This is a genomic window from Bordetella genomosp. 7 (genome assembly GCF_002261415.1).
In the GTDB taxonomy this organism is placed as follows: domain Bacteria; phylum Pseudomonadota; class Gammaproteobacteria; order Burkholderiales; family Burkholderiaceae_B; genus Bordetella_A.
Map to the genome: position 1 here is coordinate 167,098 of NZ_NEVI01000014.1, position 57,671 is coordinate 224,768.

Genomic DNA, 57,671 nt, shown 5'->3' on the forward strand with positions numbered 1-57,671 from the left:
GGTGAAAGGCGCCTCGACGCGCACCAGCGCGGTTCGCGCGGTGTCATCGATCTGGCCGTGCACGGTGTACGCCCCGGTGCCCTGCAGGCAGCGCCGGGCCTGCGCCGTCGCGGCCTGGTACGCATCGCGATAACTGGATTGCACGGAAAGGCTGTCATGCAGCCCGCCGCCGCTGGAAAGACCGGTGGAGCAGCCCGCCAGCCCCAGCGCGGCCACGGCCGCCGCCATTGCAACTCTGATCATGTCGACTCCCTGAAGTGGCTGCGATTATCCCGCAATCCGCGCGCCGCCGGCCAGCGGGCCGCCCGCGGCGGGTTCGACCACGCCGCGGCGCCTGTGGCATGATCGACAGATCGCGCCGGCCATCCGGCCCAGGAGACCGCCTTGCCCCATGCCTTGCCCCCGGCTGCCCAGCCGCCCCGCCAGTACCCCCTGAAAGACTTCTTTCGCAACCCGGACCGCGGCTACTTCCGCCTGGCCGACGACGGCCGGATGCTGGGGTTCATGCAACCCGTCGCGGTGGACGGGCACCCTGCCCGCATGAACATCTTCGTCCAGCCGCTGCAGGACGGCCGCCCCACCGGCGAGCCGCGTCGCCTGACTGGCGAAACGGCGCGCGACGTCAGCGACTTCTTCTGGAAGGGCAACGACACGGTGCTGTACCAGAAAGATTTCGGCGGCGACGAGAACTTCCACGTGCTGGCCGTCGATGCGCAAACCGGCTCGGTACGCGACCTGACGCCGTATGAGGGCGTGCGGGCGGGCATCGAAGACGACCTGCCCGACGACCCTCGCCACGTGCTCATCAGTCACAACCAGCGCGATCCGCAGGTGTTTGACGTCTACCGGGTCGACGTGCAGACGGGGGCTGCGGTGCTGGTGGCGCAGAACCCGGGCAACGTGGTGGGCTGGCAAACCGACCACGCCGGCAGGGTGCGCGCCGCGCTTGCCAGCGATGGCCTGGACACGACGCTACTGTATCGCGACGATGAAGCCGAGCCGCTGCGCCCGCTGATCACGACCGATTACCGCACCAGCGTCACGCCGCTGTTTTTCACCTTCGACGACCGGGGCTTTTATGCCTTGAGCAACCGCGGGCGGGACAAGCTTGCCCTGGTCATCATCGACCCTGCGCGTCCCGACCACGAAGAGCTGGTATACGCCACGGACGAAGTCGACCTGGACGCGGCCATGTACTCGCGCAAGCGCCGCGTGCTGACCCTGGCCGCCTACCAGACCGACAAACCGCGCCGCCACTACTTCGACGACCAGACCCAGTCGCTGTACCGACAGCTCGAAAGCCTGCTGCCCGGCTACGACGTCGCCCTGCAAGGCTGGAACCGCGACGAAGACACCTATATCGTCGCGGCCTATAACGACCGCACACCGGGTTCACGCTACCTGTTCCGCGCAGGCACGGGCGCGCTGCACAGGCTCGCCGAGATCAACCCCGCCATACCCGAGGCCGACATGTCGCCGGTGCGGCCCGTGCGTTACACCAGCCGCGACGGCCTGGAAATACACGGCTACCTGACCCTGCCCGCGGGCCGCCCGGCGCGCGGCCTGCCCTGCATTGTCAACCCGCACGGCGGCCCCTGGGCGCGCGACGGATGGGGCTACAACCCCGAAGTACAATTCCTTGCCAATCGCGGCTTCTGCGTGCTGCAGATCAACTTCCGCGGCTCTACCGGCTATGGCCGCCGCTTCTGGGAAGCCGGCTTCGGGCAATGGGGCCTGGCCATGCAGGACGACATCACCGACGGCGTACACTGGCTCATCGGGCAAGGCATTGCCGATCCGGCGCGCATCGGCATCTATGGCGGCAGCTACGGCGGGTATGCGGCGCTGGCCGGCGTGGCGTTCACGCCAGAGCTGTACGCCGCGGCGGTCGACTATGTCGGCGTGTCCAATCTGTTCACCTTCATGAACACCATTCCGCCGTACTGGAAACCGTTGCTGGCCAAGATGTACGACATGGTGGGCCATCCCGAGCGCGATCGCGAACGCCTGGCGGCCACGTCTCCCGCGTTGCACGTCGACCGCATCCGCGCGCCGCTGCTGATCGCCCAGGGGGCCCAGGACCCGCGCGTCAACAAGGCCGAAAGCGACCAGGTGGTCCAGGCATTGCGGTCGCGCGGCGTCGAGGTCCAGTATCTGGTCAAAGACAACGAAGGGCACGGATTTCACAATGACGAAAACAAGTTCGAGTTCTACGCCGCCATGGAGGCGTTTTTTGTAGAACACCTGCAACCATAATGCACAGCCTGGGCGGCGCGGCCGGCATGGCCACGCCGCTCTGCCATCTTTAGTTACGAAACCTAATGGGCCCTTGATGGGTCTATCCGGTTCTGGCCTAGAATCGGCAGCAATGAATACCCCTGAAAATCGTCCTTCCTCCCCCCGCCGGGGCTTGAAAAAGTTCACGCATCGACGCTTCCTGGCCAAGGCCGCCGTGGCTGTCGCCGGGCTGGGGCTATGCGGCGCGCTGCTGCTGGGCCTGGCTATCGGGCTTACCTGGCCCAACCTGCCCGCGCTGCATGCCATGACCGACTACCGGCCCAGCGTGCCGCTGCGCATCTACACGGCCGACGGCGTGCTCATCGGCGAATTCGGCGAAGAACACCGCAACGTGGTGCGCTTCGAAGAAATCCCGCTCGTCATGAAGCAGGCCATCCTGGCCGCCGAAGACGACGACTTCTACGAGCACCGCGGCATCGACTGGATGGGCATGCTGCGCGCGGGCCTGGCCAACGTGGTCAGCATGTCCAAGTCGCAGGGCGCCAGCACCATCACCATGCAGGTGGCGCGCAACTTCTACCTGTCGTCCGAAAAAACCTACCTGCGCAAGTTCTACGAACTGCTGCTGACCTTCAAGATCGAATCCGAGCTCACCAAGGACCAGATCCTTGAGCTCTATATGAACCAGATCTACCTGGGCCACCGGGCGTATGGGTTTGCCGCGGCCTCGCGCACCTATTTCGGCAAGCCGCTGTCCGAGGTCACCGCCGCCGAGGCCGCGCTGCTGGCGGGCGTACCCAAGGCGCCGTCGCGCTCGAACCCCATCACCAACCTCGAACGCGCCAAGATCCGCCAGCACTACGTGCTGGGCCGCATGCAGGCGCTGGGATACCTGACGCCCGAACAGACGCAGGCCGCGCTTGCGCAACCGCTGCTGATACGCGGCAGCGAGGGCGCGCAGGCCAACGGCTTCACGGTGCATGGCGAGTACCCGGCCGAACTGGTGCGCCAGATCATGTATGGCATGTTCCAGGATGAAACCTACACGCTGGGCCTGGATGTCTACACCACCATCGACTCGAAAGCCCAGCAGGCTGCCTACGAAGCGGTGCGTGCCGGCGTGCTGGACTACACCCGGCGCGCGCCCTACCCGGGCCCCGAAGACCAGATCGACCTGCCCGATGGCATCGAACAAGACCGCCAGGCATTCGAAGAAATCCTCGACAGCGTACAGGAAGACACCCCCGACAGCGGCGACCTGCTGGCCGGCGTGGTGCTGTCGGCCAGCCCCACTGAAGTCACCGTCGCGCGCAGCGCCACCGAGATCGTCACGATTTCCGACAAGAAAGCCCTGGCGGTCGTTGCCCGGGCGCTCAACCCCAAGGCCGACGCCGACCGGCAGATCCGCCGCGGCTCCGTCGTCTATGTCCGCCGTCAGGGCGACACTTGGGAAATCATCAACATGCCGGCCCTGCAGGCCGCGCTGGTGTCGATGTCGCCGCAAGACGGCGCCATACGCGCCATGGTCGGCGGCTTCGACTTCTACCGCGGCTCGTTCAACCGCGCCACCCAGGCGTTCCGGCAGCCCGGCTCCACCATCAAGCCCTTTGTCTACGCGGCGGCGCTCGAGCGCGGCATGACCCCGGCCACCCAGGTATCCGACATGCCATTCGAGCTCACTGTCGAACAGACCGGCTCGCGGCCCTGGACGCCCAAGAACGACGGCAACCGCTACGAACCCATGCAGACCCTGCGCGAAGGGCTGTACCGGTCGAAGAACATGGTGTCGATACGCATTCTGCAGGCCATCACGCCGGAATACGCGCAGGACTACCTGACCCGCTTCGGCTTCCAGAAAGAGCGCTGGCCGGCCGTGCTGCCGCTGGCCCTGGGCGCCGGCGGCGCCACGCCACTGCAGATGGCAAGCGCCTACAGCATATTCGCCAACGGCGGATACCGCGTGCCCCCCTACCTGATCGACCGCGTCACCGACCGAGCCGGCAAGGTGCTGATGCAGGCGCAGCCGGTGGCCGCCGGCGACGAGGCAGCCCGGGCCATCGATCCCCGCACCGCATGGATCATGGACGACATGCTGCGCGATGTCGCATCCATCGGCACGGGCGCCCGGGCCAAGCGCACGCTCAAGCGTTCCGACCTGGGCGGCAAGACCGGCACCACCAATGACGCGGTGGACGTCTGGTTCAGCGGCTATACGCCCACGCTCAGCACCACCGTGTGGATGGGTTTCGACCAGCCGCGGTCGCTGGGCAGCAACGCATTCGGCAGCGGCCTGGCCCTGTCCACCTGGCTCGACTACACGAAACCGGTACTGCAAGATGTGCCCGAGCAGCCGCAGCGCCCCCTGCCGGGCGGCCTTATCGTGCACAACGGCGAATACTACTTTTCCGAGTTCCCGCCCGGGCAGGCAGTGGCGGCGCTGGACCTGTCCACGGGCGATGAGCTCACGGATTTCCTGAACAACATGCGCCCGGCCGACAACGCGCCCACACAGGTGCGGCCACTCAACCCGGCGCCGCCCGCCGGCCCGTCGCCTGGTCCGGCTTCCATTCCGGTGCCGGCGCCGCCGCCCGCCTACACCCCCCAGGTGGGCCAGGCGGACGCTCCGGCCATGCCCGCCGCGGCACCGCCGCGCAGCCGCCCCGCGCCCATCGTGACCATCCCCGTTCCTTCCGCCACGGGCCCGGCCAGCGCGCGGCCCATCCAGTCGCCAGGGTCGGTCGAATTGCGTCCGCTTTGAGTTCGGCGGCCGGGCGCCCGCGGCCCGGCCCAGCGCGGCCCGGCCTGACGCGGCCCGGCCCCGCGCCCTTGCCCGGCACGTGCACGCACGTGTCTTTTTTTGTCTGCAGCGGCGTTTTAATGACGCACTAATGATGAGAATAGATATTGTTCATGATATCGTTCAGGTTTCTTCACGCTCACGGACGCGCGCTCCATGACCACCGCGACCACCGTCAAGGCCTGGTACCTGATACACAAATGGACCAGCCTGGTCTGTACCCTATTTCTGCTGGTCATCTGCCTGACCGGCCTGCCGCTGATCTTCCACCACGAAATCGAGCACCTGTTCGATGAGGGCAAGCCGGTGGCCGAGCTGCCGGCAGACGCGCCACGCGCCAGCCTGGACCGCATCGTGGCGCAGGCCAGGGCGCTCTACCCGGACGAATACGTGGACTACGTCTATATCGACGACCACGAACCCCAGGCGTATGTGGGCATGGTGCCCGAACTGGGCAAGGCCGTCGAAAAAGGCCACGCCGTGCGCGTGGACCTGCGCACCACCGACGTGCTGCACGATGGCCCGCCTTACGCCGAAGACCGCTTTTCATTCATGGGCATCATGCTGGCGCTGCACGTCGACCTGTTCGCGGGGCTGGCCGGGGAACTGTTCCTGGGGTTCATGGGGTTGCTGTTCGTCGTGGCCATCGTATCGGGCGTGGTGCTGTATGGCCCGTTCATGAAAAAGCTGGAATTCGGCACCGTGCGCGCCGCACGTTCCACCCGCCTGAAATGGCTGGACCTGCATAACCTGCTGGGCATCGTCACCCTGGTCTGGGCATTCGTGGTCGGCCTCACTGGCGTCATCAACGAGCTTTCCACGCCGCTGTTCCGCCTGTGGCAATCCACCGAACTGCCCCGCATCCTGGCGCCGTACCAGGGCCGCCCCGTGCCCACGGCGCTGGCATCGGTGCAACAGGCCGCCGACACCGCCATGAAGGCCCTGCCCGACCGCGAAGTCTCGTTCATTGCGTATCCCGGCAACGCCTTCGGCAGCCCTCACCATTACATCGTCTGGCTGCGCGGCAATACGCCGCTGACTTCCAAGCTGAACAGTCCGGTGCTGGTTGACGGCGTCACCGGCGAACTCAGCGCGGTGGCCCGCATGCCCTGGTACCTGACTGCCCTGGAAATCTCGCGCCCGCTGCACTTCGGCGACTACGGCGGCATGCCCCTGAAGATTCTGTGGACGCTGCTCGACCTGGTCACCATCGTGGTGCTGGGCAGCGGCCTGTACCTGTGGGTTGCACGCCGCAGGGCCACCGACGCCCGCGTCGCCGAGCTCGTGCGGCGCCACCAGCAGGCGACGCCGCAACGGAGCCCCGCATGACCCCGCGCCGGCGTTTCTGGTTCATCTGGGGCGTGCCCATCGCATTGGGCGTGCTCAGCGTATTCGGCCTGCTGGCGGCGCTGCTGGGCACCGGCGCATGGCATTGGGCTTCTTGGGTGTCGCTGAGCATTCTGCTGCTCGTCATTGCCCGCTACTGGTGGTTTCCGTCGCCGCGCTGAGCTCAGCCCTTGAAGCGTTCGGGGTCTGGCCCCACCCGCGGCCCCTCGGGCAGGTTGTCGATGGCAGCCATGTCCTCGGCCGACAGCTCGAAATCGAAAACATCGATATTGGCGCGAATGCGCTCGGGCGTCACCGACTTGGGAATCGGCAGCAGGCCATTCTGCACATGCCATCGCAGCGTGACCTGCGCGGGCGACTTTCCATATTTCGCGGCCAGCGCCACGAGCGTGTCGTGGCGCATGACGGCGCCCTGCCCCAGGGGGCTCCAGCATTGCGTGGCGATACCCAGCTCGGCATGGAAAGCCCGCAATTCCTTCTGCGCAAATTCCGGGTGCAGTTCGATCTGGTTCACCGCCGGCACCACGCCGGTTTCGTCGACCAGCCGCTGCAACTGCGCCCGCGGAAAGTTCGATACGCCGATCGATCGCGCGCGTCCGTCTTCTTTCATGGCAACCAGCGCGCGCCAGGCATCCAGGTAGGCGTCGCTGCCCGCCACGGGCCAGTGGATCAGGTAAAGGTCTACGTAAGCCAGGCCCAGCTTGTTCAGGCTTTCGTCCATGGCTTTCTGGGCGTCGTCGTAGCTATGCCTGTCATTCCATAGTTTGGTAGTGATGAACAGGTCTTTGCGGGCCACGCCCGACGCGCGCAATCCTTCGCCCACCCCTGCCTCGTTGCCGTAGATGGCCGCCGTGTCGATCAGCCGGTAGCCGGCAGCCAGCGCCTCTTTGATGCACTGCGCCGCCTCGCCGTTGGGCACTTGCCAGACGCCCAGGCCAAGTTGCGGGATGGTGTTGCCGTCATTCAGTTTCAGTATGGGTGCCTGCACCATGGGACCTCCGAATGGCAGATGAAGTCATTAACCGGCAAGCTGCATGCCAGCCGGCTTGCCGGACCATGATAGCGCCCCTGCCGTGCCGCGCCTGAAACAAGGCATTGCGTGGCGCAGTCACGGCCTGGATTGCGATTGCCTCAGGATGAAGCTGCAGGCGGCGACCAGCAGTCGCGCGCATTCGGCCATTGTGCCTTCCATGCGGTGCTTCGGGCCGGCCACCGCCACCGCGAAGGTCTCTTTGTTGAGCACCAGCGATGACGCCACGGCCCACACGTCGTCCACGTTCTCGCCCAGCGTGCGGTAGTACCCGAGCTTGCGGCCCTGTTGCACATCCGCCAGCAGCGCTTCGGGATCGGTGAGCGTGGCGAGCGTGATTCCGGGCAGCGCATGGCCCTGCAGCCAGTCCTTCAGTTCGGCGTCTTTCACGCATCCGAGCATCGCCTTGCCTATCGAACTGGAATGCAGCGGCTTCAACTCCCCGGGCTTGGCCGAATAACGGATCGAATGGGTGCCTTCCACTACCTGCAGGTACACCACGGCGTCGCCCTGGCGCTTGCCCAGGATGACCGTCTCGCGCGAAGCGTCGCGCAGCCGTTCGAGCACGGGCGTCATGCGCTCGACGAACGGGTCTTTGGCGACGATGTCGCGCGCCACATCGAACATGCGCTTGGTGGGATACAGCGAGCGCGGGCGCGTCAGGGAATACAGATAACCCCGGGCCGTCAAGGTGCCCACGATGGCGTGACAGGTGCTCTTGGGCAGGCCCGCCACATCCGCCAGTTCGGTCAGGGACAGGGGACGCTGGCTGGCCTGGAAGGCTTCGAAGATGTCAAGCAGGCGATCGACGGCGGTGACATTGCTGGAGGACATGGCGGGGGCTCCGGATGCATGAGGGGCTCGCGCGAAATTCGGCGGGCTGAACAAAAAGCGGCGAATCGGGCCTGCGGCGGCCACACGGACGCTATTTGTTCAGAATACCGAACTTTTGTCCTTGATGCAGAAAAATTGCGCGCCTAGCATGCGAGTACGGTCTGCTCACGCATGACGCGGCCGACCTAAAAGACGGAGACACGACTTGCCAGGCACCGAAGACGTACTCATAGACCGCCAGCCATCCGGGGCATGCCGGATCACCATCAACCGCCCGGCCAAGCACAACGCGCTGGCGCGCCCCCTGCTCGACGCCGTGGGGCAGGCCGTGACGGACGCCGGCGCCCACCCCGATACCCGCCTTATCGTATTGAGCGGCGCGGGTGACCGTTATTTTGCCGCCGGCGGCGACCTGCGCGACCTGGCCACCGTGCGCGACGAAGCGGCCACGCTGGCCATGGCGGGCCAGGCCCGCGCGGCGCTGGACGCCGTGCGCGAGTGCCCCGTGCCGGTCGTGGCCTATCTGAACGGTGACGCCATCGGCGGCGGCGCCGAACTGGCCCTGGCCTGCGACCTGCGTCTGCAGGCCAGCCACGCGCGCATCGGCTTTGTGCAGGCGCGCCTGGCGATCACGTCGGCCTGGGGCGGCGGAACGGACTTGTGCCGGTTGGTCGGCGGAGCGCGCGCCATGCGCATGATGGCGCGCAGCGAGCTGGTGGATGCGCAGCAAGCCGTGGCCTGGGGGCTGGCCGATGCCGTCATCGCCGATGGGCCCGATGGCGCCGACATCCAGGCCTTTCTGCGCCCCATGCTTGCCTGCCCGCCGCAGGTGCTGCGCGGTATCAAGGCCCAGGTCCGGGCGTGGCGCCAGGGCGCCGCCTACGACGCCGCGCGCGCCACCGAGCAACAGCATTTGTTAAGCACCTGGCTGCATGGCGACCATTGGCGCGCCAGCGAGCAGATCCTATCGAAAGGAAAACAATGAGTAGCCACCCCCAGCCCGACCGGCCGCCACGCCTGCATTCGGTCAATCGAAGCGGCATCGAGATTCCCGTCAGCGTCGGCCCCGATTCGGTCGATCCGTCCCGCATCGGGATGCCCGGCCAGTACCCGTACACACGGGGCATATTTCCGGACGGCTACCAGGGCCGCCTGTGGACCTTCCGCCAGTATTCCGGCTTCGGCACCGCCGAAGAATCGAACGCGCGCTACAAGTTCCTGCTGGAACAGGGCCAGACGGGCCTTTCGGTGGCGCTGGACCTGCCCACTCAGTGCGGGCTCGATCCCAGCGACCCGATGGCGCGGCCCGAGATCGGCAAGGTCGGCGTTTCGCTGTCCAATCTCAGCGAGGCCGAAATCCTGTTCGACGGCCTGGACCTGTCGCGCATCTCGACCTCGTTCACCATCAACGGCACGGCGGCCATCATCTATGCGATGTACCTTGCGGTGGCCGACAAGCAGAACGTGCCGCGCAGCAAGCTCACGGGCACGATCCAGAACGACATCCTGAAGGAATACGTGGCGCGCGGTACCTGGATTTTTCCGGTGCGGCCATCCATGCGCCTGATCGCCGACACCATCCTGTATTCGAACGACGTATCGCCGCGCTTCAACCCCATCAGCATTGCGGGGGCGCACGTGCGCGACGCGGGCGCGACGGCCGCCGAGGAAATGGCCTATACCATCGCCAACGGGCTGGCCTATGTGGACGAACTGCGCGAACGCGGCGGCGATATCGAAAAGTTCGCCAAGCGCCTGTCGTTCTTCTTCTATGTCCATATGGACTTCTTTGAAGAGATCGCCAAGTTCCGCGCGGGACGCAGGCTGTGGGCGCGCCTGATGAAAGAACGCTATGGCGTGCAGGATCCCAAGGCCCAGCATTTCCGCTTCGGCGTGGTGTGCGGCGGCTCTTCGCTGGTGGCGCCGCAACCCTACAACAACGTGGTGCGCGTCACCGTGGAAACCATGGCGGCCGTGCTGGGCGGCGCGCAGTCGATCTTCACGTGCGCGCTGGACGAGGCCTACCAGATACCCACCGAGTTTTCAGCCGAGCTGGCGCTGCGCACCCAGCAGATCATTGCCTACGAAAGCGGCATCGCCAACTCCGTGGACCCGCTGGGTGGCAGCTACTTTCTTGAGCAGCACACCGAACGCATGGAAGAAAAGATCGAACAGGTGATGGCCGAGATCGACGAGTATGGCGGCGTCATCCGCGCCATCGAAGACGGCTGGATACAGCTGCGCCTGGCCGAGCGGGGGCTGGAACGCAAGCTGGCTATCGACGCCGGCGAGCAGGTCATCGTGGGGCAGAACCATTTCGCCAAGCCGGGCGACGAAACCAAGATCGGCGACGTGTTCACGCTGGACCCCACTGTGGCGCAGCGCGCGCTCGAGAAATTCCAGCGCGTGCTGGATACGCGCAGCCAGGCCGCGGTGGATGCGTCGCTGGCCAAGCTCGCCGGCGCCGCGGCCAAAGACCGCGAAAACCTGATGCCTTACCTGGTCGATTGCTGCCATGCCTACGCCACCGTCGGAGAGATGGTGGCATGCCTGAAAAAAGAATGGGGTGAATTCAAGGAGCCCGTCAATCTATGAACACGCCTACCCAAGACAAGCCCGCGCTGGCCGGCAAGCGCATCCTGGTCGGCAAGCCCGGGCTGGACGGCCACGACATCGGCGCCAAGATCGTCGCGCTCAGCCTGCGCAATGCGGGGGCCGAAGTCATCTACACCGGCCTGCGCCGCACGCCGCGGCAAATTGCCCAGGTGGCGGTCGATGAAGGCGTGGACGCAGTGGGCCTGAGCATTCTGTCGGGCAGTCACCATGAACTCACGCGCGAAGTCATCGCGCAATTGCGCGAGCTCGGCGCCACAGATGTCCGGGTCTTTCTGGGCGGAACGATTCCGGCCAGCGACCATCCCGCGCTGCTGGAACTGGGCGTGGCCGCCATCTTCACTGCCGACATGCCCCTGGAGCAGATGATCGGCATACTCGCGCAGCGCCTGCATGAGGCCGGCGCGGCAAGGAACCCCGCATGAACGCGCCGCTGGCGGGCATCCGCATCATTGAAGTCGGCCATATGCTGGCCGGCCCCTATTGCGGCCTGATGCTGGCCGACATGGGGGCGGAAGTCATCAAGATCGAGCCGCGCGAAGGCGATATCGGCCGCACCATCAGCCCGCACAGTATCGGCCCGCACAACGCATACTTCGCCAGCCTGAACCGCAACAAGAAAAGCATCGTGCTGGACCTGGCCAGCGCAGCAGGCCAGGCCGCGCTGGGCCGCATCGCCGCCCGTTCGCATGCGCTCGTCACCAATTTGCGGCCATCGGCGATACGCAAGCTGGGATTGACCTACGACGCGCTGCGGATCCACAACGACAAACTGGTGTGCGTGGCGCTCACCGGCTACGGACTCGAGGGCCCGTATTCCGAAAACCCTGCGTACGACTACGTGATCCAGGCGATGACGGGCGTCATGGCCATCACGGGCGAACCCGACGCGCCGCCGGCCAAGGCCGGCTATTCGGCGGTGGACAACTCGGCGGGGCTGGTGGCCGCGCTGGGCCTGCTTGCCAAGGTCGTGCAAGGCCGGGGCGGCCAGGTGGACGTATCGATGTATGACGTGATGCTGTCCCAGCTCAACTACCTGGCGGGCGCGGCTTTGAATGCGGGCGAGACCATCGAGCGCCTGCCGGCGTCTTCGCACCCCTATGTTGTGCCGGCGCAGTTGTTCCCCACTGCCGACGGATGGCTGGTGCTGTTTATCACGCACGACAAATTCTGGCGCATTTTCTGCCACGAGATCGGACGCACGGACTGGGTCGAACATCCGCATTTCGCCACAATGGCGGCCCGCCGCGCGCACCGCGCCGAAGTCGTGACGGCGATCACCCATGAACTGGCCGGCGCGACGGCGGCGCAATGGGCGGACCGCCTGGCGCCGCTGGGCATCGTCGCGGCCCGGGTGGGCACGCTGAACGAAGCGCTGGACAGCGACATCGCGGCCGCTCGCAAGCTGGTGGTGCAATTGGGCGACGGCAGCCTGCCGTTGCGGGCGGTCGCCAGCCCCGTGCGTTTCGAAGACCAGGAGGCCCCACGCGCGCTGCCGCCGTTGCTGGACGAACACCGCGACGAAATCATGAGCTGGGCCGGCCCATGACAGCCACCCCGCCCCTGGATCGTCTTGCCCTGGGCCGCACGCTGACGCGGCTGGCCAACGCCAGCCCGCTCGAACTGGCGGCGCAGCCGCCCCGGCAACCCGCCCACGCGGCGCGCCGTATCGGCATTACGGGCGCGCCCGGCGCGGGCAAGAGCACCCTGCTGGGACGGCTGGCCCTGGCCCGCCTGGGCGGCGGGCGCCTGGGCGCGCTTGCTGTCGACCCCAGCAGCCCCAAGAGCGGCGGCGCCATCCTGGGCGACCGGGTACGCATGGACGAACTGGCGGGCATCGACGAGCTGTACATCCGTTCCCTGGGGTCGCGCCGCACGTCCGACGGGCTGGCCGACAACCTGCCCGAAATGCTGGACGCCATGGATGACTTCGGATTCGTCGAAGTGCTGCTGGAAACCGTGGGCGTGGGCCAGGCCGAATATGCCGCGCGCATGCACGTGGACACCCTGGTGCTGGTGCTGCTGCCCGACAGCGGGGACACGGTGCAAGCCATGAAGGCGGGCATCATGGAAATGGCCGACATCTTTGTCGTCAGCAAAGCCGACCTGCCCGGCGCGCGCAAGATGGCCGCCGACATCAAGCGCATTGCCTCGGCCATGCGCCATGCGGCCGACGCCTGGGTGCCGCCGGTGCTGCTGGTGGCGCAAGACCAGCCGGATTCGATCCAGGCCCTGTCCGACGCGATCGACCGCCACCAGGCATGGCTGGCGTCCACGCGCCGGCACGAAGCCATCCGCCAGCAGCGCGCCCGCTACCGCCTGCGCCGCCTGCTGGAGATCCGGGCAGCCGAATTCATCGCCACACAGGACAATGCATTTTTTGCCCTGCCCCTGCCCGACCAGCTGGCGCGCCTGCTGAGCGGCCTGGCACAACCGCACGGCCAGTCATAAGGCCGGCAACACCAAAGGAGAGACACATGCGTTACATACCCTGGGCCCTGGGCCTGCTGCTGTCGGCCGCGCTGGGCGCACCCGCGGCCGCCGTGCAAGAATATCCCGACAAACCCGTGCGCATCATTGTGCCGCAGACCCCGGGCGGCGCATCGGATACGCTGGCGCGCATCATCGGCCAGCAGCTGGGCGACAAATGGAAGCAGACCGTGGTCATCGAAAACCGCGCGGGCGCCGGCGGCAACGTGGGCATGGAAGCGGTGCTCGCGGCCCCGCCCGACGGCTATACCCTGCTGATGAGCTATGTCGGCACGCAGGCCATCAACGGCGCGCTCTACCAGCAGCTGAATTTCGACCCCGGCGCCGATTTCGCGCCGGTGGCCACGCTGGCCACGCTGCCTTTCGTGCTGGTCACGCGGCCCGATTCACCCTACAAAAGCGTGGACGACGTGGTGCAGGCGGCCAAGAAAGGCAACCTGACCTACGGTTCGGCAGGCAACGGCTCGGTCAACCACCTGCTGGGCGAAATGTTCAGCAGCGCCGCGCAGGTGCCGCTGCAGCACGTGCCTTACCGAGGCGCCGCGCCCGCCCTGCAGGACCTGCTGGGCGGACGCATCGACATGGTGTTCACCAGCCTGCCGTCGGTAGCCGGCTCGATCAAGGGCGGCGCGCTGCGCGCCCTGGCGGTCACCAGCGCCCAGCGGGCCAAGTCGTTCCCGGATATCCCCACCATCGCCGAGGCAGGCTTCAAGAGCTTCGACGTCAACCCCTGGTTCGGCCTGATGGCGCCCAAGGGCACGCCGCCGGCGCGCATCACGCGCATCAACGAGACCGTCAATGCGGCGTTGGCGGATCCGAAGGTCGTGGAAAGCTTCAACGCGCAAGGGGCCGAGCCGTTTGCCACCAGCCCCGCCGAATTCGAGAAAATCCTTGCGGCGGACGTAAAGCGTTGGGGAGAAGTGGTGCGCGCCTCGGGCGCCCGGGTCGACTGAAGCCGCAGGCGCAGCGGCCCAAGGAGGCGGCAGACCGCGCGAAGGGGCGCGGTCGTGCCCAGCCTAGGGGGCCAGCTTGAAACCCTGGTCAGTGCCCCATTTGTCGGTTTCGCGCAGCCATTTGGCGCCACATTCCAAGCAGCGGAAGTGGTCTTCGCGGCAGCCCTCGCGCCCCTTGGCCTGAGGGTGCACAAAGCCCTGGTGCCCCAGCCCGGCATGCGGCTCAATACCGGGTATGCCGGGCGTGATCCCCTGGCAACCTGCACACATAACGCTCATGCCATACCTCTAGACAATAATTCGCAAATTGTAAACGAATTGGTCTACGGCGGTGGCGCGCGAGTGTTGCGCAAGCGCATCAGGCTGCGGGCAGCCCTTCATAGCAAGTCGCCAGGTGATACGGAGTCGTGGACGGCATATCGGCGCGCGCCACGGTGTCGTCCGGATGCAGGCACTCGTGCCAGCCCCACGGCGTGAGGAAGCGTCGCCGCAAGGCGGCCAACTGGCTGGCCAGCGCGCCGCTGTCGCCAATGGCCGCCAGGTAGCGGCCATACTCGGTTTGCGCCCAGAGCCGCTGCACCGGGTCGCGGACCTGCCCGTCTTCATGTAGCGAGGCCAGCACGCCGCACGTGCCGCGGTCTACCCCGTGCCGCCGCGCCCAGTCGCAGCCGCGCGGTACGGCCAGGGGCAGTTCCAGCCCGGCGAACACGGCCGGCGCGCTGTGCAGCAACACAAACCATTCGAACTGATGGCCGGGCTCGATGCGGTTGCCAGGCGTGCCCAGGGGGGCCTCGGCAATGCAAAGACTGGGCGCGTGCAGGAAGGCATCGGCCACCGCCTGCGCGATGCCGCGCAGATTCTGCGCGAACCAGGCGGGCTCGGCCACGCGGGCCGCGGCCAGGTACGCTTCGGTCAGGTGCATCATGGGGTTCTGGGCCGGCGGCTGGCGCGCCTGTCGCCAATCGGCCGACATGGCCGCGTGGTACAGGCCATCCGGGCGGCGAAAGCGCGCCTCGATGGTCTCGGCCGTGTGCAGCATGGCCTGGCGCGCGTCGGCGTTGCGCGACCGTTCGAAGTATGCCGCGCAGGCAAAGACGACGAACGCATGCGTGTAGAGATCCTGGGTGTCGTCGAGCGGATGACCGTCTGCGTCGATGCTATAGCGCCAGCCCCCATGCCTGTCGTCGCGGAAATGGCGGGCCAGCGCTTCGAACAGGCGGTCGGCATGGCGCGCATGCGCAGGGTCGGGCGCGCGCGAATACACATACAGTTGCCGCGCGCACGCCATGGCGCGATAGCGCTGCGCCGGCAGCGGCTGCGCAGCGCCGCCCGACAGCGACTCGCAGGGCAGGCCCATTTGCGTGTTGAAACCCGCGCCGCACCACAACGGCAGGATGACCTCGTTGAAGTGCCAGCGCAATGCCTGGATCGTGAGGGAAAGATCGGAAAGCGGAGCGGCCATCGATGCCTGGCGCGCCGGTGGCGCGCGCCGAAAATGACGAAGCAGCGACGATAACCCGGATTCAGGCCGAAGCCGGGCCAGCCATCGATTCCACGTCATGGGCGCGCGCGGCCTGCAAGTTTCCGCCTGTGTGTGGTCAGCGGAAGATGTTTTCTTCTACCCAGTTCTGGGCGAAGACTTCTGCACGGTCGCGCGCCTCGTGCAACGATGCGCAATCGCCCAGATACGAAAAGGCGGCATCGACTTCAGTGCCCCCTTCGGCCGTTACCGTCAGCAGTACACCGTATCCGCCGGTATCCATGGCCGCTGTGGATACGTCGATCAGTACTTCCTGGTCATGATGCTGCATGGCTGCCTCCCAGTCGGTTACCTAAACGCGTGGATCCACGCGTGGCGCTGGCGGGGTCCGTTGGTGAAGGTCCGCTAGGTGGTTGGACCCGCAAGCGGCACGCAAGTTCATATTACCGGCGTGCCCCCGGGCGCGATAGTGCGACGCCCGCCCCGTGGACGCGAGGCCTACTGCAGGTGGATGGCGCCCGGCGCCTGCATGCGCAGCGCCAGGCGTCCCTTGTCGGTCAGTACGAGCCGGCCGGCGTCGGCCTCGCGCACACAGCGCAGGATGATGAGACTTTCGGCAACATGGGGCGGGACCTGCGCGGCCGGCACCCCTTCGGATTCACCGTCGGCGACAACCTGCAGCCAGCGGGCCAGTTCGCCCTGTTGGATCTTCATGCGCGGCATGTGTGTAAAAAAATAATGAAAGTGCTGCGTCTACGATAGCATGCGGCATGCCGGGCTCAGCGCCACAACGCCGGCAGCGACGATGCCAGCATCGCCCAGCCCGCCGCCGTCAGCAACCCCAGCACGAGCTTGCGAAACATTGCATCGCTGATGCCCAGATACGCGCGCGCGCCCAGCCAGCCCGGCAACAACATGGCGGCAATGGCAATGGCCACATACGGCGCCGTCTGGGCAGTGACAACGCCCCGGTACAGATACGTGGCCAGCGTGGCCGCCAGCATGGCCAGGTTGAAGTTCTGGATAATGGCCCGTTGCGCGTCCTTGTCGAACCCGCGCAACGTACACCATAGCGTAGGCACCACTCCGGTGAATCCGCCCAGGCCGCCCATGACCCCGCCCAGCGCGCCCACCGTGGCATCGGCCACGCGCCCGCCTCGGGTGATGCGTGGCAGGCGCCGGGCTGCCAGCATGAATGGGCACCAGATCGCCAGAATGGCGCCGACAAGGGCCTTGAACAGCGCCGGATCCAGCAGCGGCAATGCCGCTGCCCCCACGGGAATCCCAAGCAGGCCGCCGGCCAGGAAGGGCAACAGGCGCCGCGCGTCGAATCCCCGCCGCACGGTCAGGGCGGCCAGCACCTGGCCGGCCAGCCCGCACGATACCGCCAGGGCCGCCGCCAGGCGGGCGTCCAGCGCCCAGGCCCAGAACGCCATGGCCACCAGGCCGAACCCGAAACCGGCCAGGCCCTGGACGAAGCCGGCCACGGCTGCGCCTACGACGATCAGTAACAGTGCGCCATCCATCGGCAATTGCGTCCCCCTTGCGTCGCGTGCGGCGGCGCCTGGCGGATGGTAAACGCTGATACGATTTTGTGCTTGCATTGGCAGCGCGGCGGCACTAAATTGAAGTTGCCAGGCGTTCTGACACCCATGCGTGCGAAGCCAGGCAAGAGCGCCCCACACTCATCGCGAGTTGGGGCGCTCTTTATTGTGCGCGCCCCCGGGGGCGCGCCGCCTGCGCATTTCACCGGTGCATGCCGCTTATCTTGCTAACATGCCGCGCATGAGCCAGTTCCACCATCGCAACCTGCCCCATCTGCTGCTGCATGCGCGCGAAACCCTGATGGCGCATTTCCGGCCCATCCTGCATGCCGCGGGCATCACCGAACAGCAATGGCGCGTATTGCGCACCCTCAGCGAACTGGAACCCATGGAGCCCAACCAGATCGCGGCGCAATGCCAGATCCTGCGCCCCAGCCTGACGCGCATGCTGATCGGCATGGAGCAATCCGGCCTGATCGAACGCACGCGCTCCAGCGCCGACCAACGCCGGCAGGACATCACCCTGACCCCCAAGGCCCGGCGGCTCATCGACACCCTGCGGCCGCAAGTGGACGCCTGCTACGAACGCCTGGAAGCATCATTGGGCAAAGCGCGCCTGGAGCGGCTCTACCACGACATCGACGCCGCCATCGAACATATCAAGCGCCACCCGCCTGCATAGCCCGCCATGGCGGGCTTGCCAGGGGTGGCGGCATTCCCCATAATAGATAACGTGTTAACTATTACACGGATATCCCGATGCTCGACCTCGCCACCACCAAGGCCTTGGCCGCCCGCCTGCACGAGGCGGAACGCAGCCGCACGCAGATCCGCCAGATTTCGCTGGACCACCCCGACATCACGATCGACGATGCCTACGCCATACAGCAGCAGTGGCTCGAGATCAAACTCGCCGAAGGCCGGGTGGTCAAGGGCCATAAAATCGGCCTGACCTCGCGCGCCATGCAGCAGGCGTCGCAGATCGACGAACCCGATTCGGGCACCCTGCTCGACGACATGTTCTTTAACGAGGGCGAGATCCCATCCAGCCGCTTCATCGCGCCGCGCCTGGAAGTCGAGCTGGCGTTCATCCTGGCCAAGCCGCTGCGCGGCCCCGGCGTGACCCTGGCCGACGTGTACAACGCCGTGGACTACGTCGTGCCTGCGCTGGAAATCATCGATGCCCGCTCGCACATGATCGACCCCGACACCAAGCGGCCGCGCAAAGTCTTCGACACCATCGCCGATAACGCCGCCAACGCGGGCGTCGTGCAAGGCGGCCGTCCGGTGCGCATGCACGACCTGGACCTGCGCTGGGCGGGGGCCATCATGACGCGCAACGCCATCATCGAAGAAACCGGGCTGGCCGCCGGCGTGCTGAACCATCCCGCCAATGGCGTCGTATGGCTGGCCAACCGGCTGGGCCCGCGCGGCGTCACGCTCGAGCCCGGCCAGATCATCCTGTCCGGCTCTTTCACCCGGCCGGTGTTCGCCAAGCCGGGCGATACTTTTGCCGTCGACTACGGACCGCTGGGCACGGTCAACTGCCGCTTCGTATAAGCTCACGCACATGGATATCCTGACCAACAATTTCAAGCGCGCGCTGCGCGCCGGGCAACCGCAGATCGGCCTGTGGGCCGGCATGGCCCACCCCTACCCCGCCGAAATCTGCGCGGGCGCCGGATTCGACTGGCTGCTCATCGACGGCGAACACGCACCCAACACAGTGCAGACCGTGCTGGCGCAATTGCAGGCGGTCGCCGCGTATCCGGTGGCGCCCGTCGTGCGCCCGTCCTGGAACGACTTTGTGCAGATCAAGCAGTTGCTCGACGCCGGCGCGCAAACGCTGCTGGTGCCCATGATCCAGTCGGCCGAAGAAGCGGCCGCCGCGGTATCGGCCATGCGCTATCCGCCCGAAGGCATCCGCGGCCTGGGCGCAGCGCTGGCCCGCGCGTCGCGCTGGAATCGCATTCCCGACTACATCCGGCGCGCCAATGACGAAATGTGCCTGCTGGTGCAGATCGAAACGCCGGAAGGCCTGCAAGCGCTTGACGAAATCCTGGCCGTCGATGGTGTCGACGGCGTGTTCATCGGCCCGGCCGACCTGTCGGCCACCATGGGGCATATGGGTAACCCGGGCCACCCGGAAGTGCGCGCGGCCATCGATGACGCCATCGTTCGCATTGTGCGCGCAGGCAAGGCTGCCGGCATTCTGCACGCGGACGCCGCACAGGCCCGCCACTGCCTGGAGCTGGGCGCGACTTTCGTCGCGGTAGGCGTCGATGCTACGCTGCTGGCCCGCGCCGCCGAAAAGCTGGCGCAGGACTTCAAGGGCGCGCCCGCCGCGCCCGGCAAGGACGGCGGCCCTTACTGACGGCTGCGCCGGTCCGGCGCCCGCCGCGGGCCGGACCGATCAAGAAGCGCCTGTGGTGCGCGGCACCGTGGGCGTGCCGGCCGCCGTTGATTCCATCAACTTGCTGGCGCACAAGTCCGCGGCGCCATCCACCGGCGCCTGCGCGTCGGCGAAGGTGACCCAGCCGCCCTTCTCGATCATCGTGTCGCGCTTCCACGAGTCGGCGCTCTTGAGCGCGGCCAAGGCCGCCTGAGCATCCGGCGCCGCCATGAACCGGTGGGCGCAGATGCCCGCCGCCAATTGCGCGACGGCGGCGTGAGTCGATGCCTCGGCCTGCTCTTGCGCGGTAGTGGCAGTCACCCAGCCGCCGGCTGTAAAGCCGACCACCATCGTCGCGACCGCTGCACCCACGCACGACCATAGCCAGACAGTTTTGCTGGGCTTGTAATCGCTCCATGCCTTCATAGGGCTGTTGGACATATCGTTTTCTCCTTGGGGGTTCGCGCCGCGGAAAATCTTGGCGTCGCAATTCACTGTAGTACGGTTGTCTCGCCGCGTTAGGACGGAATTACCCTTACGTGATGTAACTGACCAAGGCACGGCGCTTGCTGAAGGCGAGGGTTCGATCCACCATGGAGCAACATGCCATGAGCGACCCCACGCAGAACTTTGTCCCGCAAGACACGTCCACCATCAATATCGACGACGAGCGCGAATGCCGCTACTGGAGCGAGCGATGCGGCGTCACCCCCGAACAATTGCAGGAAGCCGTGCACCAGGTCGGCCCCTCGGCGGACGCGGTGCTGTCGTACCTGGCCACTCCTGCCACCGGCCGCACCAGTTGAACAGCACCGCCGCGCGGCCTATCAGAACGGCACCATAACCTTCAGCGAGCCGCGGTGGCTCTGGGTATGCGATGAAAACTCGCCGTCGTACTGCAGGCGGAAATCGATGCCGCCGGCGTGCGACACTTGCAGGCCCGCGCCGATCCGTCCGATGACATCATCCATGGGCACCGCGGTCTCGAACGACCCCGACCCGGCCGGCGCGCCCTGCAGATGCGCGTTGACCGTGTATTCGTCCTCGGACAGGAACGAAACGCCCCCATACATGTACGGCCGCATGATCGCGCCGTTGCCCAGCGGCACGCGGCCCCCGACTTCAAGCGTCGGCGACAGGCCCATGACAAACTGGTTGCTGCTGTCCACGTCCAGGTGCAGGTCGTTGCGCGATTCGCTGTAGCCCGGCATGTGGGTATAGAACATATCCACGTCGACATACGGCTTCAGGTAGAACTGTTCCGAGGCGAATGTGCGTGCGGCGCGCAGGCGCAGGGCAGCGCCATACACGTCCAGGTCTGCGCTGGCCTGGCTCTGCAGTCCCGGGATACGGATGCGGCGGTCGATGTCGTACTGGCCATAACTGCCGCTCAATGCCGCCGAGAACGTCCACGGCCCGGCTTCGCGCTTGAGCACCAGCCCGGCATAGCCGCTGTCGCCTTTGCCGCTGACGCGGCCGTCGTCGCCGCGCATGTGCGTATTCTGGTAGGCCACCGAGCCCCCCAGGAACCAGCCCGGGCTCACCTGCTGCTGCCCGCCGAACTGGTACGTGACGCCGTCGAACGAAAAGCCCGATACGCCGCCATCGCCGTCCTGGTTAGTGTTTACGCCAGACACCTGGCCCCACGCGCAGTTCTGCTCGCCCGTGAACGCATCGGCACCCTGGAATACCGGGCACGACATCATGGCGCCCGTGAAGCTCGCCATGCCGGCCTGCATCTGCGCGGCCGGCGCTACCGCCACGCCGGGCGACAAGTCGGCCAGCCGGCTGGAATAGGTATCGCTGCCCTGGCGCGAGGCCTTGTCCAGCACCGCATACAACGGCGCCATGGCGGAATTGCCGCCCTTGCTCCAGGTGTCCTGCACATGGCGCGCCACCGCCCGGGGATTGTCGGCCAACCCCATCGACGGCGACGCGAAATCGGCGTTGGCGGCTTTTACACGCACGTTCTTGCCATCCAGCCTGGCGGCGTAATCGATCACGGGGCTGTCCAATGCGTCGGGCACACCGTGTACGTTGCCCTCGAGCGTCGCGACGACGAGTTCCCGATCGGGAAGCAGCGCAGTCGGCCGCACATCGATCTGGCCATCCAGGCGCGTATCGCCCTGCACGACCATGCGAGGCGACTTGAGCTGCTCAAAGTCCACCACGGCCCGCAGGTACCCTCCCGATTGCAAGTTGAAGTCTCCGGCAACGGCCAGTTCGTCGAACGATCCCGGCCTGCCTATGCCCACCACGCCCGCGTTATTGATGTGGGCCTGGTACAGCGTGGCGTCGCTCAGCGTGCCGGTGGCGGCGTTGTACGCCGTGCATGCAATGCCGCCGGTACCGTCGGCGCATTCGATATTGCCCAGTATCGTGCCGGCGTTGTTGATAGTCAGCGAGGCCGTGTCGGCGGCGGCGCTGGCCAACCCGGCGCCGTTGCCCCCCAGCGCGGCGCCGTCATGATTCACGGCCGCACCTCCGGCCCCAGCAACGATTTTGCCGGTTCCGTTCACGTTCAGTGTGTTTTGCCGGCTGCCGACCAACCACACCGCATAACCATCAGGCCCCGCACCGCCGGTGACTGTGCCGCTGACGTTCACGGTGACAGCGCCCGATCCTTGCGGGCCGGCGCTTTGAGCAAAAATGCCGGTCGAGCCTTCGCCTTGCGCACTGACACTACCGGATTGATTGACCGTGACATCGTTGCCGTAGCCCGTACCGCCGATGGGCGCCGTACTGCCCGCAAAGCCGCTTTCGGCACTGCCGCCCAGGCCTCCGCCGCCGCCGATGGACTGCGCGATGATGCCGAAGGCATTGATGCCGGATGTCCAGATGTCGCCGTCCGCGTTCACGGTAACGACACCACCGTCGCCGTCGCCGCCAATTTCACTGCCATCGTGCGCAGCGGCGGTCCAGTCGTCCGCGCCCAGCTGTATGCCCACGGATGTATCGCCCGCGATTCCGCCGCCTCCGCCGATGGATTGCGCAACGAGGGCGTGAGATCCGGCGCCATGCGTCGCCAATACACTGCCCGCGTTCAAGCCCAAAGTTAGCGTGCCGCCATTTCCTGCTGCGCCGCCGCGCCCGCCCAGGGCGACACTGCTCAGGTTGCCGGCCGCGCCAGCGCCACCCACACCCCCGCCGCCGCCTATGGTTTGCGCCAGCAGGCCATGGGCGCGATCGCCGTTAGTCTCGATGTTGACACCCAGGGTCACATCGATCGTGCCGCCGTTGCCCGCCGCGCCGCCTTTGCCGCCTACCGATACCGAGATGGCATGGCTGTTTTCTTCAAGCAGCTTCGACGCGCTGTTGCCCGCGCCACCGATGCCGCCGCCGCCACCGATGGATTGCATGGCCAGCCCCACAGACTCGTCGCCCCGGGTCGATGCCGCCAACCATCCGGCCGTGCTGCCATTGATAGTCCGGATGGCGCCACCGTCGCCGCCCGCGCCTGCGTCGCCGCCATGTGATCCGCCTACCGTCAGGGTGCCTGTGGCCTGGTCAGAGCCATCGCCTCCCAGGCCTCCGCCCCCGCCGACGCTTTGCAGCAAGGCAGCGTAGGCGTGATACCCCTGTGTAGAGATGCTGTCGTCATGCGAGCCGTCGAAGCTGAAAACGACATCGCCGCCGTTGCCCGCCGCCCCGCCATGGCCCCCCAGCCCGATCAGCACATTTGCCTTGACCTTGCTGCCAGAGGCCGTGGAAGATCCGCCCGCGCCGCCCCCGCCTCCAATGGACTGCGCGACCAGGCCATCGGCCCAGTCGCCAACCGTGGCGATCTGCCCGTCGAAGGCCACCTGCACTTCGCCGCCGTTGCCACCGGTTCCACCGTGGCCGCCCAGGTCTACACCAAATTGGTACGTCGACCCCGAATCATCGAGCCGTTGCTGGTTGTCGTTATAGATGCCGATGCGATCCAGGATGGAGTGTGACGACGCATCGGCGCCGAGCGACCCGCCCAGCCCGCCGCCCCCGCCAATTGATTGCAGCAGCACGCCATCTGCATCGCCCCCTTCGGTGCGGATGGCGCCGCTCAGAACGGCGTTGACAGCGCCCCCCTGGCTGCCCGAGCCCCCGTGCGCGCCCAGACCCAATTGCAGGCGGCCCGAAGGTGCGTTGTCCATTCCCGCCGACAGGCTCAAGGTGCCGCCCTGCGATGCGCCGCCGCCTCCGCCGATCGACTGCGCGACAATACCGCGCGACCCGGAACCCAGGGTCCGGATAACGAAATTGGGATTCAGCGTAATGTCGACTTCGCCGCCAGTGCCTCCCGAACCGCCCGTGCCCCCCAGCGCGATGCTCAGCTTGACGTTGGCAGGGCCGCCATGGGTGTAGGCATCGCTGCTGCCTACGCCGCCGTTGCCGCCCCCGCCGCCGATCGACTGCGCCAGCACGCCATTGGCGAAGTTGCCGTACGTGGTAATGCTGGACCAAGGAAGCACGCTGGACGCAGGAGGCAACGGCATCGCGCCGGGCGCAGGCGCATACGCACTGCCGCTGTCGCCCAGCGCGATGGTCACGGCGCCGCCATTGCCGGCCGCGTCCCCGGCGCCGCCCAGCGACATGCCCATCTCGGCCGAGATGGTGGTTTCATCGCCGAGTATGGTCGACAGCGCCGAAGAATCGCCGCCGTTGCCGCCGCCTCCTCCGATGGATTGCGCCACGATGGCGTGCGAGCCATCGCCCAGAGTGCCGATGGACGAGCCATTCTGCAATACGACTTCGGTGACGCACGAACTTTCGCCCGCCGGGCAGGCGTGGCCGCCGGCGCCGCCGTTGCCGCCCATGGTCGCCTGGAAATTGAACGCCAGCGACTCGCCTTCGCCTGTGGGGACAGCAATGACCATATCGCTGGCGCTCGAACTGCCGCCGTTGCCCCCGCCTCCGCCGATGCTTTGCGCCAGAATACCGAAAGAGTCATTCGGCGCGTAGGTTTCGGGGTCGGCCGACGCATAGTCCATGCCGGTAGCAATAAAAGAATTGCTGAGATTGACGATAGCCGAGTCGCCCGTGTTGCCTTCCCCGCCGCTGCCGCCCAACACCACAGCGGCATTGAACCCGATTGACGCGTCGTAATAGCTGGCCGAGCCGCCATTGCCGCCACCGCCCCCGATCGATTGGGCCAGGATGCCGGTGGAATGAGCCCCGCCTGTGTTGATATTCAGGTTGGTGTAGCCCACCTTGACCTCGTCGGATACGCCGCCGCCGCCGCCCGTGCCGCCCATCTGCAGGGCCACGAACGACAGGGCGCTGACATTCGTGACGCTGCCGCCGTTGCCTCCGCCGCCGCCGATACTCTGGGCAATGATGCCCGGGGCATAATCGCCATGGGTGTCGATCGCGGACGCCGAGTAAGAGGCCCAGCCATTCGCGCAGCCGCCATGATTGCTCAGGCAGACCGAGCCGCCATCGCCGCCCCCGCTGGCGCTGCCGCCTATGGCCACCGATACGACCGCCGATGCCGTGAACGTGTCGCCGCCGTTGCCGCCACCCCCGCCTATAGACTGTGCCAGCACTGCGGGGCTGTACTGGCCTGCAGTGGAGACAGAGCCCAGGTCATTGAGGATCACGCTCGCGCCGTCGCCGCCAGCGGCCCCGGCGCCGCCCACGCCGACCACGCCTTTGCTGTCGCCGCCGCTGCCGCCGCCGCCGCCGATCGATTGCATGACGATGCCGATGGATGCGTTGCCGGCGGTAGTGATGGTTCCCGTATTGCCCATGACCACTTCGCCGCCGGAAGACCCGGTAGAGCCGGCCGCATTGCCTCCCACGCTGAGCAGGCCCGTAGCGCTGCCCGAGGCGCCGCCTCCGCCGCCGATGGATTGACCCACCATGCCGTGTGCGTTGTAGCCCAGGGTGCCGATGGTGCCCGAGTTGTTCATGGTTACCAGGTTGGCCGTGCCGCCGCCGGCGCCGTCGCCGCCCAGCGCGACCGCGGCCGAGGTGTCCGCGCCACCGGTTCCGCCGCTGCCGGCGATGGATTGCGCCACCACGCCGAACGCGTGGTCGCCCGTGGTCTGGACCGAGCCGGCGGTCGTAATGGTGACCGCGCCCGCGTCGCCGCCATTGCCGCCATTGCCCCCCTGGCCGCCCAATACCGCGACAAAGTCGCTGCCGGTGCCACCGCCGCCACCGATAGACTGCGCGATGATGCCCGAGGAATACATGCCTGATGTGGACACAATGCTGTTGCTCTGCGTGGTCACGTTGACGGTGCCGGCCGCGCCGCCAAAGCCGCCCCCGCCTCCCTGCCCGGCCAGGGCCGTGCCGTCGTCGGCGTCGCCCCCCTGCCCGCCCAGGCTCTGCGCGGCAATAGCGGGAAGATTATCGCCGCGGGTCGTCACGCTGGCGCCGGAATACAGGTTCACCGTGACGGCGCCGCCCATGCCGCCATCGCCGCCCCAATGATCTTTGGCGGGGCCCTTGCCGCCCTTGCCGCCGACGGCGCGCGCCGCGATGCCCGCCCCTTCGACCGCGACATCGGGATCGGACCCCGCCAGGTCCAGCAGCACAGTGCCGTAGGCATCCACCGTGACCTTCTGGGTCCAGCCGTCGCCGTCGCCGCCGCCGTCACCCCCGTTGTCGCTGTTGTCGGGGTTGTTCGGATTGGCGCCATTACCGTCTGCGCCCAGGCTTTCCGCTTTGATACCGAAGATTTTGCTATTTTCGTATAGCTGCCAGTAGCTGCTGGTTGAGCCCCGATGCGTGACCTGCACCGTGCCGCCGGTGCCGGCATTGCTGTTGTAGTCGCCTCCCGCGCCGCCCAGCGAACGCGCGGCCAGCGCCATCCCCGTGCCCGACGTTTTCAGGCGCGTATCGCTGCTGCCCATATTGACGATGCCGCTGTCGATTATGGTGACCGTGCTGGCGTTGGCGCCGTCGCCACCCACCTGGTCGCCATAGTCCAGGGCGGGGTCATTCTGGTCTCCGCCGCCGCCGCCCTGGGCCAGGGCATTGATGCCGAACAGGCCACCATTCGAGGGCACCGTGCCGTCTATGGTCAGTTCGCCGGTGTTGGTGATGGAGACCGCCTGCGCCAGGCCTCCCGGCCCGCCGTTGGAGTTGTTGTTGTCGTTGGTCAGGTCGCCCTGGCCGCCCAGTGATATCCCGCTAAGCAGGCCGTTGATGGATCCCTGTTCTTGCGTCGTCGCCGTGAGCGAAATATTGGCGGTATTGTTGATCGTTACATAACCGCTGGCGCCGGCCGAGCCTTCGTCCACGCCGGCGCCTCCGATCGATGCCGCCGTCACTACCCCCAGCTGGTAATCGTAGTCGTCCAGGGGCAGCCACGTGCCGGCATCCTCGCTGAACGAGCCGCCGTTGGTGGTGATGGAAACTGGCGGCCCGCTGTCGCCATCCTTCTCGCCACTTTTGTCCTCGCCCGCATCGCCCTGGCACACGGAATAGGCGTAGCCATAATTTCCCGCGGGAATGTTTTGCGTGGAGCCGCCCTCGCACCAGTAGTCGGCCTGCGCGCCGCCGGGCAGGCCGACTGCGCAGGTTCCCAGCGCGGACATGATCGCCAGCCGCAGTGCGCCTTGGCAAGAGAGCCTGGCCGCTACACTGCCTCGATGCACGGAATTCTTGTTCATGTTGTTCTCGCTTCGTGGGCACGGCGGATTCTCGCAACGCAACGCGCCGCCGGCGTGGAACTTCTACGAACGCGATTTTGTTGTTCGAGTTTGTGGCGAACAAGAATTTTTCGACGAAATTAGCTATTTAGCCGACGAAATTGCGCCTGGCGGCGCACATGGGCGGCGACTGGGCCCACGGTCATGGCACTGAACCATCGCGGCAGCGCTCGCAAGCGCGTAAAAAGACAAAGGGCTTACATGCCAAAAGCATGTAAGCCCTTTTTTACCGCTGTATTTCTGGTCGGGACGGCGGGATTCGAACTCGCGACCCCTTGCACCCCATGCAAGTGCGCTACCAGGCTGCGCTACGCCCCGAAAGAACGAGAGTATATCAGAACAAAAAAAAACCTGCATCGCATGAGGCAGGTTTTTTTATCGATTGCGTCCCGTGCGTCAGGCGGGTTTGTCTGCCGTGTGCGCGGCACCCAAGGCTTCGCCCAACATGGCCGACACATTGCCCAGTTCGGCTCGTAATGCCTGCAGTTCGGCGGCGCTCAGGCGCACCGCGGCGTCTTGGTCGTGCGCAAGATCGCGCGCATCACCCAGGCGATTGCGCGCACCGCTGATCGTGAAGCCTTGCTCGTAGAGCAGCGAGCGGATGCGACGGATGAGCAGCACTTCGTGGTGCTGGTAATAGCGGCGGTTGCCGCGCCGCTTCACTGGCTTGAGCTGCGTGAATTCCTGTTCCCAATAGCGCAGCACGTGCGGCTTGACCTGGCACAGGTCGCTGACTTCGCCAATGGTGAAGTAGCGCTTGGCGGGAATCGGGGGAAGTGCGGCAGTGGTTTCGGGACGAGTCATGTCAGGATTTTATGCCGGGCAAGGGCGGCATTCCGATAACAATTACCGACAAAGGGTATCACTCCCTGGTGCTGTCGGCACCTTGGACCGGATCGGCCTGCTCGACAGCGCTTTTCAGTTTCTGGCTGGCGTGGAAAGTCACCACGCGCCGGGCCGCGATGGGAATGGTTTCACCGGTCTTGGGATTGCGGCCGGGACGCGGTGGCTTGTTGCGAACCTGGAAATTGCCGAAGCCCGACAGCTTCACGGGCTCGCCGCGCGCGAGCGCATCGCGTATCTCTTCGAAGAACGTGTCGACAATGTCCTTGGCTTCACGCTTGTTCAGGCCCACCCGCTCGAACAGCAGTTCGGCGAGTTCGGCCTTGGTAAGGGTGCGCGGCTCGGGAAGCATGGAAGTCCCCTATTCGAGTCAGGCGCGCTGCCGCGCGCCATGGGCGCTGGCCAGCGCCTGGTTGATACGTGCCAGGCAATCGGCCACGCGAGCTTCGTCCAGCGTGATCTCAGTGTCCTGTAGCCAGAAGCGAAAGGCAAGGCTTTTCTCGGTAGCGCGGCGGCCGTCTGCCGGCCGGTCGCGCCACACGTCGAACAGCCTGGCTTCCTGCACCACCGCCAACTGCGGGTCGGCCGCCACCGCGGCGGCCACCGTGTCCAGCATGGCTTGCGCACTGACCGACAGATCAACCCACAGGGCCAGGTCGCGCACCACCACGGGCTGGCGCGACAGTTCGCGCACCTGCGGCAGGCTACCCTGTGTCAGCGCCTGGACTTCGAGTTCGAACACCACCGGCGCGTGCTGCAGGTCGGATTGCTGCGCCCAGCGCGGATGCAGCTCGCCGATCCAGCCCACGGGCTGGCCATCGAGCAGCACGCGGGCGCTGCGCCCCGGATGCATGGCGGGATGGACAGCGGGCTCGAATCGCAAGCGTGCCGCGCGCACCCCGAACAGCGCCTGCACATCCATCTTGACGTCGTAGAAATCGACGTGGCGGGTAGGCACGCCCCACTGCTCTTCAACAGCCGGCCCCCAGGCCGCGCCGGCCAGGTACAGCGGCTGGCGCACGCCGGCCACTTCGAGCGGGCCATCGGGTTGCGCAGCGTCGCGCAAGAACACCCGGCCCAGTTCAAACACGCGCACGCGCGTCTGCTTGCGATTGGCGTTGTAGCGAATATTGGCGACCAGCCCGGCGATCAGGCTGGAGCGCATCACCGACAGATGGCTGGCGATGGGATTGAGCAGGCGCACCGGGTTTTCGTTGCCCGCGTAGTCGCGTTCCCAGGCTTCTTCTACGAAGCTGTAGTTGACGACTTCTTGATAGTCCTGCGCTGCGGCCAGGCGGCGCAACGTGTGCGGGCCGCGCCGTGCTTCCGGATGCGAGAACATCTGCGCCCGCGCCACCGGCGGCACATCGGGCAGGCGCTCGAAACCGTAGATGCGCGCAACCTCTTCGATCAGGTCTTCTTCGAGCAACAGGTCAAAGCGGTAAGACGGCGGCTCGACGATGAAGTCGTCGCCGTCTGTCCGGTGCGGCAGGCCCAGGCGGGTGAAGATCTGCGTCACTTCATCGTGCGGCACTTCAACGCCCAGCACGCGGTGGCAACGCGACAGGCGCATGCGAACCGGTTCGCGGCTGGGCAGGCGCGCCACCTGGTCGTCCACGGGGCCAACCTGGCCACCGCAGATGTCGACGATCAGCCGCGTGATGAATTCCAGGTGCTCGGGAATGCTGGCGTAATCGACGCCGCGCTCGAACCGATGGCTGGCCTCGGAGCTGAACTTATAACGGCGCGCACGACCGGCGATGGCCTCGGGCCACCAGAAGGCCGCCTCGACATAGATGTTGGCGGTATCCAGCGTGACCGCCGTGGCCTCGCCCCCCATGATGCCGGCCAGGCTTTCGACTTGCTCGCCCGCCGCCACCACGCCGACCTTGCTGTTGAGCTCGACCGTCTGCCCGTTGAGCAGTTCAAGGGTTTCACCGTCGCGCGCCCAGCGCACCTGGATGTCGCCATGGATCTTGTCCAGGTCGAACACGTGCGAGGGGCGGCCGAGTTCCAGCATGACGTAGTTGGAGATATCGACCAGTGCGGACACCGATCGTTGGCCGGCGCGCTCGAGCCGCGATTTCATCCAGGCCGGCGTTTGCGCGCGCGCGTTCACGCCCCGGATCACCCGGCCGGCAAACCGGCCGCACAGATCGGGCGCCTGGATGGTGACGGGCACGCGATCCTGCAAGGTGACCGGCACGGGCTGCGCGGCGGGCACCGACAGCGGCGCGCCCGTCAGGGCGGACACTTCGCGCGCCACGCCCAGGATGGACAGGCAATCGGCGCGGTTGGGGGTGAGCTTTAGCGTGAACAGGGTGTCGTCGAGGTCGAGCGCCTCGCGCAGCGGCTGGCCGGGCTTGAATGCATCGGGCAGTTCGAGCAGGCCCCCATGGTCTTGCGACAGGCCCAGCTCGCGCGCCGAGCACAGCATGCCCGAAGACGGCACGCCGCGCATCTTGGCCACGCCGATTTTGATTCCGCCCGGCAGCTCTGCGCCCACGCGCGCCAGCGGCACCGTCAGCCCCTGCGCGGCATTGGGCGCGCCGCACACGATCTGCAGTGGTTCGCCAGAGCCGTCATCGACCTGGCACACGCGCAGCTTGTCGGCATCGGGATGCGGGGCAATCGACACGATGCGCGCCACCACCACGCCCGCGAACGGCGGCGCCACGGGCGCGGTTTCTTCGACTTCCAGGCCGGCCATGGTGAGCCGGTGGGCGAGCTCGTCGGTTGCGATATCGGGATTGACCAGGGCGCGCAGCCAGGATTCGGGAAATTGCATGATCAGCCGTCGGTTATTCGTTGAACTGGCGCAGGAAGCGCAGGTCGCCTTCGTAGAATTGGCGCAGGTCGTTGACGCCGTAGCGCAGCATGGTCAGGCGCTCGAGGCCGGAGCCGAACGCGAAACCGATGTAGCGCTCGGGATCGAGGCCGAAGTTGCGCACCACTTGCGGATGCACCTGGCCCGAGCCGGATATCTCCAGCCAGCGCCCGCGGTTGGGGCCGGACGTGAACATCATGTCGATCTCGGCCGAAGGCTCGGTAAACGGAAAGAACGACGGGCGAAAGCGCACGACCAGGTCGTCGCTTTCAAAAAAGCGGCGCAGGAAATCGGTGTAGACGCCCTTCAGGTCGGCAAAGGAAATGTCTTCGGCGATCCAGAGCCCTTCTACCTGGTGGAACATCGGCGAATGCGTCGCATCGCTGTCGACACGGTAGGTGCGCCCCGGCGCGATGACCTTGATGGGCGGCTTGTGCATGCGCGCATAGCGCACCTGCATGGGGCTGGTATGCGTGCGCAGCAACAGCGGCAGGCCGTCGCCGTCCTGCAGGTCGACGTAGAACGTATCCTGCATGGACCGCGCCGGATGGTCCAGCGGGTTGTTCAGGGCCGTGAAGTTGGTCCAGTCGTTCTCGATCTCGGGGCCGTCCGCCACGTCGAAACCGATAGAGCGGAAGATGTCTTCGACGCGTTCCCAGCTGCGCGCCACCGGGTGTATGCCGCCGGGCGCGCGGCCACGGCCGGGCAGCGTGACATCGATGGTTTCAGAAGCCAGGCGGGCGTCCAGCTCGGCCTGCGCCAGCTCGGCGCGGCGCTGGTTCAGCAGTGCTTCGATCTGCTGCTTGGCCTGGTTGATGCGCGCCCCCATCTGGCGCTTCTGTTCGGGGTCGAGCTTGGCCAGCCCCTTGAGCAGCATGGTCAGTGCGCCTTCCTTGCCCAGAAAGCGCGCCTTGGCGTTTTCCAGGGCGACGGCGTCCTGAGCCGCGGCAAAGCGTTCTTTGGCCTGGGAAACCAGGTCGTCAGCCAATAGAGTCATGGATTCACAGCCTAAAAACAACGCCCCCACGCTGAGCCTTGCTTGCTACCCGTGGGGGCGTCCTGCCTGGGGGCGGCCCGGCGGCAAAACGCAAACGGGGCCTACAGCCCCGTTTGCAGCAATTGCGCGATGCGATGCGCGATCAGGCAGACAAGGCTGCCTTGGCCTGCTGCACGATGGCGGCAAAGCCGGCCTTGTCGCGTACGGCCAGGTCGGCCAGCACCTTGCGGTCGAGTTCGATCGACGCCTTTTTCAGGCCGGCGATGAACACGCTGTAGCTCATGCCCTGCTCACGCACGGCGGCGTTGATGCGGGTGATCCACAGGGCGCGGAAGGTGCGCTTCTTGTTGCGGCGGTCGCGGTAGGCATATTGCCCGGCGCGCATGACTGCCTGCTTGGCAATGCGGAACACATTGCCGCGGCGGCCGCGGTAACCCTTGGCAGCGGCAATGACTTTCTTGTGACGGGCACGGGCGGTAACGCCACGTTTAACGCGAGGCATAGTGGATCTCCTTTATCAAGCGAAAGGCATCATGGCCTTGACGGAGGCCACGTTGGTTTCATGAACCGCCGCCGAACCGCGCAGCTGGCGCTTGTTCTTGGTGGTTTTCTTGGTCAGGATGTGGCGCTTGAAAGCCTGGCCACGCTTGATGGATCCGCTGCCGCGAACCTGAAAGCGCTTGGACGCGCTTTTCTTGGTTTTCATCTTGGGCATGATGATTCCTACTTGTTGATGATTACATGAACCTCAGGTGCTTGTGCATAGACAAGGCTTGCCATACCCGGGCCCACTTCTGGTGCTTCAACTGCTGGGGTACTACAAAACTACTTCGCTTCTTTTGCCTGGTAACCCGAAACCACTGGGGCCATCCAAGAAAAGCCCTTGATTATAAGGCGATTTTGGCGCCGTTGTCGAACGGCGCGCGCCTACCGCAAAGTGCACCGGTACTGAAGCGCCTCGGCAACGTGCCGGACCAGGATGAGCGGCTCGCCGTCCAGGTCGGCCACGGTACGCGCCACCCTCAACGCGCGATGGGTGGCCCTGGCCGAACCGTGCAGGCGACGCATGGCCTGCTGCAGCAAGGCCCGGCCGTCGGCGTCCAGCGCGCAGCTGGCTTCCAGGGCGGCGCCTTGCAGGCCGGCATTGGGGCCGCCCTGGCGCCGTTCCTGCTGTTCACGGCAGCGGGCCACTCGCGCGCGCACCGCCTCGGACGGCTCGCCCGGCGGGCCATCCAGCCACTCGGGCGCCGCGGCCGGCAATTCTATGGACAGGTCCAGGCGGTCGAACAGCGGGCCGGATATCCGGCCCAGGTAACGTGCCACCTGGTCGGGCGTGCAATGACAGGGACGCGCGGGGTGGCCCCGCCAGCCGCATGGGCACGGATTCATGGCGGCCACCAGCTGGAACCGCGCCGGGTACTGTACCGCGTGACGGGCGCGTGCAATGGCCACGCGGCCGGTTTCCAGGGGTTCGCGCAGCGATTCGAGCGCGCGGCGCTCGAATTCGGGCAGTTCGTCCAGGAACAGCACACCGTGATGGGCCAGGCTCACTTCGCCCGGGCGAGGCCGCGAGCCGCCGCCGATCAGCGCGGCGGCCGTGGCGCCGTGATGCGGCGCACGGAACGGCGGCTGGCCCGACAGCGCCGCGGCCACCCCTTGCTGCCCCACCAGGCCCGCCACGGCGGCGGCTTCCAGCGCCTGGGTGCGCGACAGCGGCGGCAAAAGGCCCGGCAGGCGCTGCGCCAACATGCTTTTGCCGGCTCCCGGGGGCCCCACCATGAGCAGACTGTGCGCCCCGGCAGCGGCCACCTCGAGCGCGCGGCGCGCCATGGGCTGCCCCCGCACGTCTGCCAGGCAGGGCAACGGGCCGGCGGGCGGCCACGCGCCAGGTTGCGCCTGGGGCAGCGGCACGGTGCCGGCCAGGTGGGCCGCCACGTCGGCCAGCGTCGCCGCCCGCAGCACACGCAGCCCGGGCACCCAGGCCGCCACTTCGGCGCTGCCTGCCGGAAGCACCAGCGCCGCCGCGGGCTGTTCGCGCGCCACGGCCAAGGCCAGGGGAAGCGGCGCGCCCACCGGCACAAGCGCCCCCGTCAGGGAAAGCTCGCCGGCCAGCACCAGGTGTTGCAGGCCCGCGGGCGCCGCGGCCCCGTCCGGCCCCGGCACGGCCACCTGGCCCGACGCGAGCAGCACGCCCAGTGCGATCGGCAAGTCGAAACGGGCCGACGCCTTGGGCAGATCGGCGGGCGACAGGTTGACCGTGAGGCGGCCATTGGGAAATTCGAAACCGCTGTTAAGAATGGCCGCCCTCACCCGTTCGCGGCTTTCGCGCACTTCAGTGTCGGGCAGGCCCACGACGGTAAAGGCCGGCAGGCCCGGCCCCAGGTGCGTTTCGACTCGCACAGCCGGCGCCTCTGCGCCACAGAGGGCCCGGCTGGCAAGGATGGCAAGAGTCATGGCGGTTGCGTATGGAAAACCGCCAGTATGCAAGCACGGCCGCAGCCCGGAAGGCCCGCCGTGCCGGGATTGTCACGCCAAGCGCGGCTGGCCCTCAGGCATCGGCCTGGGACGAGGGGCCGCCCTCCAGCGCGGCCACGCGCGCTTCCAGTTGACGCACCTGCGCATCGAGCTGATCAACCCGCTCGCGCGCGCGTGCCAGCAACTCGGCCTGCACATCGAATTCTTCGCGCGTGATCAGGTCCATCCGGGTGAACGCCTGGCCCATCATGGCCTTGACGTTGCGTTCGAGATCGGCCGCCGGGCTGCGGGCGATCAGGTCGGACAGGTTCTTCTGAAAATCTTCAAGCCACTGCGTGCGGTTCATGACATCCTCGCATTCATGTTCGGTGCCTACAGTGTAGACGCGAACCTGTTCTGCACGCGCCCAAAAAAATGGGCGGGCCGCAAGCGGCGCCGCCTCAAAGCACAGGAGAAAACCGAATCGCCACCGGGCGACTCCCAGAAGCAATCACACCCGGAGGTGCTGGCCGCATCCACATGCGACATGGCTTGATTCTTCCCCAGGGCGGCGCGCGCCACAAGCGGCGTCATGTAATTCCCCGTATCAGCGGCCTGATACATCTATGACCAAATTCGGGCCAATTCTGACACTCCGAATGCCGTCGGAAATGCGTGCTTTGCACGCCCCTCAAGGGAAAACGCCCACCCCCCGCCCAAAGGGTCGGCCGCCCGCGCCACGGTGCCGCCCCCCTCCTCGCGCAGCAATTCGATACAACAAACTTGTTCCATCAATATTCTGTTGCAGGTCGCCCCGGTCAGGTGCGATGCCCCAATGTGGGGCATAGCGGTGGGCACGACTGCACCGCCATGGCGCGCCGCGCAAGCGCTGGCCGCCCTGCGTCCCTCTCTGCGCGACGGCCGTGACCCCGCGGCCAAACATGGCATGGATGTTGCTTGATTGTGCATGCCTATGTGCAACCAAGAGAGGAATTGCCATGAAACTCATCATCGCCATCATCAAGCCTTTCAAGCTCGACGAAGTACGGGTGGCGCTATCCGGTATCGGCGTCCAGGGCCTGACCGTAACGGAAGTCAAGGGATTCGGCCGCCAGAAAGGCCACACCGAACTGTACCGGGGCGCCGAATACGCGGTGGACTTCCTGCCCAAGCTGCGGGTCGAGGCCGCCGTGCCCGACCATCTGGTCGACCAGGTCATCGACGTGATCGAACAATCGGCCCGCACCGGCAAGATCGGTGACGGGAAGATCTTCACCGCGCCCCTGGAACAGGTAATTCGCATCCGGACCGGCGAATCCGGCGAGGCCGCGCTGTAAACAACGATAAAGAAAGATGCATTGGAGCCTGAAAAATGGATAAAGCGGATATCTCCTGGTTGCTTGTTTCCACCCTGCTGGTATTGATGATGGCCGTGCCGGGTCTCGCGCTGTTCTATGGCGGGATGGTGCGCAGCAAGAACGTACTGTCCGTGCTGCTGCAGGTGCTCTGCACCTTCGCCCTGGGCATCGTGCTGTGGTTCGTCTATGGTTACTCACTGGCCTTTACCGAAGGCAACGCGTTCTTCGGGGGCCTTTCGCGGGCGTTCTTCTCGGGCATGTTCACGCCGGCCGACGGGTCGTACGCCATGTCCGGCACCCTGACCGAACTGTTGTTCGCATCGTTCCAGGCCACCTTCGCGGGCATCACGTGCGCGCTGATCGTGGGCAGCTTCGCCGAGCGCGCACGGTTCTCGGCCGTGCTGGTCTTCACGGTGATCTGGTTCACCTTCGCCTACGTTCCCATCGCGCATATGGTGTGGTTCGCCTCGGACACGGCGCCCGGCCTGCTGAATGCGCGCGGCGCGCTGGATTTCGCCGGCGGCACGGTGGTGCATATCAATGCAGGCATCGCGGGCCTGGTGGGCGCGTATGTGGTGGGCAAGCGGCTGGGTTATGGCCGTGAAGCCATGCAGCCGCACAACCTGTCGATGACCTTCATTGGCGCGGCCCTGCTGTGGGTGGGCTGGTTCGGCTTCAATGCGGGTTCGGCGCTGGCCGCCAACGGCGGCGCCACGCTGGCGTTCTTCAACACCATGATCGCCACGGCGGGCGCGGTGCTGGCCTGGCTGTTTACCGAATGGGCCGTCAAGGGCAAGCCTTCGATGCTGGGTGCGGCCTCGGGCGCCATCGCCGGCCTGGTAGGCATCACGCCCGCCGCCGGCCTGGTGGGCCCCGGCGGAGCGTTGGTCATCGGCGTATCCGCCGGCATCATTTGCGTGTGGGGGGTCAACGGCCTGAAGCGCATGCTGCGCGCCGACGACGCCCTGGATGTATTCGGCGTGCATGGCGTGGGCGGTATCGTGGGCGCCTTGCTGACCGGCGTGTTCAACGCGCAAGCGCTGGGCGGCCCGGGCCTGGAAAGCGCCGGCCAGATCCTCGGCCAAGTGTGGGTGCAGCTCGAGGGCGTGCTGCTGACCATTGTGTGGTCGGGCGTGGTGGCCTGGATCGCGTACAAGATCGCCAATGCGCTGTGCGGCCTGCGGGTTCCCGAAGACCAGGAGCGTGAGGGCCTCGACGTCACCAGCCACGGCGAATCGGCCTATCACAGCTGATCCGCATCATCTGCCAGGGCCTTGGGGCCCTGGCACTGCCGTTTGCAACGCCGCGCCTGCGGCGTTGCTGTTTTTCGCGGCCGAGGCCGCCGCGAAGCGACCAGCCAAGCCACCCGCGCGGGCGCTGCGGGTCAGGCGGTTTCCTCGGTTTCGCCCAGGTAGGCCGCGCGCACTTTGGGGTCGGTAAGCAGTTCGCGCGCCGGCCCCGACAGGGTCAGCGACCCGGACTCCATCACGTAGCCGCGATGGCTGTGTTCAAGCGCCAGCCTGGCATTCTGCTCGATTAGCAGGATCGTCACGCCTTCGTCCGCAATGGCCCGCACCACTTCGAAGACTTTCTCCACCATCAGGGGCGCGAGCCCCATCGAGGGTTCGTCCAGCAGCAGCAGCCGTGGCCGCGCGATCATTGCGCGGCCCATGGCCACCATCTGCTGCTCGCCGCCCGACAAGGTGCCCGCGGGCTGCCTGCGCCTTTCGGCCAGGCGCGGAAACAGCGTGAATACGTGCTCGGTATCGCGGCGCACCTGGGCCGCGTCGCGACGCACGTAGGCGCCCATGGCCAGGTTTTCTTCAATGGTGAGCTGGCCGAATATACCCCGCCCTTCGGGCACCATGACCAGGCCCTGCCGCACCAGTTCGAACGATTTTCGACCCTTGATGGACTGGCCGTCATAGACAATATCGCCGTCCGATGGCGGCACCAGTCCGCAGATGGCCCGCAGGGTCGTGCTCTTGCCGGCGCCATTGGCGCCGATCAGGCACACCAGCTCCCCGGCATTGACATGCAGGTCGATGCCGCGCACCGCGCGTATTCCTCCATACGCGACCGCCAGGCCGCGCAACTCAAGTAAAGGCTGGGTCGCGCTCATGATGCTTGCTCCGATGATTGCGCGGGCGCGTCGTGGGCCGCGCCCGCGCCCAGGTAGGCCTCTATCACCTTGGGGTCGCGCTGCACCTGGGCGGGCCTGCCTTGCGCGAGCACCTTGCCGTATTCCAGCACCAGCACCCGGTCGCACAGCCCCATGACCAGTTTCATGTCGTGTTCGATCAGCAGCACGGTGATGCCGTCGGCGCGGATCTTCTCGATCAACTGCCGCAGCACCAGCGTTTCGGACGCGTTCATGCCGGCAGCGGGCTCGTCCAGCGCCAGCAGCTTGGGCTCGGTTGCCAGCGCCCGGGCGATCTCCAGGCGCCGCTGGTCGCCATACGACAGCGAGCGCGCCACGTCGTTGGCGCGCGCCGCGATACCGACGTATTCCAGCAGTTCGTGCGCGCGACGCTCGATGGCCGCCTCTTCGGCGCGCTCGGCGCGCGTGCGGAAAATGGCGCCCAGCACCCCGGCGCCGGTGCGCACGTGCCGTCCGATCATCACGTTCTCGATCGCGCTCAGGTTGGCAAACAGACGGATGTTCTGGAAGGTGCGCGCCAGCCCGGCCTGCGCCACTTCGTGAGGCTTCAGGCCGGTAAGCGCGGAACCGTCGAACATGCAGCGGCCTTCCTCGGGGATATACAGGCCGGTCAGCACGTTGAACAGCGTGGTCTTGCCGGCGCCGTTCGGGCCGATCAGGCCATAGATTTCGCCTGCCTGTATGTCGAAGCTGACATCGCTCAGGGCGCGCAGGCCCCCGAACCGCTTGCCCAGGCCTTCGGCTTTCAGGATAGTGCTCATGCCTGGCCTCCGGTCTGGGTGGTGAGTTCGCGCTTGCGCACCGCCGAAGGCCACAGTCCGGCTGGACGGAACAGCATGACGCACACCATGGCCAGGCCGAACAGCAGCATGCGGATGCCTTCCGGATCGAGCACCACTTCGCCGAACACCAGCCGTTGCAGGGGCTCGACCACCGCGCGCAGAAACTCCGGCAGCGCGGCCAGCAGAATGGCGCCGAGGATCACGCCCGGAATATTGCCCATGCCCCCCAGCACGACCATGCACAGCACGGAAATGGATTCGGTCAGGCTGAAGCTTTCCGGGCTGACGAAACCCTGCATCGAGGCAAAAAGCGAACCCGCGATGCCGCCGAACGAGGCGCCCATGGCAAACGCGAGCAGCTTGATGTTGCGGGTATTGATACCCATGGCCTTGGCCGCGATCTCGTCTTCGCGCACGGCCTCCCATGCACGGCCGATGCGCGAGTTCTGCAGGCGCACGCACACCAGAACAATCAGCAGCGTCAGGCCCAACAGCAGGTAGTAGTACTTTTCCGGGCCGGTGATGCGCATGCCCAGTATCGACTCGCTGCGGCCGAACATGAATTCACCAACCTTGAAGCCGTCGATGCGGTTGATGCCCTGCGGGCCGTTGGTGATGTTTACCGGGGCGTTGAGGTTATTGAGGAAGATGCGGATGATCTCGCCAAAACCCAGCGTGACAATGGCCAGGTAATCGCCGCGCAGCTTCAGGGTGGGCGCGCCGAGCAGCACGCCGAACAGGCATGCCAGCCCCAGGCTGATGGGCAGGATGACCCAGAACGGCAAGTGCAGGCCGAAATGCGGCGAAGCGAGCAGCGCCCACGTATAGGCGCCGACGGCATAAAAGGCGATGTAGCCCAGGTCGAGCAGCCCCGCGAAGCCCACCACGATATTCAGGCCCAGCGCCAGCATCACGTACAGCAGAGCGAAGTTGAGTATGCGCACCCAGCTCTGCCCTGCCGCGCCAAGCACGAAGGGCAGCACCGCCAGCGCCACGCCGATAAGCACGACGCCCACCAGCATGCGGGGCGACAGGCCGTGTTTGTTCAGTGCCGCCTTCATGCGCGGTCTCCCACGCGCTCGCCCAGCAGGCCGGACGGGCGGAAGATCAGCACCATGACCAGTACCACGAACGCGAACACGTCCTGATAGTGGCTGCCCAGGAATCCCCCGGTCAGGTCGCCAATGTAGCCGGCTCCAAGCGCTTCGATGATGCCCAGCAGCAGGCCGCCGGCCATGGCGCCCGCCAGGTTGCCGATGCCGCCCAGCACCGCGGCGGTAAAGGCCTTCAGGCCCAGCATGAAACCCATGGTGTACTGCGCCACGCCGTAATAGGTGGTGACCATCATGCCGGCCACCGCGGCCAGCGCCGAGCCGATCAGGAACGCAGCCGAAATCACGGTATTGATGTCCACGCCCATCAGGCCGGCCACCTCGCGGTTCTGTGCGGTGGCGCGCATGGCCGTGCCCAGGCGGGTCTTGTGCACGACCAGCAGCAGCGCGCCCATGATCAGCGCAGCGATCACCACGATGGCGATCTGCAGCGAGCTCATGCGCGCCCCGGCCAGTTCATACACCTGGGGGTGCAGCACCTGCGGAAAATTCAGGTAGTTGCGGCCCCACACCATCATGGCCACGTTCTGCAGGATGATGGACACGCCTATGGCGGTAATGAGCGCCGCCAGGCGCGGCGCGCGGCGCAACGGCCGGTACGCCAGGCGCTCGGCCGTCCAGCCCACTCCCATGCACAGCGGCACCGACACCAGCAGGCCCGCGCCCAGGACCGCGAACGCGGACACCGTGGGGTCGCCGCCGACCAGCGCCGCCGCGATCATGGTGGCCGCCATGGCGCCGATCATCACGACGTCGCCATGGGCGAAGTTGATCAGTCCGATGATGCCGTACACCATCGTGTAGCCCAGCGCCACAAGCGCATAGACGCTACCCAGCGTCAGGCCGTTAATGAGTTGTTGAATGAAGATGTCCATAAGGCCCGGGCTCGACAGGTGCTCATTGAGAGAAACGCCGCACGGCGCGTACGCGGTGCCGCGCCGTGCTCACGCGCGCACGGCCGTCCCGCGCGCGCATCCCGCCGGCTCGCTCAGTCGGCCTGGCTTACCATGGTCTGGACCATTTCCCACTTGCCGTTCTTGACCTGGTAGATGGTGACCGAGACCTCTTTCAGGTCGCCCTTGGAGTCATAGGCGATGTGTTCGCTCGTGGCGCCTTTGCGCTGCAGCTGCGCAAGCTTGGGCAGGTAGTCTTCCGGATTGGCCGAATCGGCTTGCTCGATGGCGGTGATCATGTTCCAGGCGCCGTCGTAGGCATAGGGCGCGTAGACGCCGGGCGCCTTCTTGAAGCGGGCTTCGTAGCGCTGCGCGAAGTCTTTGCCGGCCGCCATCTGCTCCAGCGGCACGCCCGCCAGCGACGCGTACGTGCCGTCGGCCGCGTCGCCCGCCAGCTTGATGAAGGTATCGCTGCGCGTCATCTCGCCGGACACCAGCGGCGCCTGGATGCCCAGGCGCACGAGCTGCCGCTTCATGGGGCCAGATTGCGCGTCCAGGCCGCCATAGAAAATGGCATCCGGGCCCGCGGCCTTGATGTTGGTAAGAATGGACGTGAAGTCGTTGGCCTTGTCGGTGGTGTACTCGCGGCGCACGATCTCGCCGCCGGCCTTCTTGACGGCCTTTTCGACTTCGTCGGCCAGGCCCTGGCCGTAGGCCGTGCGGTCGTCGATGATCGCGACCTTCTTGGCATTGAGCTTCTCGACAATGAACTGCCCCACCGCAGCGCCCTGCTGGGTGTCGCTGGTCATCATGCGGAAGGTCGTGTCGTAGCCCTGGCTGGTATATTCCGGCGAGGTCGCCATGGCGATCTGCGGCAGCCCGGCCTCGTTGTAGACGCGCGACGCCGGAATGGTGGTGCCCGAGTTGAAGTGGCCGAGAATGCCGTCGACGTCTTCGTCGACCAATTGCTGGGCCACTTGCACGGCGGTGCGCGGGTCGGCCTGGTCGTCGCGCGACACCAGCACGAATTTCGCGGTCTCGCCATCGACCTTGATACCCTTCTTATTGGCCTCTTCGAGCGCGAGCGTCAGGCCATTTTGCATGTCTTCGCCGTAGTGTGACTGCGGGCCTGTCAGGGGCGCCGCAAAACCGAACTTGATTTCTTCGGCGTGCGCGGCGCCGGCCACGCAGGCCGCGGCGAAAGCGGCCAGCAAGGCCGGGCGGGAAAATGCGGATTTCATGTGAACCCTCCTGTGTGAATGGGGCGATACATTTGCCTGACGCGCTTGTGGCGCGGCAAGCTAATCATTGTCGACCTGAAATGCGCGGGCGGTCAGCCCGGGCAAGTCCGCAGTGGCGGGCTGCCTGAAAGTTGCACCGAATTTTCAATCAGGTGCAACCCCCGGCGCTATTGGCGATAACCCGTGTACAACCCGTTATCCGATGGACATCAGACTGGCATTGCCGCCTGCGGCAGCCGTGTTGACGCTGATCGAGCGCTCGGCCAGCAGCAGTTCCTGGGCATAGGCCGCGCCGCCCGCCACGGCGTCGGACGTCAGGCCCTGCACGGTCAGTATCGGGCCGCTGCGCGCGGCGATACGCTGGTTCCAGCCACGCAGAGCATCGCCATCGCCTTCAAACAGTACTGCCTGGAAATCGGCGGTGTCGATCTCGGCATCGCCCACCAGGGTGACTGACGCCCCCGCCCCCTGCGCCTCGCGCCACGCCCGCGCAACCGGCGTGTCCAGGAACAGCGCGAGATTGCCGGTGGCCTGCACGGCGGCGTACTGCGCACGTACGCCGGCTTCGGTGGCGGGCACGCACAGCACCGTGCCGCGCGGCCGCAGCACATAGGTGTTCTGTTCCCCCGTGGGCCCCGGCAGCGCAAGCGTTCTGGGCAACGGGTCCGACGTCGCCACGCACGGCGGCAGGCCCGGCGGGCGAGTGGCCAGCAGCCGATACAGGTACAGCGGGCCGCCCGCCTTGGGGCCGGTGCCCGACAGGCCCTCGCCGCCAAAGGGCTGCACGCCCACGACCGCACCCACGATATTGCGGTTGACGTACACGTTGCCGGCATGCACGCGTTGCGTCACGTCGTTGATGGTTTCGTCGATGCGACTGTGCACGCCGAAGGTCAGGCCATAGCCGGTGGCATTGATCTGCTCGAGCACCTGGTCGAGCTCTTCGCGCCGATAGCGCAGCACGTGCAGCACCGGCCCGAATACTTCGCGCGTCAGCTCGGCGATATTGTCGATTTCGATCAATGTCGGCGGCACGAACGTGCCGTACCGGCAGCCGGGGTCCAGCTCCACCTGGTCGACGCGATGCCCCGCCGACTGCATGGCCTCGATATGGCGCAGGATGTTGTCGCGGGCGTCGACGTCGATGACCGGCCCGACGTCGGTCTTGAGCTGGTCGGGGTTGCCCACGCGCAGCTCGCGCATCGCGCCGCGCAGCATGTGCAGGACGTGGTCGGCGCTGTCTTCCTGCAGGCACAGCACGCGCAGGGCCGAACAGCGCTGGCCCGCCGAATCGAAGGCCGAGTCCAGCACGTCGAACACCACTTGCTCGGCCAGCGCCGAAGAGTCGACGATCATGGCATTCTGCCCGCCCGTCTCGGCGATCAGCGGTATGGTGTGCCCGCGGTCATCCAGCCGCTGTGCAAGCGTGTGCGCGATCAGGCGCGCCACGTCGGTCGACCCCGTGAACATCACCCCATCGATGGCCGGGTGCTGAACCAGTTGCGCGCCTATGGTCTCGCCACGGCCCGGCAACAATTGCACGGCGCCGGCCGGCACACCCGCTTCGCGCAGCACGCGTACCGCCTGCGCGGCAATCAGGCACGTTTGCTCGGCCGGTTTGGCAATGACCGTGTTGCCCGCCACCAGCGCCGCGGCCACCTGGCCGGTAAAAATGGCCAGCGGGAAGTTCCAGGGGCTGATACACAACACCGTGCCCAGCGGACGGTGGGTGTCGTTGTTGAATTCGCGCTCGGCCTGGTCGGCGTAATAGCGCAGGAAGTCCACGGCCTCTCGCACTTCGGCGATGGCGTTGGGCAATGATTTGCCGGCTTCGCGCACGATCAGGCCCAGCAGCGGCTGCATGCCTTCTTCGAGCAGCTGCGCCGCGCGACGCAGGCACTGCGCGCGCTCGCCCACCGGCGTGGATTGCCAGATCGGCGCGGCATTCCCGGCAGCGCTCACCGCCGCATCGACGTCATCGGCGTCGGCTTCGATGACCTGGCCCACCACGTCGCGATGGTCCGCAGGATTGCGCACATCCGTCGCGCGCGCGGCGTCCCATGCCACGCTGGACTCGCCCAGCATGGGCGCCGCCTGCCATGGCGTGGCGGCGCTTCCCAGCAGCGCGGCGGCAAGCGAGCCCAGGCGATGCTCGTTGGTCAGGTCCAGACCGGCCGAGTTGGGTCGCGCGCCACTGCCCGCCGGGCCGTAGAGCTCGCGCGGCAGCGGAATCTTGTCGTGCGGGGCGCCCAGCGGCGCAATGCGCGAGGCCACGTCTACCGGGTCGGCGACCAGTTCGTCCACGGAAATGCTCTCGTCGCCGATCAGGTTCACGAACGAGGTGTTGGCGCCATTTTCGAGCAGGCGCCGCACCAGATAGGCCAGCAAGGTTTCGTGCGTGCCCACCGGCGCGTAGATGCGGCACGGCCGGTTCAGCTTATTCTGCGATACCGGTCCGACGACTTCTTCATACAGAGGCTCGCCCATGCCGTGCAGGCACTGGAATTCGTACTGCCCGGGGTAATAGTTCTGGCCTGCCAGGTGGTACACCGCCGACAATGTGTACGCATTGTGCGTTGCGAACTGCGGATACACGGCTTCGGGCGCGCCCAGCAGCTTGCGCGCGCACGCCAGGTACGACATATCGGTATAGACCTTGCGCGTATACACCGGATAGCCTTCCAGGCCATCGACCTGGGCTCGCTTGATCTCGGTATCCCAGTAGGCGCCCTTGACCAGGCGCACCATGATGCGATGGCGGCTGCGGCGCGCCAGGTCGATGATATAGTCGATGACGAACGGAGCGCGCTTCTGGTAGGCCTGCACCACAAAACCAATGCCGTTCCAGCCCTCGAGCTCGGGCGCCAGGCACAGCGCCTCGAGCAGGTCCAGCGATATTTCGAGACGGTCGGCCTCTTCGGCGTCGATATTCAGCCCGATGTCGTAGCTGCGCGCAAGCACCGTAAGCGCCTTCACGCGGGGCAGCAGCTCTTCCATGACGCGATCGCGCTGGGCGCGCGAATAAGTCGGATGCAGGGCTGAAAGCTTGATCGAAATGCCCGGCCCTTCGTAGATGCCGCGGCCCGCGGCGGCCTTGCCGATGGCGTGGATGGCCTGCTCGTACGAGGCGTAGTAGCGGCTGGCGTCCTCGCTGGTCGTGGCGGCCTCGCCCAGCATGTCGTACGAATAGCGAAAGCCCCGGGCTTCGAGTTTGCGATTGTTGGCCAGCGCTTCGGAAATGGTCTGCCCCGACACGAACTGCTCGCCCATCATGCGCATGGCCAGGTTCACGCCCTTGCGCACCAGGGGCTCGCCCCCTTTGCCAATAAGGCGCGTCAAGGCCTTGGACAACGATTGTTCGCTGTTGACCGCCACCAGCTTGCCGGTCAGCATCAGCCCCCACGTGGCGGCATTGACAAACAACGATTGCGATCCGCCCATATGGGCGCGCCAGTCGCCGCGCGAAATCTTGTCGCGGATCAGCGCATCGCGTGTGGCGCGATCGGGAATGCGCAGCAGCGCCTCGGCCAGGCACATCAGCGCGACGCCTTCCTGGCTCGATAATGAAAATTCGTGTATCAGCCCTTCTACCCCGCCGCCGCGGCCCTTGTCGCGCAGCGCCTGCACCAGGCGCGCGGCCATGGCGTGGATTTTTTCGGCATTGGGCATGCGCGCCTGGCCCAACAGTAACGGCACGCACTCGGGCTCCGGGCGGCGATAGGCGGCCGTGATCGCAGCGCGCAACACCGATTGCGGCTGTACGTCCTGGCCGAACTCGAAAAACGGCGGCGTGACCGGCGCGGTGTCGAGATCGGCGCTGTCGAGATCCGGCTCGTCGGAGCGGGAAAGGTGGGATATTTCGGCAGGCACCTGCCCCCGCTCGATTCTTTCGAGATAAGCCACCAGCGCCTGCTTGTGCAGCCAGTGAGGGGTGCAACCGAGGTTCCGCGCAGCGGCTTTCAAGCGATCACGCAACGAGTCGTCTACTTTGACGCCCAGTGTGGTGCTGGCCATGATTAATGTAATCCTTAGTTCAGTATTCACCCCGCGATACGGGGGTCAGACGGCGGCGTCCGGCCATGCACGCGCGCGGCCGCCGCCAAGAGGGACAACCAAGATACTAAGGAAGATACAACCCGGGTTGTATGATGGTTAACCCGTAAGGGTTTACCCTATGTTGCAGCCCTCGAGCTGCACATTGGCCGCCGCAGGGGTTGCCCGGGCGCCATCCGATCGGATGGCCGAAGCAATGGTGTCGGCCAAGAGGCGCACCGCCTGCTGCTGGGCCTGAACCAGTTCCGATATGCTCCGGCCCGACGGCTCGACCTGCACCAGGGTACGGCACAGCAAGGATTTGCCCTGTTTGTGGTGCACCGGCCGCACCCGCCAGGTGGCATCCAGGCGCGCCGCGGCGTCACCCACGATGTCAAAGCGCTGCACGTCCACCTGTACCCGCCACACCGGCGTGCCCGGCGAGGGCTGCAGGGCCTGCACGTTCAGCGCGCCCAGATCGCGCGTCAGCACATCCGACAGGGCCGACCGGATCTCGTCGGGCAATGGCGCGCTCCAGCGGTGTGAATACAACGGAGTCAGCGAGTTGTCGGTGGCGCGTTCGCGCAGCATGATCTGCGGCTGGTCGGCCTGCATGGGCACGGAAACCGACGCAATTTCGATCTGGAAACCCGCCGGCGCCGCCGGCGAGGGCCGGGCATCACGGGCCGGCTGCAACGTGTAGAACTGCGCGGGCGGCGACGTGCTACAGGCCGAGATCAACGCCGCGGCGGCAAGAAGGGACGCACGGGTATACATACGCATAGGTCAGTTCCTGGAAGCGCCGGGCAACGGATCGGGCCCGCGGCCGCGGATCAGCGCTTGAGGGTTGGCTTGCAGGTAATCGGCCAGGGCCCGGAGCGAACGCGCAGCGCGCCCCAGTTCCTGCATGGCGCGCTCGGCGTTGACGGGCAGCGCGGCATCATTGGCCAGCAATTCGTTGATGTTGTCCAACGACTGCCGAGCCGCCCGCAGCGTGGCACGGGCTTCCGGCGCCAGGCTCTTGTCCAGGTTGTTCATCAGCTTCGACGCGCTCGACAGAGTGCTGCGCAGGTCACGGCCGATTTCCTCGAACGGGATCTTGTCGATCTTGGCAACGATATTGGTAAGTTGCTGCTGCAGTTGTTCGAGGTTGCCCGGCACGGTCGGGATCATGAGCGGGTGCGTCAAGTGGAACTGGACAGGCTCGGCCTTGGGGAAATGCTCGAGCACGACATACAACTGGCCCGTCAGCAGGTTGGCTGTGCGCAACTGCGCGCGCAGACCGTGCTGGATCATGGATGCCAAGAGCTTGCCCTCGGCCCCGCCGCCCTCGCGCCTGGCCCGCTCCTGCACCCGGTCGTAGACCGGACCCAGCCGCTCCGGATACAGCGAAGCGTCCACCACGGCGAAGAAGCGCTTCTTGTCGGAATCGAAATCCACAGTGATCTGCGTGACCTCGCCCAGTGCAATGCCCTGGAAGTCGATCGTGGCGCCCACGCTCAGGCCCCGCACCGACTGGTCAAAGCGCATGCGGATGGGCACCGGGTCGCCGTCGGGGTTGGCCTTGGCGTCGCTTTCACTGGTGTAAAGCTGGAATTCCGTGTCCGGCTTGGCCGGTGTTTCGTCGCTGAGGTTGACCGGGGCGAACGCTACGCCGCCCAGCGCCAGCGATACCAGCGATTGTGTGTGCAGTTTCAGGCCACTGCCGTCAACGGTCAGGTCTACCCCGCTTGCATTCCAGAACCGGGTGCCCGCGGTGACGAACTTGTCGTTGGGCGCATCGATGAAAACCTCGACATTGACGGCCGTGCCGTCGTCGTCGAGCTTGTAGCCGATGACGCGTCCGACGGTAATGCGCCGGAAATACACGGGCGAACCGATATCCAGCGACCCCAGATCGTGGGCCTTGAGCATGAAGCGCTTGCCGGCGCGGTCATGCGTGACCGCCGGCGGCGTTTCCAGGCCGACGAACTCGAATTTGGTGGCGGTGGTGGCGGCGCCCGCCCCGTCTGCCGCGTCCACGCCGATATATGCGCCCGACAGCAGCGTGCCCAGGCCCGACACCCCGCTGAGGCCCAGGCGAGGCCGCACCACCCAGAAATTGGTGCCTTCGGTCGCCAACCCGGCGGCCTCTTTGCTCAACTGGGCCTGCACGATGACCTTGGAGCGGTCGTCGTTGAAACGGATGTTCTCGACGACGCCCACCACCACGTCTTTGTAGCGCACCTGCGTCTTGCCGACTTCCAGCCCTTCGGCGGTATTGAACTCGATGGCCACCTCGGGGCCCACGGCCATCCAGGTGCGTATCACCAGCGACAGGCCCGCCAGCAACGCGACGACTGGAACCAGCCATATCCACGAAACGCGGCGTTGCCTCTTGCGTGCGACTTCAGGCACATCGATGCCGTCTGTGTCGGATGATCGGGTTTGATCGGCCATATCGTGTTTATTTGTAGGGTTATGCCGTATTGTGCCCGCCCGCGGCGAAACCGCGCTCAGTACCTTGTGGTCCGGCGCCTTGCGCCGCGCGGTCCCATGCCAGGCGGGGATCGAAGCTCATGGCCGCCAGCATGGTAAGAATGACCACCAGCCCGAACGCGCCGGCTGCCGGGCCCGCCGATATTTCGAGAATGCCCCGGAAATGCGCGAGGGCGGACAACAATATCACGACGAACACATCCAGCATCGACCACTGGCCGATGAGCTCGACCATCTCGTACAAGCGCGTGCGCTGCCTGAGGTTGGCCTCGCTGCGCCACTGTACCGCGCACGCCAGCACGACCAAGGCCAGTATCTTGGTAAGAGGCACCACGACGCTGGCCACGAACACGATGAGCGCGATGTCCCAGGAGCCGGTTTCCCATAGCTCGACCACACCCCCCAGGATGGTATGACCGCTGTCGCCCAGGATGGAACCGATGTTCATGATGGGCAGCACATTGGCGGGCACGTACAGTACCGAGGCGGCCAGCAGCAACGCCCATGTCCGGCCCAGGCTGTTGGGCTTGCGGTGATGCATGGCGGCATGGCAGCGCACGCACCGGGCCACGCCCGCGTGTCCGGCGTCTGGATGGCCCATGGCCTGCACCTGCCCGCACACATGGCAGCCGGCCAGCACCTGCCCCGGCTCGGGGCTGGGCACGCGCACCGGCACCACCCCCTGCTGCTCGGCATGCCGCCAGATGGCGTGCGGCGACAGCCGGTCGAGCATGGTCAGCAGCACCGTCAGCGCCCCGAACGCGAACAGGCCCGGCGCCGGGCCGACCCGGGCCATGCCGGCGAGTTTGACCACGGACACCACGACGCCCAGCAGGAACACGGGCACCATGCACCAGGGCCGCAACATGCCCAGCAGCCGCATGGCCGGCCGCAATCCGCGCGGCTCGCGCCCGGACGCCAGCGGCACCAGCACCCAGGCGAGCAGGCACAGTTGCGCCAAGGGCAGCATGAAGCCGGCCAGGCCGGTCATCAAGGCCGTGGCCACGTAACCCTGTTGCCAGGTCATGACCACGGCGTCCAGCAGCGACGCCTCGCGCGTCATGCCGCGCACCGACATCTTGATTACGGGGTAGCCGTTGGCCACCACGAACGTGATGAGAGCGGCCAGCGTGAGCGCCAGCCAGCCAGAGAGGGAGATGCGGCTATAGCGCCAGAGAATGGTGCCGCAGCGCGAGCAAGACGCGGTCTCGCCCGGCTGCAGTTCGTGGCGCCTGAAGATATTGGCGCAGTGTTCGCACGAGATCAGGGGCTCGCGTGTCAAATCAATCGACCAGTTCGACTTCCTGCTTGTCGGGCGCCCCCGAACCCGAGGATTTTCCGGAGCCGTTGAAGCTCAGTTTCACCTTGCCGGCGTCATCGAGGTCGACGGTGACCGTGCCGCCATCGGCCAGTTTGCCGAACAGGAGTTCGTCGGCAAGCGCACGGCGGATGGTGTCCTGGATGAGCCGCTGCATCGGACGCGCACCCATGAGCGGGTCGAAGCCCTCTTTGGCCAGGTGCTCGCGCAGCACGTCCGTGAACACGGCGTCGACGCGGCGCTCGTGCAGCTGGTCTTCGAGCTGCATGAGGAACTTGTCGACCACCCGCAGGATGATATCGCGCGACAGCGGCGCGAACGGAATGATGGCGTCGAGCCGGTTGCGGAATTCAGGCGTGAACATGCGCCGGATTTCGGCCATTTCATCGCCAACCACGCGGCTGTTGGAAAACCCGATGGACGGACGGTTCAGCGTCTCGGCGCCCGCGTTGGTGGTCATGATGATGATGACGTTGCGGAAATCGGCCTTGCGCCCGTTGTTGTCGGTAAGGGTGCCGTGGTCCATGACCTGCAGCAGGATGTTGAACACATCCGGATGCGCCTTCTCGATTTCATCGAGCAGCAGCACGCAGTGCGGCTGCTTGGTGATGGCTTCGGTAAGCAGGCCGCCCTGGTCGAAGCCGACATACCCCGGCGGCGCACCGATCAGGCGCGACACCGCGTGGCGTTCCATATATTCGGACATGTCGAAGCGCAGCAGCTCGACACCCATGGTGAACGCCAGTTGGCGCGCCACCTCGGTCTTGCCTACGCCCGTGGGGCCCGAAAACAGGAACGAACCGATCGGACGGTCGGGTTTGCCCAGGCCCGAGCGCGCCATCTTGATGGCGGCGGCCAAGGCTTCGATGGCGGTGTCCTGGCCGAACACGACGGTTTTGAGGTCGCGTTCGAGCGTGGCCAGCTTGCTGCGGTCGTCGTTGGAAACCGACTGCGGCGGGATGCGCGCGATCTTGGACACGATGTTTTCGATGTCGACCTTGCCGATGACTTTTTTCTGGCGCGAGCGCGGCAGCAGTCGCTGCGCGGCGCCGGCTTCGTCGATGACGTCGATGGCCTTGTCGGGCAGGTGCCGATCGTTGATGTAGCGGGCCGAGAGCTCGGCCGCGGCGCTGAGCGCGGCTGCCGAATAACGTACGTTGTGGTGCTCTTCGAAGCGGCTCTTCAGGCCGCGCAGGATCTGCACGGTTTGCTCGACGCTGGGCTCGGACACGTCGATTTTCTGGAAGCGGCGCGACAGGGCGTGGTCTTTTTCGAATACCCCGCGGAATTCGGTATAGGTGGTGGCGCCGATGCACTTGAGCTGCCCGGACGACAGGGCCGGCTTGAGCAGGTTGGATGCATCGAGCGTGCCGCCGGAGGCGGAACCGGCCCCGATGAGCGTGTGGATTTCGTCGATGAACAGGATGGCGTCGGGGTTGCCGCGGATTTGCTTCAGGACGCCCTTGAGGCGCTGTTCGAAATCGCCACGGTATTTGGTGCCGGCCAGCAGCGCGCCCATGTCGAGCGCGTACACATGGGCCCCCTGCAGAATTTCCGGCACTTCGCCGCGCGTGACGCGCCACGCCAAGCCTTCGGCGATGGCGGTCTTGCCCACGCCGGCTTCGCCGACGAGCAGGGGGTTGTTCTTGCGGCGGCGGCACAACACCTGGATGACGCGCTCGACCTCGTGTTCGCGCCCGATAAGGGGATCGATGCGGCCGGCCAGCGCGGCCGCGTTCAGGTCGTTGGCGTACTGATCCAGCGGCGACTGGCGGGATTCGCCCGCTTCCTCGGCGCCTGGCTGCTCTTTCGGGGCGGCCGGGGCGTCTTCCTGCGGCTGCTTGGTGATTCCGTGCGACAGGAAGTTGACGACGTCCAGCCGGGTAACGCCCTGCTGTTGCAGGTAGTACACGGCGTGGGAATCTTTTTCACCGAAGATGGCCACCAGCACGTTGGCGCCGGTGACGGGTTTCTTGCCGGTGCCGCCCGCCGATACATGCATGATGGCGCGCTGGATGACACGCTGAAAGCCCAGCGTGGGCTGGGTGTCGACTTCGGCGCCCGTGGGAATGACGGGCGTGTTCTCGGACACGAACTGGCGCAGGTTGCGACGCAGGTCGTCCAGGTTGGCGGCGCAGGCGCGCAGGACTTCAACAGCCGACGCATTGTCGAGCAGCGACAAAAGCAGATGCTCTACGGTAATGAATTCATGCCGGGCCGAACGGGCCTCGACAAAAGCCATATGCAGGCTGACTTCAAGTTCTTGGGAAATCACGCTTCCTCCGTAACGCATCGAAGCGGTCGAAATACACGATTCATATTCTAAGCTGATCAGGGCGCAACGCCAGCGATTTCAAAAACCACACGATCGTAACGGCCTTGCTCATCCATCGCGGTTAAGGTATAGCGGCCATTGTGCACCATTGCGAGTTTCAACGGCGCCGATGGCGCGCCCTGCTGGCGCACGCGTCCGTTCAGCATCCACCATACCTGACCTCGCGCGCCCTGTACGCTTACATCCAGTACTACTTCTTGCCGGCCCGGTACCGGTCTCAACACCGACCCATTGGCCACGCCTGCCAGGCGCAGCGGGCCCTCGGCAGCGTCGGCGTAGCCGGCAAAGCTCGGCGGCACCGTGTCGTCGAGCGCCCATGCAGCGCGCGGCTGCGTGCACGGGCCGGCCGGCACGCCGCCCTGCCGCCATCCATGCGGCCAGCATGTGATCACGGCGCGGACACTGGACGGGCGCGGCGACCGCGGCGCAACGCCGGCAGGCAATGCCGCGACAAGGTCATGCAGCAGCGGCGCGGCCACGTTCGCGCCGAAAAAACCCGGATTGGGAGTGCCGTCGGGCCGGCCCACCCACACGCCGATGGTCCAGGCATCGGTGACGCCCACGGCCCAGGCGTCGCGAAAGCCGAAACTGGTGCCGGTTTTCCAGGCAAGCGCCCTGCCGGTTTGCAGCAGGGGCCGGTCGGGGTGCCCGCCGCCTTCGAGTATGTCGCGCACGATCCACGCCGCCCCTGCGCTGAACATGCGGGACTCGACACGCGGTTGGGCGGGCGACAGGCGCGGCCGGCCGGCCAGGCCGCCGCGGGCCAGCGCCCGGTATGCGCCCACCAATTCTTCCAATGTGGTGCCGGCCCCGCCCAAAATCAAGCTCAGGTTGGGCGCGGCGCCGTCGGGCAGGCGCAAATGCACGCCGCCGGCCAGCAGCATCGAGGCAAAGCGAGCCGGCCCGACGCGGTCCAGCAGATCGACCGCCGGCACGTTGAGCGAACGCTGCAGCGCCTGCGCCACGCTGACCGGGCCGGAAAACGCCGCCTGGAAATTGCCCGGCGCATACCCGCCGAAGGACAAAGGCGCGTCGAGCAGCAGGCTTTCGGAATGCACCAGGCCGTCGTCCAGCGCCTGCGCGTACAGAAACGGCTTCAGCGTGGACCCCGGGGACCGCACCCCGCGCACCATATCGACGTGCGCATAGCGGGCGGCATCGGAAAAATCGGCCGAGCCCGCGTATGCCTTGATCTCGAGCGTATCGTTGTCCATGACCAACACCGCCATCGACACCCGGGGCGGCAACGCGTCGACGCGGTCGAGCAACATGCCTTCGGTGGTGGCCTGGATGTTGGAATCCAAGGTCGACGCCACCACGGCAGGCCTGCCGCCGGCCTGCTGCTGCGACACCACGAGCCGCTGGGCGGCCAGGGGCGCAAGCCAGCGCGCCCGCAGGGGCGGCGCCACCACGGTTTCGAGCTTGGCATCGGCCACTTCGGCGCCCGTCCAGCCCCTGGCCCGCATACGCTCCAGCACCTTGTCGCGCGCCGCCCGGGCCGCCTGCGGATGTCTGTCGGGCCGCAGGCGGGACGGCGCCTGCGGCAAGGCCGTCAACAGGGCGGCCTCGGCCGGGCTCAGGTCGATGGCCGATTTTCCCAGCCACAGCCGCGCCCCCATTTCCACGCCCTCGACGATGCCGCCCATGGGCGCACGCGCCAGGTACAGGGCCAGGATTTCGTCCTTGCTGTAGTGCCACTCCAGCTGCAGCGCGCGGCCGATCTGGTGCAGCTTGGCCGCCAGCGAGCGCGAAGGCCGCGCCGACAGGTGGGGATCCAGCAAGCGGGCCACCTGCATGGTCAGCGTCGAGCCGCCGGACACGATGCGGCCATGGACGAGCCATTGCCAGCCGGCGCGGGCGAGCGACACCGGATTGACGCCCGGATGCCAATAGAACCAGCGGTCTTCGTAGGCCAGCAGGGTTTCCAGGTAGACAGGCGCGACCTGCGCCGGCGCCACGGGATAACGCCATATGCCATCCCGGCTGGGGTAGGTGCGCAGGGGCGTGCCGTCGGCAGCCACGACCACGACCGCGCCGCCATTGTCGGTGGCCGGCAGCGGAAACAGGCGGTCGAGCGCGAGCAGCAACGCCGCGCCGCCCAGCAGGACCCCGGCCGGCAACGCCAGAATGCGACGCCACCGCCCCCGGGCTAGCGCGTGGCGGCGGCGCCGCGGTCGCGGATCTCGATGTGCGTCCATCGTTCGCCTACGCCTCGCAGTTCCGGCCGGTACATGTCTTCCGCCATGCTGGACGGCACGGCAAAACGCCCCGGCGTGACCACGCGCGCCATATAAAAGATGTCGACCGGGTGGCGGTTCAGCGCAACGGCGGCCACGTATCGGTCGTCGCGGAACTCGCGGTGCTTGATGGCCGGGTTGGTCATGGCGTCGGCCACCCGGGTGCCGCCGATCTTCCAGTCCTGCATGTCGGGGCTTTGCGAGAGGTTCAGGTTCTCTACCTCGAAACCGGCGGGCACGCGATCGACCACCAGCGCGTCGGGCACGGCCTGGTTGGCCGACACGCGCAGCTTTACCACCAGCAGGTCGCCGGTGCGCAGCGCGCCGCCGTCCCACGCACGTCCGTCCGGCAGATACCAGCTGCGCTGCACGCGGATGGCATCGCTGCGCGGCGCAGGCGGCAGTACCGGCGTGCCTTGCAGATCGAGCTCGATGAACAGCGGTTGCGCGCCGGTATTGGTCAGCTGCAGGCCGGCAAGTGCAGCGCCATCCAGTGCGACGGTGCGGTCGGCCGTTCCGGCCAGCGCCTGCGTCCCGGCGGCGGTGGTCAGCGCGGCCGCCCACGGTTGGGTCGCATCGCCACCGGCGGCCTCCGCCGCCAGCAGCAGCGCCATCTGTTCCTGTGTAGAGAAATAGCTGCGCCCTTGCAGGCGGACGTCGAGCTGAGTCAGCCAGCGCTCGCGGCCATCCTGCGCCAACTGGTATTGCACCGCCAGCGCATAGGCCTGCGCGTAGTCGCGCACCGCACTGCCATAGTCGCCGAGCCACTCATCGGCATAGGCGCTGCCCCCATGCCGCCGCATGCCGTACGGACGGTCCAGGGCCTGCTTGACGGCCTGCTCCATCCGCCCGGCGTCGCCCATTAACTGGAATGCTGCCGCCAGCTGCAACAGCGGCAAGGGAGACAGGGCCCTTTCTTGATACCGGTCGTACAGTTGGCGCACCGTGGAAAGCGGCGCCTGGCGATCGCGGGCCAGCGTCAGGGCGGCAGCGGCAAAGCTGGCGAATCGCCGATGGTCGTTGCGCAAGGTGGCCATATCGTCGCGGTCGATGCGCCCGTTGTCCAGATTGCGGCGCAACTGCTCCGGCCAGGTTCCGAAACGCCCGCCGCTTTGCTGCAGCTGTTGCAGCAACCACGCCTGTGACCGCGTCAGCGCGTCATCGGGTATGGCAAAGCCATGGTCGCGCGCGTCCTGCATGAAACCCGCCGCGTATGCCGTCAGCCAGATGTCCTGTGACGAACCGTCGCCCCATAGGGAATAGGCGCCCGATGCGTTGCGCATGCCGGCCAGGCGTGCCAACGCGTTGGCGACCTGCCCGGCGCGTTCCTGCTGCGTGCGTTCGGGCAGGCTGTAGCGCCGCGCTTGCGCATCATCGATCAGGATCCAGGGCACGGCGGCGCTGATCGTTTGCTCTGTGCACCCGTACGGATAGCTGAGCAGCCGCTGCACCAGCCGGGTCACGTTGATGGGTGGACGGTTCGACAGGCTCAGGCTGGCGGTGATGGAATCGGTGTAGTAGCCCGAAATCGATGCGCCGCCCGGCGCGAAACTCTCGCCCGGCGCAAGACGCAGGCGTTGCACCCGGTTTTCGGCGGCATGCGCCGGCTGCACTTGCAGCACGGATTCCCGCACGATGTGCACGGGGCGCGCCCCGCCCTGCCCGTCAATCTGCAAACGCAGCCGTCCCAGGCCGTACGATCCGGTGGCGGTTGCCACAAAGCGCAAGGTGGCGCGTTGGCGGTCTTTCAAGGTTACGCTGCGCACGCCGTCGGCAATTGCGAGCGGGTCGAGCGCGCGCAGGTCGACCCTGACCTGCTGCGTCGCGCCGCTGAGGTTGGTCAGATCCAGCGCCACGGCGGCCTGGTCGCCTGGCGTGATAAATCGCGGCGTACTGAGTTCGGCCACGATGGGAGCTACCACCACCATTTCGGCCTCGGCGCTGCCGTAGCGGTCGTCGGTGAACGCCACTGCCATGAGCCGCAGGGTGCCGTTGAAATCAGGCAGATCCAGCGCAATATCGGCCTGGCCGCTTTCGTCGAGCAGCACAGGGCCGGAAAACAGGTCGACCAGCTTGACCTTGCGAGGCAGGCTGCGGCTGTCGCCGCGCAGGGCTGCATCGCCCCCCCATTTCAGGCGTCCGGTGGCGCCGTCCATTTTCTCGATGAGCTTGCCGTAGATATCGCGCATTTCCGCGGCGTAGCGATGCTTGCCGAAGAAAAAATCCAGCGGATCGGGCGTGGCGTACTGACTGATATTGAGAATGCCCACGTCCACCGCCGACAAGGTTGCCGTGGCCACCCCGCCCGCGGCGCCATCGACCTTGATGCGCACCATGGTGCGCTGCTCGGGCTCTACCTTGGCAGGCGCCTGGAGCGTCACGCCCAGCCGGCGGTCCTCGCTGGCGATGGGCAGGAACGCCAGGCCCACCGCGCGCGCCGGCGTGACGCGGTCGCCCTCGCTGCCGGGGCGGAACACCACGGCCGACACATACAGGTCATGTCGTTTCCAGGCGGGGTCGACAGGAATGTCCAGGACGGTGCCGGTGGCCTGCACCGCAAGCCAGCGCGACCACAACATGCGGTCACCCTCGACCGTCACCAGCGCATGCCCGTCATGCGGAGGCGTCACCGTCAGCCGGACGCTATCGCCCAGCCGCGCCGGCACGCCTTCGAGCTTCATTTGCACGCGGTCCGGCCGGTTGCCTACCGCGTCCGCGTCCTGCGCCCCCCAGCCGGCATAGAAGCGATAGCGCATCACTTGCCCCGTCTGCGGGTCGGCTATCTCGAGCCGGTAGCGGCCCCACCCTACCGGCAGGCTCAGCGAGGTGCGGTCCGGCAGCGCGATGACGCGCGATTCCACCAGTTCTTCGGAGTCGGTATAGCCGCTGTTCCAGCCCCGCTGATCGTCATAGCGCCAGTAATACCGGCGGTGTTCGCGGTACAGCCGCAATTGGGCCTCGGCCAGCGGTGCGACCTTGCCTGCGGCGTCGACACGCACCACTTCGAACGAGGCCGGCGCGCCTTCGCGCGCCACGTCATTGTCAAAGAGCGGCCGTATGGCAATGAGCTCGGCGGCCGGCCACACTGTGCGCTCGATGGAGCGCACCACCGGCCGCCCGCCCGATTCGAGCAGGCTCGCAGACAGCCGCACGCGCAACGGCGAATGGGCCACGCCGGCGCCCTGGGGATCTACCGTCAGGTGCGCTGCGCCCTGCGCGTCCAGCTCGCCCTGCGGCAGTTCTTCGTA

General features: G+C 66.5%; 46 protein-coding genes and 1 tRNA gene (2 of these 47 only partly in view). 16 read left to right on the forward strand and 31 right to left on the reverse strand.

Annotated features, from left to right (window positions below; all coding sequences use genetic code 11):
* Positions 1-243, reverse strand: the 5' portion of a protein-coding gene (locus tag CAL18_RS07735; RefSeq protein WP_038851857.1) for a BPTD_2524 family lipoprotein. 207 nt of this gene lie to the left of the window's left edge; 243 of the gene's 450 nt are visible here — the first part of the coding sequence; the start codon lies at positions 241-243; its stop codon lies off the left edge, out of view.
* Positions 244-384: 141 nt separating this feature from the next.
* Here CAL18_RS07735 and CAL18_RS07740 point away from each other — a divergent pair, with 141 nt between their 5' ends.
* The 4 genes from CAL18_RS07740 to CAL18_RS07755 all read left to right on the forward strand — a co-directional run bounded on the left by CAL18_RS07740 (position 385) and on the right by CAL18_RS07755 (position 6,543).
* Positions 385-2,256 (forward strand): S9 family peptidase, encoded by a 1,872-nt coding sequence (locus CAL18_RS07740; RefSeq protein WP_026637962.1) that lies wholly within the window; start codon positions 385-387, stop codon positions 2,254-2,256.
* Positions 2,257-2,368: 112 nt separating this feature from the next.
* Entirely contained in the window at positions 2,369-4,996 is a 2,628-nt protein-coding gene (locus tag CAL18_RS07745) for a penicillin-binding protein 1A (protein WP_094817648.1), read from the forward strand.
* 195 nt (positions 4,997-5,191) lie between these two features.
* Positions 5,192-6,364 (forward strand): PepSY-associated TM helix domain-containing protein, encoded by a 1,173-nt coding sequence (locus CAL18_RS07750; protein ID WP_026637964.1) that lies wholly within the window; start codon positions 5,192-5,194, stop codon positions 6,362-6,364.
* Entirely contained in the window at positions 6,361-6,543 is a 183-nt protein-coding gene (locus CAL18_RS07755; RefSeq protein WP_026637965.1) for a hypothetical protein, read from the forward strand. Before CAL18_RS07750 ends, CAL18_RS07755 begins: the two co-directional genes overlap by 4 nt.
* Before the next feature lie 2 nt (positions 6,544-6,545).
* On the opposite strand, the gene CAL18_RS07760 is transcribed toward CAL18_RS07755, so the two are convergent.
* On the reverse strand, positions 6,546-7,373 hold the full coding sequence (locus CAL18_RS07760) for an aldo/keto reductase (protein ID WP_094817649.1): 828 nt from the start codon (positions 7,371-7,373) through the stop codon (positions 6,546-6,548).
* Positions 7,374-7,490: 117 nt separating this feature from the next.
* Positions 7,491-8,246, reverse strand: coding sequence for an IclR family transcriptional regulator (locus tag CAL18_RS07765; RefSeq protein ID WP_026637967.1), 756 nt, complete (start codon positions 8,244-8,246; stop codon positions 7,491-7,493).
* Between the two features lie 205 nt (positions 8,247-8,451).
* Between CAL18_RS07765 and CAL18_RS07770 the strand changes: the two genes are divergently transcribed.
* Genes CAL18_RS07770 through CAL18_RS07795 form a run of 6 tightly spaced genes read left to right on the forward strand, consistent with a single transcriptional unit; the run spans position 8,452 to position 14,302 of the window.
* Positions 8,452-9,231, forward strand: a complete 780-nt coding sequence (locus CAL18_RS07770; protein ID WP_051423584.1) for an enoyl-CoA hydratase/isomerase family protein — start codon at positions 8,452-8,454, stop codon at positions 9,229-9,231.
* Complete coding sequence (locus CAL18_RS07775) at positions 9,228-10,841, forward strand: acyl-CoA mutase large subunit family protein (RefSeq protein WP_094817650.1); 1,614 nt, start codon at positions 9,228-9,230, stop codon at positions 10,839-10,841. Before CAL18_RS07770 ends, CAL18_RS07775 begins: the two co-directional genes overlap by 4 nt.
* Complete coding sequence (locus CAL18_RS07780; protein ID WP_026637970.1) at positions 10,838-11,284, forward strand: cobalamin B12-binding domain-containing protein; 447 nt, start codon at positions 10,838-10,840, stop codon at positions 11,282-11,284. Before CAL18_RS07775 ends, CAL18_RS07780 begins: the two co-directional genes overlap by 4 nt.
* Complete coding sequence (locus tag CAL18_RS07785; protein WP_038851858.1) at positions 11,281-12,408, forward strand: CaiB/BaiF CoA transferase family protein; 1,128 nt, start codon at positions 11,281-11,283, stop codon at positions 12,406-12,408. The genes CAL18_RS07780 and CAL18_RS07785 overlap by 4 nt, the downstream gene beginning before the upstream one ends.
* The gene (locus CAL18_RS07790) at positions 12,405-13,310 is read left to right on the forward strand and encodes a GTP-binding protein (protein WP_094796630.1); all 906 of its coding nucleotides are present in this window, start codon (positions 12,405-12,407) and stop codon (positions 13,308-13,310) included. The genes CAL18_RS07785 and CAL18_RS07790 overlap by 4 nt, the downstream gene beginning before the upstream one ends.
* 26 nt (positions 13,311-13,336) lie before the next feature.
* Entirely contained in the window at positions 13,337-14,302 is a 966-nt protein-coding gene (locus tag CAL18_RS07795; RefSeq protein WP_026637971.1) for a Bug family tripartite tricarboxylate transporter substrate binding protein, read from the forward strand.
* A 63-nt stretch (positions 14,303-14,365) separates the two neighbouring features.
* Here the strand turns inward: CAL18_RS07795 and CAL18_RS07800 are convergent, their stop codons facing one another.
* The 5 genes from CAL18_RS07800 to CAL18_RS07820 all read right to left on the reverse strand — a co-directional run bounded on the left by CAL18_RS07800 (position 14,366) and on the right by CAL18_RS07820 (position 17,308).
* Positions 14,366-14,581 (reverse strand): hypothetical protein, encoded by a 216-nt coding sequence (locus CAL18_RS07800; RefSeq protein ID WP_026637972.1) that lies wholly within the window; start codon positions 14,579-14,581, stop codon positions 14,366-14,368.
* Between the two features lie 79 nt (positions 14,582-14,660).
* Entirely contained in the window at positions 14,661-15,764 is a 1,104-nt protein-coding gene (locus CAL18_RS07805) for an AGE family epimerase/isomerase (RefSeq protein WP_249276282.1), read from the reverse strand.
* A 136-nt stretch (positions 15,765-15,900) separates the two neighbouring features.
* Positions 15,901-16,113 carry a hypothetical protein gene (locus CAL18_RS07810; protein WP_026637974.1) on the reverse strand — a complete coding sequence of 71 codons (213 nt, stop codon included), beginning with the start codon at positions 16,111-16,113 and terminating at the stop codon, positions 15,901-15,903.
* Between the two features lie 167 nt (positions 16,114-16,280).
* Entirely contained in the window at positions 16,281-16,496 is a 216-nt protein-coding gene (locus CAL18_RS07815) for a hypothetical protein (RefSeq protein WP_231494510.1), read from the reverse strand.
* A 65-nt stretch (positions 16,497-16,561) separates the two neighbouring features.
* Positions 16,562-17,308, reverse strand: a complete 747-nt coding sequence (locus CAL18_RS07820) for a sulfite exporter TauE/SafE family protein (RefSeq protein ID WP_094817651.1) — start codon at positions 17,306-17,308, stop codon at positions 16,562-16,564.
* 250 nt (positions 17,309-17,558) lie between these two features.
* Here CAL18_RS07820 and hpaR point away from each other — a divergent pair, with 250 nt between their 5' ends.
* The 3 genes from hpaR (at position 17,559) to hpaI (ending at position 19,700) form a co-directional block, all read left to right on the forward strand.
* Positions 17,559-18,008, forward strand: coding sequence for a homoprotocatechuate degradation operon regulator HpaR (gene hpaR, locus CAL18_RS07825; RefSeq protein ID WP_419670169.1), 450 nt, complete (start codon positions 17,559-17,561; stop codon positions 18,006-18,008).
* 77 nt (positions 18,009-18,085) lie between these two features.
* Positions 18,086-18,886, forward strand: coding sequence for a 2-oxo-hept-4-ene-1,7-dioate hydratase (gene hpaH, locus CAL18_RS07830; RefSeq protein WP_094796632.1), 801 nt, complete (start codon positions 18,086-18,088; stop codon positions 18,884-18,886).
* Between the two features lie 10 nt (positions 18,887-18,896).
* The gene (gene hpaI, locus CAL18_RS07835) at positions 18,897-19,700 is read left to right on the forward strand and encodes a 4-hydroxy-2-oxoheptanedioate aldolase (RefSeq protein WP_026637979.1); all 804 of its coding nucleotides are present in this window, start codon (positions 18,897-18,899) and stop codon (positions 19,698-19,700) included.
* A gap of 39 nt (positions 19,701-19,739) precedes the next feature.
* On the opposite strand, the gene CAL18_RS07840 is transcribed toward hpaI, so the two are convergent.
* Positions 19,740-20,159, reverse strand: coding sequence for a hypothetical protein (locus tag CAL18_RS07840; RefSeq protein WP_026637980.1), 420 nt, complete (start codon positions 20,157-20,159; stop codon positions 19,740-19,742).
* 167 nt (positions 20,160-20,326) lie between these two features.
* Here CAL18_RS07840 and CAL18_RS07845 point away from each other — a divergent pair, with 167 nt between their 5' ends.
* Positions 20,327-20,524: a DUF3606 domain-containing protein gene (locus tag CAL18_RS07845; protein WP_026637981.1), complete on the forward strand. Its 198-nt coding sequence runs from the start codon at positions 20,327-20,329 to the stop codon at positions 20,522-20,524.
* Between the two features lie 21 nt (positions 20,525-20,545).
* On the opposite strand, the gene CAL18_RS07850 is transcribed toward CAL18_RS07845, so the two are convergent.
* From CAL18_RS07850 to CAL18_RS07895, 10 genes are all read right to left on the reverse strand, one after another.
* Complete coding sequence (locus tag CAL18_RS07850; RefSeq protein WP_212589927.1) at positions 20,546-27,316, reverse strand: autotransporter outer membrane beta-barrel domain-containing protein; 6,771 nt, start codon at positions 27,314-27,316, stop codon at positions 20,546-20,548.
* A 280-nt stretch (positions 27,317-27,596) separates the two neighbouring features.
* A tRNA-Pro gene (locus CAL18_RS07855) sits at positions 27,597-27,673 on the reverse strand.
* Positions 27,674-27,751: 78 nt separating this feature from the next.
* Entirely contained in the window at positions 27,752-28,159 is a 408-nt protein-coding gene (locus CAL18_RS07860; RefSeq protein WP_026637982.1) for a MerR family transcriptional regulator, read from the reverse strand.
* Between the two features lie 58 nt (positions 28,160-28,217).
* The gene (locus CAL18_RS07865; protein ID WP_026637983.1) at positions 28,218-28,550 is read right to left on the reverse strand and encodes an integration host factor subunit alpha; all 333 of its coding nucleotides are present in this window, start codon (positions 28,548-28,550) and stop codon (positions 28,218-28,220) included.
* 18 nt (positions 28,551-28,568) lie between these two features.
* Positions 28,569-30,986 (reverse strand): phenylalanine--tRNA ligase subunit beta, encoded by a 2,418-nt coding sequence (gene pheT, locus CAL18_RS07870; RefSeq protein WP_026637984.1) that lies wholly within the window; start codon positions 30,984-30,986, stop codon positions 28,569-28,571.
* A gap of 13 nt (positions 30,987-30,999) precedes the next feature.
* Entirely contained in the window at positions 31,000-32,022 is a 1,023-nt protein-coding gene (gene pheS / locus CAL18_RS07875; protein WP_094796636.1) for a phenylalanine--tRNA ligase subunit alpha, read from the reverse strand.
* A 142-nt stretch (positions 32,023-32,164) separates the two neighbouring features.
* Positions 32,165-32,524, reverse strand: a complete 360-nt coding sequence (gene rplT / locus CAL18_RS07880) for a 50S ribosomal protein L20 (RefSeq protein WP_026637986.1) — start codon at positions 32,522-32,524, stop codon at positions 32,165-32,167.
* Positions 32,525-32,539: 15 nt separating this feature from the next.
* A complete protein-coding gene (gene rpmI / locus CAL18_RS07885; protein WP_012249552.1) occupies positions 32,540-32,737 on the reverse strand; it encodes a 50S ribosomal protein L35 in 198 nt (65 codons plus the stop codon).
* A 212-nt stretch (positions 32,738-32,949) separates the two neighbouring features.
* Entirely contained in the window at positions 32,950-34,476 is a 1,527-nt protein-coding gene (locus CAL18_RS07890) for a YifB family Mg chelatase-like AAA ATPase (protein ID WP_026637987.1), read from the reverse strand.
* Positions 34,477-34,570: 94 nt separating this feature from the next.
* The gene (locus tag CAL18_RS07895) at positions 34,571-34,843 is read right to left on the reverse strand and encodes an accessory factor UbiK family protein (protein WP_026637988.1); all 273 of its coding nucleotides are present in this window, start codon (positions 34,841-34,843) and stop codon (positions 34,571-34,573) included.
* A 631-nt stretch (positions 34,844-35,474) separates the two neighbouring features.
* On the opposite strand from CAL18_RS07895, the gene CAL18_RS07900 reads away from it, so the two are divergent.
* The gene (locus tag CAL18_RS07900; RefSeq protein ID WP_026637989.1) at positions 35,475-35,813 is read left to right on the forward strand and encodes a P-II family nitrogen regulator; all 339 of its coding nucleotides are present in this window, start codon (positions 35,475-35,477) and stop codon (positions 35,811-35,813) included.
* A 35-nt stretch (positions 35,814-35,848) separates the two neighbouring features.
* On the forward strand, positions 35,849-37,087 hold the full coding sequence (gene amt, locus CAL18_RS07905) for an ammonium transporter (RefSeq protein WP_026637990.1): 1,239 nt from the start codon (positions 35,849-35,851) through the stop codon (positions 37,085-37,087).
* 131 nt (positions 37,088-37,218) lie between these two features.
* Here the strand turns inward: amt and CAL18_RS07910 are convergent, their stop codons facing one another.
* The 12 genes from CAL18_RS07910 to CAL18_RS07965 all read right to left on the reverse strand — a co-directional run.
* On the reverse strand, positions 37,219-37,956 hold the full coding sequence (locus tag CAL18_RS07910; protein ID WP_026637992.1) for an ABC transporter ATP-binding protein: 738 nt from the start codon (positions 37,954-37,956) through the stop codon (positions 37,219-37,221).
* Complete coding sequence (locus CAL18_RS07915) at positions 37,953-38,756, reverse strand: ABC transporter ATP-binding protein (protein WP_026637993.1); 804 nt, start codon at positions 38,754-38,756, stop codon at positions 37,953-37,955. Before CAL18_RS07915 ends, CAL18_RS07910 begins: the two co-directional genes overlap by 4 nt.
* Positions 38,753-39,838 (reverse strand): ABC transporter permease subunit, encoded by a 1,086-nt coding sequence (locus tag CAL18_RS07920; RefSeq protein WP_094796638.1) that lies wholly within the window; start codon positions 39,836-39,838, stop codon positions 38,753-38,755. Before CAL18_RS07920 ends, CAL18_RS07915 begins: the two co-directional genes overlap by 4 nt.
* A complete protein-coding gene (locus tag CAL18_RS07925) occupies positions 39,835-40,764 on the reverse strand; it encodes a branched-chain amino acid ABC transporter permease (RefSeq protein ID WP_026637995.1) in 930 nt (309 codons plus the stop codon). Before CAL18_RS07925 ends, CAL18_RS07920 begins: the two co-directional genes overlap by 4 nt.
* 113 nt (positions 40,765-40,877) lie before the next feature.
* Complete coding sequence (locus tag CAL18_RS07930; RefSeq protein WP_026637996.1) at positions 40,878-42,023, reverse strand: branched-chain amino acid ABC transporter substrate-binding protein; 1,146 nt, start codon at positions 42,021-42,023, stop codon at positions 40,878-40,880.
* Between the two features lie 195 nt (positions 42,024-42,218).
* On the reverse strand, positions 42,219-46,037 hold the full coding sequence (putA, locus tag CAL18_RS07935) for a trifunctional transcriptional regulator/proline dehydrogenase/L-glutamate gamma-semialdehyde dehydrogenase (RefSeq protein WP_094817652.1): 3,819 nt from the start codon (positions 46,035-46,037) through the stop codon (positions 42,219-42,221).
* A 153-nt stretch (positions 46,038-46,190) separates the two neighbouring features.
* Complete coding sequence (locus tag CAL18_RS07940; RefSeq protein WP_026637998.1) at positions 46,191-46,838, reverse strand: PqiC family protein; 648 nt, start codon at positions 46,836-46,838, stop codon at positions 46,191-46,193.
* Positions 46,839-46,841: 3 nt separating this feature from the next.
* The gene (locus tag CAL18_RS07945; RefSeq protein WP_026637999.1) at positions 46,842-48,494 is read right to left on the reverse strand and encodes an intermembrane transport protein PqiB; all 1,653 of its coding nucleotides are present in this window, start codon (positions 48,492-48,494) and stop codon (positions 46,842-46,844) included.
* Positions 48,495-48,513: 19 nt separating this feature from the next.
* Positions 48,514-49,815 (reverse strand): paraquat-inducible protein A, encoded by a 1,302-nt coding sequence (locus CAL18_RS07950; protein WP_026638000.1) that lies wholly within the window; start codon positions 49,813-49,815, stop codon positions 48,514-48,516.
* 1 nt (position 49,816) lies between these two features.
* Positions 49,817-52,126 (reverse strand): ATP-dependent Clp protease ATP-binding subunit ClpA, encoded by a 2,310-nt coding sequence (gene clpA / locus CAL18_RS07955; protein ID WP_026638001.1) that lies wholly within the window; start codon positions 52,124-52,126, stop codon positions 49,817-49,819.
* 56 nt (positions 52,127-52,182) lie between these two features.
* Positions 52,183-54,384 (reverse strand): penicillin-binding protein 1C, encoded by a 2,202-nt coding sequence (pbpC, locus tag CAL18_RS07960; protein WP_038851861.1) that lies wholly within the window; start codon positions 54,382-54,384, stop codon positions 52,183-52,185.
* Positions 54,336-57,671, reverse strand: partial view of an MG2 domain-containing protein gene (locus tag CAL18_RS07965; protein WP_081745592.1) — the 3' portion only. The gene runs 1,839 nt beyond the window's last position; 3,336 of the gene's 5,175 nt are visible here — the last part of the coding sequence; its start codon lies off the right edge, out of view; the stop codon is at positions 54,336-54,338. The genes pbpC and CAL18_RS07965 overlap by 49 nt, the downstream gene beginning before the upstream one ends.

What these genes read in the sequence shown, in the direction of transcription:
- putA (WP_094817652.1), bottom strand. Translation starts at nt 46,037, where the DNA reads ATGGCCAGCACCACACTGGGCGTCAAAGTAGACGACTCGTTGCGTGAT.
- CAL18_RS07780 (WP_026637970.1), top strand. Translation starts at nt 10,838, where the DNA reads ATGAACACGCCTACCCAAGACAAGCCCGCGCTGGCCGGCAAGCGCATC.
- amt (WP_026637990.1), top strand. Translation starts at nt 35,849, where the DNA reads ATGGATAAAGCGGATATCTCCTGGTTGCTTGTTTCCACCCTGCTGGTA.
- CAL18_RS07850 (WP_212589927.1), bottom strand. Translation starts at nt 27,316, where the DNA reads ATGAACAAGAATTCCGTGCATCGAGGCAGTGTAGCGGCCAGGCTCTCT.
- CAL18_RS07810 (WP_026637974.1), bottom strand. Translation starts at nt 16,113, where the DNA reads ATGCAGCATCATGACCAGGAAGTACTGATCGACGTATCCACAGCGGCC.
- CAL18_RS07920 (WP_094796638.1), bottom strand. Translation starts at nt 39,838, where the DNA reads ATGAAGGCGGCACTGAACAAACACGGCCTGTCGCCCCGCATGCTGGTG.
- CAL18_RS07925 (WP_026637995.1), bottom strand. Translation starts at nt 40,764, where the DNA reads ATGGACATCTTCATTCAACAACTCATTAACGGCCTGACGCTGGGTAGC.
- CAL18_RS07895 (WP_026637988.1), bottom strand. Translation starts at nt 34,843, where the DNA reads ATGAACCGCACGCAGTGGCTTGAAGATTTTCAGAAGAACCTGTCCGAC.
- CAL18_RS07890 (WP_026637987.1), bottom strand. Translation starts at nt 34,476, where the DNA reads ATGACTCTTGCCATCCTTGCCAGCCGGGCCCTCTGTGGCGCAGAGGCG.
- CAL18_RS07800 (WP_026637972.1), bottom strand. Translation starts at nt 14,581, where the DNA reads ATGAGCGTTATGTGTGCAGGTTGCCAGGGGATCACGCCCGGCATACCC.
- CAL18_RS07865 (WP_026637983.1), bottom strand. Translation starts at nt 28,550, where the DNA reads ATGCTTCCCGAGCCGCGCACCCTTACCAAGGCCGAACTCGCCGAACTG.
- rplT (WP_026637986.1), bottom strand. Translation starts at nt 32,524, where the DNA reads ATGCCTCGCGTTAAACGTGGCGTTACCGCCCGTGCCCGTCACAAGAAA.
- pheS (WP_094796636.1), bottom strand. Translation starts at nt 32,022, where the DNA reads ATGACTCTATTGGCTGACGACCTGGTTTCCCAGGCCAAAGAACGCTTT.
- pheT (WP_026637984.1), bottom strand. Translation starts at nt 30,986, where the DNA reads ATGCAATTTCCCGAATCCTGGCTGCGCGCCCTGGTCAATCCCGATATC.
- rpmI (WP_012249552.1), bottom strand. Translation starts at nt 32,737, where the DNA reads ATGCCCAAGATGAAAACCAAGAAAAGCGCGTCCAAGCGCTTTCAGGTT.
- CAL18_RS07820 (WP_094817651.1), bottom strand. Translation starts at nt 17,308, where the DNA reads ATGGATGGCGCACTGTTACTGATCGTCGTAGGCGCAGCCGTGGCCGGC.
- CAL18_RS07795 (WP_026637971.1), top strand. Translation starts at nt 13,337, where the DNA reads ATGCGTTACATACCCTGGGCCCTGGGCCTGCTGCTGTCGGCCGCGCTG.
- hpaI (WP_026637979.1), top strand. Translation starts at nt 18,897, where the DNA reads ATGGATATCCTGACCAACAATTTCAAGCGCGCGCTGCGCGCCGGGCAA.
- CAL18_RS07860 (WP_026637982.1), bottom strand. Translation starts at nt 28,159, where the DNA reads ATGACTCGTCCCGAAACCACTGCCGCACTTCCCCCGATTCCCGCCAAG.
- CAL18_RS07775 (WP_094817650.1), top strand. Translation starts at nt 9,228, where the DNA reads ATGAGTAGCCACCCCCAGCCCGACCGGCCGCCACGCCTGCATTCGGTC.
- CAL18_RS07840 (WP_026637980.1), bottom strand. Translation starts at nt 20,159, where the DNA reads ATGTCCAACAGCCCTATGAAGGCATGGAGCGATTACAAGCCCAGCAAA.
- pbpC (WP_038851861.1), bottom strand. Translation starts at nt 54,384, where the DNA reads ATGGACGCACATCGAGATCCGCGACCGCGGCGCCGCCGCCACGCGCTA.
- CAL18_RS07760 (WP_094817649.1), bottom strand. Translation starts at nt 7,373, where the DNA reads ATGGTGCAGGCACCCATACTGAAACTGAATGACGGCAACACCATCCCG.
- CAL18_RS07900 (WP_026637989.1), top strand. Translation starts at nt 35,475, where the DNA reads ATGAAACTCATCATCGCCATCATCAAGCCTTTCAAGCTCGACGAAGTA.
- CAL18_RS07845 (WP_026637981.1), top strand. Translation starts at nt 20,327, where the DNA reads ATGAGCGACCCCACGCAGAACTTTGTCCCGCAAGACACGTCCACCATC.
- hpaH (WP_094796632.1), top strand. Translation starts at nt 18,086, where the DNA reads ATGCTCGACCTCGCCACCACCAAGGCCTTGGCCGCCCGCCTGCACGAG.
- CAL18_RS07755 (WP_026637965.1), top strand. Translation starts at nt 6,361, where the DNA reads ATGACCCCGCGCCGGCGTTTCTGGTTCATCTGGGGCGTGCCCATCGCA.
- CAL18_RS07785 (WP_038851858.1), top strand. Translation starts at nt 11,281, where the DNA reads ATGAACGCGCCGCTGGCGGGCATCCGCATCATTGAAGTCGGCCATATG.
- hpaR (WP_419670169.1), top strand. Translation starts at nt 17,559, where the DNA reads ATGCCGCGCATGAGCCAGTTCCACCATCGCAACCTGCCCCATCTGCTG.
- CAL18_RS07815 (WP_231494510.1), bottom strand. Translation starts at nt 16,496, where the DNA reads ATGAAGATCCAACAGGGCGAACTGGCCCGCTGGCTGCAGGTTGTCGCC.
- CAL18_RS07945 (WP_026637999.1), bottom strand. Translation starts at nt 48,494, where the DNA reads ATGGCCGATCAAACCCGATCATCCGACACAGACGGCATCGATGTGCCT.
- CAL18_RS07910 (WP_026637992.1), bottom strand. Translation starts at nt 37,956, where the DNA reads ATGAGCGCGACCCAGCCTTTACTTGAGTTGCGCGGCCTGGCGGTCGCG.
- CAL18_RS07790 (WP_094796630.1), top strand. Translation starts at nt 12,405, where the DNA reads ATGACAGCCACCCCGCCCCTGGATCGTCTTGCCCTGGGCCGCACGCTG.
- CAL18_RS07750 (WP_026637964.1), top strand. Translation starts at nt 5,192, where the DNA reads ATGACCACCGCGACCACCGTCAAGGCCTGGTACCTGATACACAAATGG.
- CAL18_RS07745 (WP_094817648.1), top strand. Translation starts at nt 2,369, where the DNA reads ATGAATACCCCTGAAAATCGTCCTTCCTCCCCCCGCCGGGGCTTGAAA.
- CAL18_RS07930 (WP_026637996.1), bottom strand. Translation starts at nt 42,023, where the DNA reads ATGAAATCCGCATTTTCCCGCCCGGCCTTGCTGGCCGCTTTCGCCGCG.
- CAL18_RS07915 (WP_026637993.1), bottom strand. Translation starts at nt 38,756, where the DNA reads ATGAGCACTATCCTGAAAGCCGAAGGCCTGGGCAAGCGGTTCGGGGGC.
- CAL18_RS07805 (WP_249276282.1), bottom strand. Translation starts at nt 15,764, where the DNA reads ATGGCCGCTCCGCTTTCCGATCTTTCCCTCACGATCCAGGCATTGCGC.
- CAL18_RS07940 (WP_026637998.1), bottom strand. Translation starts at nt 46,838, where the DNA reads ATGCGTATGTATACCCGTGCGTCCCTTCTTGCCGCCGCGGCGTTGATC.
- CAL18_RS07765 (WP_026637967.1), bottom strand. Translation starts at nt 8,246, where the DNA reads ATGTCCTCCAGCAATGTCACCGCCGTCGATCGCCTGCTTGACATCTTC.